The organism is Ensifer adhaerens (assembly GCF_001270265.1).
Classification (GTDB): Bacteria; Pseudomonadota; Alphaproteobacteria; order Rhizobiales; family Rhizobiaceae; genus Ensifer; species Ensifer adhaerens_B.
The window spans coordinates 1-56,042 of sequence record NZ_LGAP01000024.1; the positions used below are offsets into that span (position 1 = coordinate 1).

The following is a 56,042-nucleotide window of genomic DNA, read 5'->3' on the forward strand; positions in this document are numbered from 1 at the left end:
GGAACGGCGGGCGAGGACCCAAGCTCTCCCACGGGCTTGCTGTCCCAAAGGTGCTTCGGTCTTTCGCCCGCTACCGCATCGTCCATTACACCTGCGAATGCGGTGATAGGGAAGTTACAAAGGTGGCCGGCAGGCCGGATGAGGGGCGGGTTGCTGACAACAGCACGGAAGGCGCTCAAGAACCGGCGGCAGCCTTCTCGATGGCCGGCATCAATCCATTCTTTACGCTGTCCTCGTCGAACGGTCCGACGCGTTTATAGAGGATCGTGCCGTCGGCACCGACGAGATAGGATTCAGGGATTCCGTAGACACCCCAATCGATCGCCGCCTTGCCGCGCGGATCGACACCGACGGCGGCAAAGGGATTGCCAAGCTCGCCCAAGAACCGGAGCGCGTTTTCGTTCTGGTCCTTGTAGTTGATGCCGACGACGGTCAGCCGCTCGTCCTTCGACAGTTCGAGAATGAACGGATGCTCCTGCCGGCATGGCACGCACCAGGAGGCCCAGACGTTGACCAGCGTCAGCTTGCCCTTGATGGCAGCGTCGGTCAGCGCCGGCATCGGTTGGCCGTTTCGGGTCGCGCCCTCAAGCGGCGGCATGTCGAGCGTCGGCGCCTTGGTGCCGATCAGCGCCGAGGGGATTTCGCTGACATCCTTGCCGGAATTGAGCTGGCTCCAGAAGATGGCGGCCAGGGCCGCGAAGATCGCGAGCGGCAGAAGGGCAAGACCGACGCGCAGCGCTCCCGGCTTGCGTTCCTCGCCACCGGGTGCGGGGGTGCTGGTCATCTGGGCTCTCCGGTTGTTGCTTCCGCCGAGCGCCGGCGCACGCCCGACGCTTCGAGTTCGCGCAGCTCACGCTGGCGCGCCCGTCCGTCGGCGATCACCCAGAGACAGAGGCCGACGACAGTCAGCGTCGCGATCCCGTAACTGGCAAAAACATAGGCTGCATGGCTCATCATGGCATCAGGCCTCCCGACCGGCACTGCGGGCCGCCAGACGGCGAAGCGACGTCACGCGCCGGCGCCAGATCTCGTTGCGCATGGCGGCAATATGCAGCGTGAAGAACAGAAGCGTGAAGGCGATCGCCATGACGACGAGCGGCCGGAGGAATTCCGGGTCGATCGTCGGGCCGTCGAGCCTGAGCACACTGGCCGGCTGGTGCAGCGTGTTCCACCATTCGACCGAAAATTTTATGATCGGAATGTTGACGAAGCCGACCAGCACCAACACGGCCGAGACGCGCGACGAACGCGCCGGGTCGTCCATGGCGCGGTTGAGCGCCATCAGCCCGAGATACATCAGAAACAGCACGAAGACCGATGTCAGCCGCGCGTCCCACACCCACCAGGCGCCCCACATCGGTTTGCCCCAGAGCGAGCCGGTGACGAGCGCCAGAAAGGTGAAACAGGCGCCGATCGGGGCGGCGGCCCGCGACGACACGTCGGCAAGCGGATGCCGCCAGACGAGCGTGCCAAGGGCTGCGAGCGCCATGACCGAGTAACACATCATCGACAGCCAGGCCGCCGGCACGTGCACATACATGATGCGCACCGTCTCGCCCTGCTGGTAATCGCCTTCCGTCGTGAACGACAGCCAGAGGCCGACGACGAAGAAAAGCGCCGTCAGCGCCGCAAACCACGGCAGGACGCGATCGGCCAGCGCCAGAAACCGCGTCGGGTTGGCGAGATCGCTGAATTTGCGGATAGCCAGGCTGTTTTCGCTCATGATGGCTCTTTAACGCTTAAGGCCCTTTGCTGCAATTGATCCCCGTCAATCACACGATCACGATGATTTTTGAGCAGAGCCAACCGAACAGTCACAAACGTGATCGATTTTAATAGGTTAGAGCGGGATATGGGCGGAAAACCGCAAACACTTTATCCTTATGCTGCTTGATCCGCGTCAGTCGGACGCATGACGAAGCGCCGCGGCGGCGGCAACAGGCCCGATGACGGCGAAAAACAGGGTGATCGCCATCAGGATCATCAAGGGCGGCAGAAACGGAGCGGGATCCTCGATCGCCGCGTAAACGGCGCTGACGCCGAAGATCAGCACCGGAATGGCAAGCGGCAGCACCAGGATCGATACCAGCAGACCGCCGCGCGGCAACGACACCGCGACGGCAGCACCAACCGCACCGATCAAGGTGATTGCCGGCGTCCCGACAAGAAGCGTCAGCATGGTGGCGCCGATCGCAAGCTCGTCCATGTTCATGAACAGCCCGAGCAGAGGCGCGGCGATCACCAGCGGCAGGCCGGTGGCAGCCCAATGGGCGGCACATTTGACGAAAACGGTGACGAGCAGCGGCGTTTCCTGCATCAGCATCAGATCGAGCGATCCGTCTTCGCGCTCCGCCTGAAACAACCGGTCGAGGCCGAGCAGCGATGCGAGCAGGGCCCCGATCCAAAGGATCGCCGGGCCGATCCGCGCGAGCAGGTTGAGGTCAGGGCCGACCCCGAAGGGAATGACGGCAACGACCGTCATGAAGAACAAGACGCCGATCATCGCGCCACCGCCGGCGCGGATGGAAAGCTTCAGGTCGCGGAAGAAGAGCGCGATCACTTGCGGCGTCCCTTCATCTCTTTGCCACCGGTCGCCTTGTCACGCGTCATGCCACATGCCTCCGCCGACGCCGGCAAAACCGGTCATCCGCAATTCCCTCGTGCGCTCGAGCCCGAGCGGCTGGTGCGTCGCCGCGACGACGATGCCGCCGCGATCGAGATGCGCATTGACCAATCCGGCAAACAGCTTGTCGGCGCCGGCGTCGAGCGCGGCCGTCGGCTCGTCGAGGATCCAGATCGGACGGTAGGCGACAAGCAGCTTGGCCATCGCCATGCGGCGCTGCTGGCCGGCCGACAGATAGCCGAAAGGCAGGTGCGCGATGCCGGGAAGGCCGACGGCCTCGACGGCTTCGGCAAGGCCCTTGCCCGCGCCGCCCTGCGAATCACCCATGAAATCCTTCCAGAAGGAAAGATTTTCCGCGACGGTCAGCTCGCGCTTCATCGCGTTCCGATGGCCGAGATAATGGCTGATCTCCGATGGATGGCGCATTTCGGGAGGGCCATTCTCAAGTTTGAGACTCCCGGATTCTGCGATGAGAAGACCGGCCAGAACACGCAGCAAAGTCGACTTTCCCGAGCCGTTCGGACCCGTGACCACAAGGGCTTCTCCGGCACTAAGAGCAAAGGAAATATCGTTAAAAATCAGATCCTCGCCTCGCCTCGCACTCAGACCTTCAGCCAGCAGGCGCATGAATTTTCAGCTTCCCTTTACGCTCTTTGCCGCAGGGCAAAAAAAAGTCCCGATTGGACCTTGGTTGGTCTGGCACGATTTGGAGAAATTATCTATAAGGCGGCCAACACGCCAGCGGTCGGCGTGAATTTCATCCTAGCGCCGAACATGGAATGAATTTCCACGTACGGACAGCGGAAATGGCCGCACCCGCATCCCAATTCGCGCTTCATTGCGCTCGGGCGTTCGTACGTCAGTTTTTGGCGATCAGACGGAACGGGGTATTATCCAGTGTCCAAGTCCCTAGACAGTTTCAATTGTCGCTCCACGCTCACCGTCAACGGTGTCGACTACGTCTATTACAGCCTGCCCAAGGCTGAGGCGAACGGTCTCGCCGGCGTTTCGAAGCTTCCCTACTCGATGAAGGTGCTGCTCGAAAACCTGCTGCGTAACGAAGACGGTCGCTCCGTCACCAAGAAGGACATCGAGAACGTCGCAGCCTGGCTGAACGACAAGGGCACCGCGGAAAACGAAATCGCCTACCGCCCGGCCCGCGTCCTGATGCAGGACTTCACCGGCGTTCCTGCCGTCGTCGACCTCGCAGCCATGCGTGACGCCATGGTCTCGCTCGGCGGCGATCCGGAGAAGATCAACCCGCTCGTGCCCGTCGACCTCGTCATCGACCACTCGGTTATCGTCGACGAATTCGGCACCCCGAACGCTTTTGCCCGCAACGTCGAGCTGGAATACCAGCGCAACGGCGAGCGCTACCGCTTCCTGAAGTGGGGCCAGCAGGCGTTCAAGAACTTCCGCGTCGTGCCGCCCGGCACCGGCATCTGTCACCAGGTCAATCTGGAATATCTGGGCCAGACTGTCTGGACCCGTGAAGAAGACGGCGAAATCACCGCCTACCCGGACACCTGCGTCGGCACCGACAGCCACACCACGATGATCAACGGCCTTGGCGTTCTCGGCTGGGGCGTCGGCGGCATCGAGGCTGAAGCCGCCATGCTCGGCCAGCCGGTTTCCATGCTGCTGCCCGAGGTCATCGGCTTCAAGCTGACCGGCAAGCTCAAGGAAGGCGTCACCGCCACCGACCTCGTGCTGATGGTCGTGCAGATGCTGCGCAAGAAGGGTGTGGTTTCGAAGTTCGTCGAATTCTTCGGCCCCGGCCTCGACAACATGACGCTCGCCGACCGCGCCACCATCGGCAACATGGGTCCGGAATACGGCGCGACCTGCGGCTTCTTCCCGGTCGACAGCGAAACCATCAACTACCTCACCATGTCGGGCCGCGAAGAGCAGCGCATCGCGCTCGTCGAAGCCTACTCCAAGGCTCAAGGCATGTGGCGCGACGGTGACGGCTCCGAGCTGGTGTTCACCGACACGCTGGAACTCGACCTCGGCGACGTCGTGCCAGCCATGGCCGGCCCGAAGCGTCCGGAAGGCCGCATTCCGCTGGAAAGCATCGCGTCCGGTTTCGCCACCGCGCTCGAAGGCGACTACAAGAAGCCGGGCCAGCTTTCGAACCGTTACGCCGTCGAAGGCACCGACTTCGATCTCGGCCATGGCGACGTTGCCATCGCTGCGATCACGTCGTGCACCAACACGTCCAACCCGTCGGTTCTGATCGCCGCCGGCCTTCTCGCCCGCAACGCCGTTGCCAAGGGCCTGAAGTCCAAACCGTGGGTCAAGACCTCGCTGGCACCGGGATCTCAGGTCGTCGGCGAATACCTCGCCAAGTCGGGCCTGCAGAAGGACCTCGACGCGCTCGGCTTCAACCTCGTCGGCTTCGGCTGCACCACCTGCATCGGCAACTCCGGTCCGCTGCCGGCCCCGATCTCCAAGACGATCAACGACAAGGGCCTGATTGCCGCCGGCGTTCTCTCCGGCAACCGCAACTTCGAAGGCCGTATCTCGCCGGACGTTCAGGCGAACTACCTCGCCTCGCCGCCGCTCGTCGTCGCCTACGCGCTTGCCGGTACGGTCCAGAAGGATCTGACCAACGAGCCGCTCGGTGAGGACCAGAACGGCAACCCGGTCTTCCTCAAGGACATCTGGCCGACCTCCAAGGAGATCCAGGAGTTCATCTTCAAGTACGTCACCCGCGAACTCTACGCGACCAAGTATGCCGACGTGTTCAAGGGCGACGAAAACTGGCAGGCCGTTCAGGTTCCTCCGGGCCAGACCTACGCCTGGGACGACGGTTCGACCTACGTGCAGAACCCGCCTTACTTCGTGGGCATGGGCAAGTCCGGCTCGGGCATCTCCGACATCAACGGTGCGCGCGTCCTCGGCCTGTTCGGCGACAAGATCACCACCGACCACATCTCGCCGGCCGGTTCGATCAAGGCTGCTTCGCCGGCCGGTTCGTACCTCATCGGTCATGGCGTCGGCGTCGCCGACTTCAACCAGTACGGTACGCGTCGTGGCAACCATGAGGTGATGATGCGCGGCACCTTTGCCAACATCCGCATCCGCAACCACATGCTCGGCCCGAACGGCAAGGAAGGTGGCTACACCATCCACTATCCGTCGAAGGAAGAGATGTCGATCTACGACGCCGCCATGCAGTACAAGGAAGAGGGCGTTCCGCTCGTCATCTTCGCCGGCGTCGAATACGGCAACGGCTCGTCGCGCGACTGGGCTGCAAAAGGCACGAACCTTCTCGGCGTCAAGGCCGTGATCGCCCAGTCCTTCGAGCGCATCCACCGCTCGAACCTGGTCGGCATGGGCGTCATCCCGTTCGTCTTCGAACAGGGCACGACCTGGGAATCGCTCGGCCTCAAGGGCGATGAGATCGTCACCATCAACAACCTCGCCAATGTCCAGCCGCGCGAAAAGCGCGTCGCCAGGATCATCTATGGCGACGGCAGCGTGAAGGACGTTCCGCTCGTCTGCCGCATCGACACACTCGACGAAGTGACCTACGTCAACAACGGCGGCATCCTGCAGACGGTTCTGCGCGACCTCGCCGCCTGATCGTTCTGGTTGTCTGAACCATTGAAGGGCCGGGATACCGCAAGGTGTCCCGGCCCTTTCACGATCCGTATAGGTTGCTCGCCCGGATCCTCACTCCAACGTGACTTCCCGTTGAAGCATCGGCGTCGTATGTAATGGACTTCCCCGTGAAGGTGGCCTGTCGGCCGGCAATGAAGTGACGCCATGACATTCGCAGACAGATATTTTCTCCGCCCTGTTGCAATGGCTTTCGGGCTTTTTGCCGCAGCGTCGGTTCCGGCGATGGCTGAGGACGGGAAGGTTATCAAGGGCGTCGTCGAACTCTTCACCAGCCAGGGCTGTTCCTCCTGCCCACCGGCCGATGCCGCACTGAAGAAGCTGGTGGATGATGGCGACGTGGTGGCGCTGTCCTATCATGTCGATTATTGGAATTATCTCGGCTGGAAGGACACACTCGCCTCAAGCGAGAACACCGACCGGCAATATGCCTATGCGCGGATGCTCGGTCGCAGCGGCGTTTATACGCCGCAGGCGATCCTCAACGGCCGCGATCATGTCAACGGCGCCAATCTGCAGGCGATCAAATCCCGGCTCGACATCATGAAGGCCGCCGGCAAGGGGCTTGCCGTTCCGGTCGAGGCGAAGATCAACGGCGACGAGATCTCGATCAAGGTCGGCGCGGGTGACGGCAAGGCCAACGTCGTCGTCGTCTATTTCGACCGGGCGAAGGTGGTCGACGTCCAGAAGGGCGAAAACAGCGGTAAGAAAATTTCCTATTGGCACGCCGTGCGCGACATCCAGACCATCGGTATGTGGGATGGCAAGCCCGCGACCTTCACCCTTCCTGCGACGGTGCTGACGGAGCAGCGTGGCAAAAGCGGCTGCGCGGTGCTATTGCAGTCGATGAAGGATGCCGAAACCCCGGGCGCGATCATCGGCGCCACGGCCGTGCTCGCCGGCCCGCAGGGCAAACTGTGAGCGGCTGCAGAATTCCTTAGATCGGCATCGTTTTGAGGAGACACACGCAGCAGGTTTGAAGTGCCACAGCGTCCTCAGCACGTCACATGCGGCGCGCGAGGCGGTAAGGGGTGGTTCGGCCCGGCAGCATCGAGGGGCTGGGGCTGAGGGTTCGAAGTTACCGGACCGAACCGGCCATGACTGCGTTCGTTGAAGGTCACGCAGCATGACGATCTGATCGGACATACGGTGGCAACGACTCTGTCCGTCAGCGCTCGCGAGTTTTGCGGTGAATTGGGGCGGCGATTTGACTGAAATGGGGCAGAGGCAAGAAATGCCGTCTGCACCCAACGGCTTCCGGCTGGTTCCGGCTTGCTTTTCGGCTCGTGTCAGGCAAACTGTTATCGTTCTGTCACAACAGAAGGCCGGATTGCCGATGACCGATGAGCCGGATTTGCCGCGAGGCGAGGCGCGACATCAGCGCCCGACCACTTCCGAAGTGGTCGTCGATCTTCACGAATACAAGAACGCCCGGAATTCCCCCCCCATCACCTTTCACCGTCGCGAACTCGACCAGATCCTGTGGATCTACGGCCGCATGGTCGGCGAAGGCGAATGGCGAGACTACGCCATCGACCACCTGAAGGACCGGGCCGTCTTCTCCGTTTTCAAGCGATCGGGCGAGATGCCACTCTACCGCATCGAGAAAAACCCGAAACTGGCGGCCAAGCAGGGCGCCTACAGCGTGCTCAACATTCACGGCACGATCCTGAAACGCGGACACGAGCTCGGGCACGTGCTGAAGGTCTTCGACAAGGCGCTCAAGCTGGTCGAAACCTGAGAGCCGGTTCGAGGTCGATCGGAGGTCCTATCCCGGGCTCGCGGGCCGGGTGGCTGCGCTAGAGCAATTCCAGGAAAAGTGTGAAACGGTCTTCCGCCCGGAATTGCGTAGTTTCAAAGAGTTAGATCATTTCACTGTTTCAATGAAACAATGAAATGATCTAGCGCGTCTCTTCCTTCGAAGGTGTCACGGAAACGCTCTAGCTCCTTGTTTTTACGCATTTCCTGACGGAAAACCGCTTCGCACTTTTCCTGGAAATGCTCTAAGCCCCGTCCTCAGGCTTGATAAAGCGTATCCGGGTAAACGCCCTCGGGCGGATCGCTCTTCACTCCATCGCCCAGCGCAAGCTGCATGATCGCGGTATCGAGCCACCGTCCATGCTTGAAGCCTGTCGCCTTCATCAGCCCCTGGTGTACGAAGCCGACCGAGCGATGGACCGCGATCGATGCCGGGTGGGCACCACCGATGACCGCCACCATTTGGCGAAACCCAAGCGCGGTGCAGCGCTCGACCAGTTCGACCAGCAACATCCTTCCTGCCCCCCTCCCGCGCGCCGATGGCGCGAGGTAGATCGAATCCTCGACCAGGAAGCGGTAGGCCGTGCGCGTGCGAAAGGCGGAGGCATAGGCGTAGCCGACGATCGTGCCCGCCTCGTCGATGGCGACGATGTAGGGATAACCATGGCCAATGATGGTGGAGAAGCGTGTTGCCATCTCCGCCTCCGACGGAGGCACGATCTCGTAGGTCGCGACGCCGTTCAGAACGGATTCGCGGTAGATTTCGGCGATGGCGGGCAGATCGGAGACGGTGGTGTCGCGCAAGGTCAGGGACATGGACGGATCTTGACGGTTGGATTTTTCCATTCAGTCACATGGATCGCACCCGTGGATCAAGCTCTTTTCCGGGCAACAAAAAAGGCGGCCGAAGCCGCCTTTTCCGTCAATCTCTTCAGGCTTAGTTGTTCCGGTTGCCCAGGAACTGCAGCATGAACATGAACAGGTTGATGAAGTCGAGGTAGAGCGTCAGGGCACCCATGATCGCCTTGCGGCCGGCCACGGTGCTGTCATCGGCATCGTAGTACATTTCCTTGATCTTCTGCGTGTCGTAGGCGGTAAGGCCTGCGAAGATCAGCACGCCGATCACCGAGATCGCGAAGCCGAGCGCCGAAGAGGCGAGGAAGATGTTGACGATCGACGCGATGATGACGCCGAACAGACCCATGATCAGGAACGAGCCCATGCCGGACAGGTCCTTCTTCGTCGTGTAGCCGTAGAGCGACAGCGCGCCGAACGAGGCGGCAGTGACGAAGAACGTCTGCACGATGCTCTGGCCGGTGAAGACCAGGAAGATCGACGACAGCGAAACGCCCATCAGCGCCGCATAGACCCAGAACGTCATCTGCGCAGCAGAAACGCTCATGCTATTGATGCGGAAGCTCATGAAGAACACGAGACCCAGCGGAGCGAGCATGACGACCCATTTCAGGGGCGACCCATAGAGAAGTTGGGCGAATGCCGGATTGGAGACGGCAAGCGCGAATGTTCCGTAAGCTGCCACGCCGGTAATCGCCAGGCCGAGGGCCATCAGGTTGTAGACCTTCAGCATATACGCGCGAAGGCCTTCATCGATCACGGCACCCGCCTGAGCGCCGGCGGGCGACATTCGGGTTTGGTAGTTTCTCAGATCAGCCATTGTTTCCTCATTAAGCCCCGGTTGAACTTACGGTGTCGGGCGGATGACCTGACCAATCGGCCATCATCCCATGCCCAGGCGCCGCTGCGGGGCTCCAGCATGCCTGTGGATAAATATGATGCCGAAAGCCCTTGCGTACAAGACCTTTCGGCGCCTGTTTCGGCACAGCCTGAGCGTTTATGGCCTTGTATGACAGAGATTTACGGTTAACTCGTCCACTCAAAGCTCCCGCAGAACCGGCGCCGCCTTCTGACCCAGCACACGCCAGGTTCCCGCAAGCCCGATGCCGACCGTCATCACCAGTGCGACGACGACCGTGGCGACAGCCACATCCGGCAGGAAATTCGACGGCAGCTTCATGATGCGGCTGACGACGAACCAGGCGGAGACACCGCCGGCAAACAGCGCAAAGACCGCGGTTGCAAGGCCAAGGATGATGTATTCGTAGCTGAAGGCGCGGATCAGCGTGGCGCGCGTGGCACCCAGCGTCTTCAGCACCACCGCATCGTGGATGCGCGCCCGATTGCCCGCGGCAAGCGCGCCGGCCAGCACCAGGACGGAGGCGACAAGCGCGACGGCGGCAGCGGCACGGATCGCCGTTGCCAGTTGTCCGAGAAGCCCGTTCACAATGTCGAGAGCATCCTTTACCCGCACGCTCGTGATCGTTGGATAGGCGTTGGTGACGGCCCTCAGCACCGTCGCCTCCTCGTCGGGCGTCGCACCGGGATCGATCACCGTTGCCAGCCAGGCATGCGGCGCGCCGGCAAAGGTGTTGGGCGAGAACACCATCACGAAGTTGATCGACAGCGATTCCCATTCGACATTGCGGAAATTGGTGATCTTGGCGGTGATGTTGCGGCCAAGCACGTTGACGGTCACCATGTCGCCGATCTTCAATCCGAGTTCGCGCGCCTCTTCCGCCGAGAACGACACCAGCGGCTCGCCGCTATGGTCAGGCGCCCACCAGCTGCCCTCGGCAAGCGTCGAATTCTCAGGCTTGTTCTTGGCATAGGTGATGCCGCGGTCGCCGCGCAGCACCCATTGACCGCCTGGCGGCACGTTGCGGCTGTTCACGTCCTCGCCGTTGAAGGCGACGATGCGGCCGCGCAGCATCGGCACCTCGATGACCTTGCCATCAGGCATCGTTCCGTTGAGCAGCGTGCGGAACCCCTCGATTTCGCTTCCCTGGATATCGACGAAGAAGAAATTGGGTGCTCGCTCGGCCATATCGCCGGTGAGTTCGCGCCGCAGATTGCCGTCGATCAGCGCGAGCGTGACGAGAAGCGCAAGGCCGAGGCCGAGCGACAGCACCACCGAAGGCGTCAGCGCTCCTGGCCGATGGATGTTGCCGATCGCCAGCCGCAGCGCCGGCGAGTTGACGCGCGGACTGCGGCGCGCCAGCCACGAGATCAGCAGCGACACGAGGCGCAGAACGATGAAGGCAAAGGCGATCGCCCCAAGGAAGACCAGCGAGATGTAGCGGTCATAGGCGGTCCAGATCGCAAGCCCGGCAAGCGCGATCAAGCAGGCGAGCGCGCCGACCAGGTAGGGCCATGCCGGAAAACCGGTCGGGTCGAATCCCTGCTGGCGAAAGAGCGCCGTTGCCGGAATGCCGCGGGCCCGGCCGAGGGGAAGAATGGCAAAGGCCAGCGCCGTCAGCACGCCAAAGAGTGCCGCGATGCCGAGCGCATCCGGATAGAGCCGGAACTCGGTAGAAATGGGCAGCAGGTCGGCAAGAAACTGTGCGGCGACGAAGGGGATGAGCGCACCGAGCACAAGCCCAATGCCGATGCCGATCAGCGCAATCAGGAGGATCTGCGCGAGATAGATCATCGCCACCAGCGAGGCGGGCGCGCCGAGGCACTTGAAGGTGGCAATCACGCTGCGCTTCTGGTCGAGATAGGCGCGGACGGCGTTGGCGACGCCGACGCCGCCGACGATCAGGGCCGTGAGCCCGACGAGCGTCAGGAACTGCGAGAAGCGGGTGATGTTGGCCGTCAGCGATGGGGCAGCATTGGAACTGGTGCGGATCGACCAGCCGGCCGAAGGAAAGCGTGTCTCGGCGTCGCCGCGGACAGCCGTGACCCGGGTCGGATCGGCGATCTTCACCTTGTAGCCGTGCTCGACAAGACTTCCCGTCTGGACGAGCCCCGACGCGGCGAGCGCTTCGGCGGAAACCATCAGGCGCGGCGCGAAGCCAAAACCGTCGGAGAGCGCATCCGGTTCGCGCACGATCGTCCCGGCAATCCTGATGCGGGCATTGCCGAGCAGGATTTCGTCGCCGACGGAAATGCCGAGACGGTCGAGCAGCAGCGGTGCCGCAACCGCACCGAACACGTCGCCCTGCTGCGCCAGCAGACTGCCAAGCGGCTGATCCGGTTGGCTTTCCAGCTTGCCGTAGAGCGGATAGGCCGCATCGACGGCCTTCAACTCGACGAGCGCCTGGTTTGAGCCGTCGGGCAAACGCGCCATCGAGCGCAGGCCGGCCGAAACCGAGACGGGCCCGAGCCCGTCCAGGAACGCACGCTCCTCTGACGTCGCTACCCGATTGTTGAGCTCGAAGCGGATGTCGCCGGCAAGCAGATCGCGCCCCTGGGACGCGATCGTCGCGGTGATGGATTGCGACAGCGAGTTGACGCCGGCGATCGCCGCCGTGCCAAGCGCAATGCAGGCGAGGAAGATGTAGAACCCCTTGAGGCCGCCGCGCATTTCGCGCAGCGCCAGCCGCAGGGCGAGCAGAGGACGCAGACGGATCGAGAGGGCCTCGCTCATGCCGATGCCGCTTCCTGGCGCTGCGTTTCGACGGTCGGTTCGAGCGCGCCGCTGGAGATGATCTCGCCGGAGCGCACCCGCACCTGCCGCGAGCAGCGCGCCGCCAGCGCCGCGTCGTGGGTCACCAGCACGAGTGTCATGCCCCGGTCACGCTGTTCGGCGAAAAGCAGATCGGCAATCTGTCGTCCTGTCTCGGCGTCGAGATTGCCGGTCGGTTCGTCGGCGATCAGCAATTTTGGTGACGGCGCGAGCGCACGTGCAATCGCCACGCGCTGCTGCTCGCCGCCGGAAAGCTGGCCCGGATAGTGGCTGAGCCGCTCGCCGAGGCCGACGGCGACGAGTTCCTTGCGTGCGATCTCGAAGGCGTCGCGGACATTGGCGAGTTCGAGCGGCACAGCAACGTTTTCGAGCGCCGTCATGTTGGGGATGAGGTGGAAGGATTGGAAGACGATGCCGATGTTGCGGCCGCGAAAGTCGGCCACGCGGTCCTCGCTCAGCTGATGCAGCGGCGTTCCGTCGATGACGATTTCGCCGCGATCGAGCCGTTCGAGGCCGGCGAGCACCATCAGCAATGTCGACTTGCCCGAACCGGAGGGCCCGACGATGCCGACGGACTCGCCGGCGTCGATTGTCAGGCTCATGCCTTTCAGCACATGCACCGAGGCCGCAGCCTCGCCGAGGGTGAGGTCGGCATTTTTGAGCTCGATGATGGTACTGGCCAAGCGAAATAACCCTATATGAAACGGAAAGAGAAAAAGAAAACGGCTCCCGCGATTTAGGAACAGACCCATGGCATTAAAAGGTTTTCAACGGTTTTTCTTGGGGCTCGCAATGACAATTGCGTTATCGGCGACGGCACGAGCCGAAACGATCAGTCTCGTCGGCTTCGGCGACAGCCTGATGGCGGGTTATCAGCTGCCGCCCGAGGATGCCTTCCCGGCTCGGCTTGAAAAGGCGCTGAAGGAAAAGGGTCTCGACGTCGCGGTGGCGAACGCCGGTGTTTCCGGCGACACCAGCTCCGGCGGCCTTGCGCGCATCGACTGGTCGATACCCGACGGCACCAAGGGCGTTATCCTCGAGCTCGGCGCCAACGACGCGCTGCGCGGCATTCCGCCGGAAGAAACCCGCAAGAACATCGAAGCGATGATTGCGCGTCTCAAGGAGCGCGGCATCGCCGTGCTGCTCGCCGGCATGATGGCGCCGCCGAACATGGGCGCCGACTATGCGGCCCGGTTCAATCCGATCTATCCGGAACTCGCAGAGAAATATGGGCTGGAACTCTACCCCTTCTTCCTCGACGGCGTGGTCACCGACGCGGCGCTCAAGCTCGAGGACGGCATGCACCCGAACGGCAACGGCGTCGGCATGATGGTCGAGAAAGCGCTGCCGGTCGTCGAACGTTTCATTGCAACATTGGCAAAGACGGAGTGAACAAATCATCCACAGTTAAGAGAGTGTTAATATTCGCAAGCGTCAAATAGTAGTTGCCTGCAGACTCGATGCGTGATTCGCTGAGACATCTGCAAGAGATTCGGGGAGCTCGCCATGCCGAGACTATTCACCGCCCTCGAAATTCCGCGCAATGTTGCGATGAGTCTTTCATTGCTGCGCGGAGGTCTTCCCGGAGCTCGCTGGATCGATGTGGAGAACTACCACATCACCTTGCGCTTCATTGGTGACGTCGACTGGCGCACCGCAGACGAGATCATCGACAAGCTTGACCGGATCGAAAGACCGGAGTTCCAGCTGCAGCTGACCGGCACCGGCGCCTTCGGTTCGAAGAAACCGCATTCGGTCTGGGCCGGGGTCAGCAGCCATCCGGAAATGTACGCGCTGCAGGCCGAAATCGAACGTATCTGCCAGAGGCTGCGGCTGCCGGCGGATCCGCGCAAGTTCACGCCGCATGTCACGCTTGCAAGATTGCGCTCCAGCCGCGTCGAGGACGTCGTCGAGTATCTCTCCGGTCGCGGCAACTTCATGGCATCGCTCTTCACAGTGTCACGCTTCGTGTTGCTGTCGTCGCGCGATTCCGTCGGCGGTGGCCCTTATCTCACCGAAGAGGTATTCCCGCTTCACGAAGCCCGCTCGTCGAGCCTTTCGAGCAACGACGAACATCCGGCTTCCAACATCTGGTAGAGGCGCTCGAACGCTTCGGGACCGTCATAATAGGGATCAGGCACATCCTGGTCCCGGCCCGACGCGTAAGCCATGAAAAGATGCACTTTGGCTGACAGTTCAGCGGGTGCCATCTGACGAAGCGCCCTGACATTCTCCCCGTCCATGCCGAGGATCAAGTCGTAGGCCTCGAAATCAGGTTTGTCGACCTTGCGCCCGCGAAGGCCTGAAATGTCGATGCCGTGCCGGCGCGCCACCTCGATCGACCGGCGATCGGGTGGATCGCCGATATGCCACGCGCCCGTGCCGGCGGAATCGACGGAGATCATCGACGCCAGCCCTTTTCGGGCTGCAAGCGCGCGCAGTACGCCTTCAGCAAGCGGTGATCGGCAGATGTTGCCGAGACAAACAAAGAGAATTCGGGCCGGTTTCATGCTATCCATTTCAAGGAGATAAGAGGCAGGCCGACTTATACGCGGCGGCACGGCTTACAGCGCCGCGCGCCAACTATGACGCGCAAAGGACGCTGTAACGCTTTAAACTTGCTGAATAATTTTATCCTTAAATCGAATCCGATTTAAGGAATTATGCAGCAGATACAGACGATGCGAAAAAGGAGGATCGAATGCGGCCGGAGAAACTCGACGAAGCGGCAATTGCCGAGCATCTGCACAAGATGGAAGGGTGGGTCCGCGCCGAGGACGGCGCCTCGATCTGGAAGGCCTTTCGCTTCAAGAATTTCGTCGAGGCTTTCGGCTTCATGACCGAGATGGCGATCGTCGCCGAAAAGCTCGACCATCACCCGGAATGGTTCAACGTCTACAACCGCGTCGACGTGACCTTGACGACGCACGACGCCAGCGGCCTCACCGAACTGGACTTCAAGCTGGCCGCCAGAATGGACAAGGCTGCCGCCGGCCGCATGCCGGACCATTTGAAATAGACCAGGCGCTTCCCATATTGTGCAGCGTTGCAACATCGGAAACGAGGCGATGGACGACGTAAAGATTGGTGAAATTCTCCTGCCCGGCGAAGAATCCGAACAGGAGCGCAGGGAAAAGCGCGTCAAGCGACGCTTCTGGCCGACCTTTCGCCGCGCCGCCCGCCAGATCCCGTTCAGCCGGGAACTTGTCGCCGCCTATTACTGCGCGATAGACCCGAAGACCCCAACGCGCACGCGCGGCATCCTGCTGGCGGCGCTCGCCTATTTTGTGCTGCCGATCGACTTCCTTCCCGATGTGCTCGCCGTCGTCGGTTTTTCCGATGACGTCGCGGTTCTGACCGCCGCTTTTGCCGCCATCAGCGGGCAGATCAAGGAAGCCCACTATCTCAAGGCCGACGAGACGCTGGCCGACAATCCCGAGGAGTGACCGCGGAAAGTGCGGTCCATCCGCATGGCCGCCGTATTCCTGCCCAAAAGTCAAACTCTTGCCCGATTCTTTGTGGCATAGACATTTCGGAATGACACGCATCGAAACGGCTTTGTCAGGATGTGTGTTGTTCGCAATGGCTTGGGGCAGGAATCGATCCGGAGAGCGGTCCGACGCGCTGAATATTTGACGCCGGCAAAACGCTCGAAAATGAGCGGATCGCAGGTCGACAGGCGCGGGGGCGAAGGCCACAAATGCTTCGTTTCGGGGCTGAAACCAGCGGATATTGGCCTTCGTTGACGGTTTGGTAACCTGAATTAAGTCACAACAAATGAAATCATGACTACGCGTCGCCCGTCTGACCTGTTTCGGGTGATCGAAAAGCAAGAAAAGCGGCAGGACCTCATGTTTGTAAGAAAGATCGCAACCGCAATCGCACTCGTTCTGGCAACCGCCAGCATGGCTGCCGCCCAGTCTCCGACGCGCATCCAGCAGTTCAACGCCTGGGGCGCCTATTCCTACAATTCCGGCGGCGGCAAGGTCTGCTATGTCCTGTCGGTTCCGAAGGAAAAGAGCCCGGCCGGCGTCGACCACGGCGACATCTTCTTCCTCGTTTCCCAGCGCCCCGGCCAGAACATCAGCTATGAGCCGCAGGCGATGATGGGCTATCCGCTCCAGGAGAACTCGAAGGTCAACGTCGTCATCGACGGCCGCACCTTCGTGATGTTCACCAAGGGCAATTCCGCCTGGGTCGAGAACGCGGCTGAAGAGCCGGCGCTCGTTGCCGCGATGAAGACCGGCAAGGCGATGTCGGTCAACGCCAAATCCCGCAAGGGAACCACGACGACTTACGCCTATTCGCTGTCGGGCATTTCGGCGGCCCTCAAGCAGATCGAAGCCTGCAAGTAAGCTTTCGCCTCTGAGGCAAAGTGGAGGCCGGCGCCCGACGCCGGCCTTTTTGCATTACAGCGCCGCGCGTCAAATATGACGCGCAAAGGACGCTGTAACGCTTCAAACCTGCAGCATAATTTTCTCCTTAAATCGATTCCGATTTAAGGAATTATGCATTCAGGCTTGACGCCTGTACGTGACTCCGGGCCAAAACAATGCTACAGCCCCGGCAAATTAAGAGCCCCGCGCCCCGATGGCCGCGCTTGAAGGCTCGACCGATTTCAATTCGAGCATCAGGACAATCTCCGGACCCTTCTCCGGACGGGCGTTTTCTGTACGACAGGACACCAGAGCATGGCAGCCACTGAAATCTTGAACCGGGTGGATACCGTCAGGGCACCGCAGGCGCGCATCGCACCGCAGGCCGAGAAGCCTTCGCTGATCGGGCTGCTGCGCGAGGACATGGCCAAGGCCCTGGTCGAAAACGGCGTCCCCGAGCGTCAGGTGAAGATGCGCGTCAGCCAGCTCTGGCACTGGCTCTATGTGCGCGGCGTTTCAGACTTCGACGAGATGCTGAACGTCTCCAAGGACATGCGCGAGATGCTGAAGCAGCATTTCACCATCGCCCGGCCGGAAATCGTCGAGGAACAGACCTCGGGCGACGGCACCCGCAAGTGGCTGCTGCGCTTTCCCGCCCGCGGCGCCGGCCGCCCGGTCGAGATCGAAACGGTCTACATCCCCGAGGAAGGCCGCGGCACGCTGTGCATTTCCAGCCAGGTCGGCTGCACACTCACCTGTTCCTTCTGTCACACCGGCACGCAGAAGCTGGTGCGCAACCTGACTGCCGAGGAAATCCTGGCGCAGCTGCTGCTCGCGCGCGACCGGCTCGGCGATTTCCCGGAGCGCGATACACCCCAGGGCGCAATCGTGCCGGCGGAAGGCCGCAAGATCACCAATATCGTCATGATGGGCATGGGCGAGCCGCTCTACAATTTCGAAGAGGTCAAGACCGCCCTGTTGATCGCGTCCGACGGCGAGGGCCTGTCGCTCTCCAAGCGCCGCATCACGCTTTCGACCTCGGGCATCGTGCCTGAGATCTACCGGACCGGCGATGAGATCGGCGTCATGCTGGCGATCTCGCTGCATGCCGTGCGCGACGATCTGCGCGACATGCTGGTGCCGATCAACAAGAAGTACCCGCTGAAGGAACTGATGGACGCCTGCCGCGCCTATCCGGGCCTGTCCAATGCGCGCCGCATCACCTTCGAATACGTGATGCTGAAGGATGTCAACGACAGCCTCGATGACGCCAAGGAACTGGTGAAGCTGTTGAAGGGCGTGCCGGCGAAGATCAATCTCATCCCGTTCAACCCCTGGCCGGGCACCAACTACCAGTGTTCCGAATGGGAGCAGATCGAAAAGTTCGCCGACTTCATCAACCACGCAGGCTACGCCTCGCCGATCCGCACGCCGCGCGGCCGTGACATTCTCGCCGCCTGCGGCCAGCTGAAGTCCGAATCCGAGCGCATGCGCAAGGTCGACCGGCTCGCCTTCGAAGCGATGATGATTGCCAATCACGGCGAGGACTGAGGGATCAGGCAGGTGCGACGCGGTTTTCCGCCCGCATCTCCCGTTTCACGCATCGGACGCGATCACCACGCCCGCGGATTGTGGCGATCCGACGCCTCAACCGCAGGCATGTCTTGATCGATGAAGAACTTTGATGGGTGATGCAGTTCCTATCGATTGATTTCATCTTCCCGGTTTCCTAAGAAAGCGGGCTATCAGTCTAGGAGGATACCCATGCGCTCACTTCTCATCGCCCTTGCCGCCACGGTGGCATTTACCCTGCCCGCACGCGCCGATGAGGTGACCGTCGCCGTGACCGCGATCGTCGAGCACCCCGCTCTCGACGCCGCGCGCGACGGCGTGAAGGACGCGCTGAAAGCGGCCGGCTACAAGGAAGGCGAAAACCTCAAGTTCCTCTATGAATCGGCCCAGGGCAACCCGGCGACCGCCGCACAGATCGCCCGCCAGTTCGCCGGCGAAGCGCCTGATGTCATCGTTCCGATCTCCACCCCGTCGGCCCAGGCCGTCGTTTCCTCGACGCGCGACATTCCGGTGGTCTTCACCGCCGTATCCGATCCGGTCGGCGCACAGCTGGTCAAGGACATGGACAAGCCGGGCGGCAACGTCACCGGTCTTTCCGACATGTCGCCGGTTGCCGAGCACGTCGCGCTGATCAAGGAAATCCTGCCGAACGCCAAGTCGATCGGCTACCTCTACAACTCCGGCGAAGCCAACTCCGTATCGCTTTTGGCAGTGCTGAAGGCTGAAGGCGAAAAGGCCGGCCTGACGGTGGTCGAATCCGCTGCAACCAAGTCGGCAGAAGTCCAGGGCGCCGCCCGCGCGCTCGTCGGCCGTGCCGACGCGATCTACGTTCCGACCGACAACACGATCATTTCCGCGCTTGAAGGTGCCGTTGCCGTGGCTGAGGAAGCCAAGCTGCCGCTCTTCACCGCTGACACGGATTCGGTTTCGCGCGGCTCGCTCGCGGCTCTCGGCTTCAACTACTACGACGTCGGCAAGCAGACCGGCGAAGTCGTCGTTCGCATCCTCAAGGGCGAAAACCCGGGTGATATCGCCGTCAAGGTTGCCGCCGGTTCCGACCTGGTGATCAACAAGAAGGCCGCCGAAAAGATGGGCGTCACCCTTCCGGAAAGTGTCGTCAAGCGCGCCACACGCGTTGTCGAATAAGGCTTTGAGCCTTTTCAGGTTCAAGTTTGTTGCGTTTTGGCCGCCCTCGTTCCATACGAGGGCGATTCGTTGTTGGAGCACCGCGTTTCCTTCGGGGCGCGCAGGCACGCTCTTAAAGTTTGAAGCTGCGCCGACGCCGGGTCTCCGGGTCATGCGCCAACCAGGGATGCCGCGCTGACATAAAAAGCTACTGCATAATTCCTTAAATCGGATCCGATTTAAGGAGAAAATTATGCAGCAAGCTTAAGGTGTTACAGCGTCCTTAGCGCGTCATATTTGACGCGCGGCGCTGTAAAAACGCGCGGCAGGACAAAAAGAGGGTCGGGGGTTTGAGTCAAATCGCTTTATGGGGAGCCGTCGAGCTGGGGCTGGTCTACGCCTTTGTCGCCGTCGGCGTCTTTCTCGCATTCCGGGTTCTCGATTTTCCTGACCTGACGGTCGACGGCTCGTTCCCGCTGGGTGCCGCGGTGACCGCGGTGCTGATCATCGCCGGGGTCAACCCCTGGCTCGCTGCCTGTGTCGCCATGGTGGCGGGCGCTGCCGCCGGCATCGTCACGGCGATGCTCAACGTGCGCTTCAAGATCCTCAACCTGCTCGCATCGATCCTGACGATGATCGCGCTGTTCTCGGTCAATCTGCGCGTCATGGGCAAGCCCAACGTCGCGCTGATCAATGCCGACACCATGCTTTCGCCGTTCTTCGGCCTGGGCTTGCGCGAGTTCTACGTCCGCCCGCTGTTCATCGGCATCCTCGTGCTCGTCGCCGTCATCGTCGTCTGGCGCTTCCTCGAAAGCGATGCGGGCCTTGCGATGCGGGCAACCGGCGCCAATGCGCGCATGGCCCGCGCACAGGGCGTCGACACCAACCGGCAGATCTATCTCGGCATGGCGATCTCCAACGCGCTGGTCGCCTTCGGCGGCGCGCTCTTTGCCCAGACCAACGGTTTTGCCGACGTCACCTCGGGGGTCGGCACCATCGTCGTCGGCCTTGCCGCCGTCATTATCGGCGAAACGCTGCTCGGCGCCCGCGGCATCCTGATCGCACTGATCGGCTGCGTGCTCGGCTCGATCCTCTATCGCATCGCCATCCAGCTGGCACTGTCGACCGACATGCTCGGCCTGCAGGCCTCCGACCTCAATTTCGTGACGGCCGTGCTTGTGACCTTTGCCCTCATCCTTCCCCGTCTTCGTCGCGGAGGTGCGGCATGATCAGCGTCAAGAACATCCAGGTCGTCTTCGGCAAGGGAACGCCGCTGCAGAAGCAGGCGCTGAACGGCGTCGACCTGACGATCGAGCAGGGCTCCTTCGTCACCGTCATCGGCTCCAACGGCGCCGGCAAGTCGACGCTGCTCGGCGTTCTCGCCGGCGACGTGCTGCCGAGTGCCGGCCAGGTGACCATCGGCAAGACCGATGTGACGCGCAAGGGCACGGCCGCCCGCGCCGGCCTCGTCGCCCGCGTCTTTCAAGACCCGCTGACCGGCAGCTGCGGCGCTCTGTCGATCGAGGAAAACCTGGCGCTCGCCGCCAAGCGCGGCGAGAAGCGTGGCCTGATGGCAGCGCTTGGCCCGAAGCGCCGCGAGCATTTCCGCGAGCGCATCGCCGAACTCAATCTCGGCCTCGAAAACCGCATGGGCGACCGCATGGACCTGCTTTCGGGCGGCCAGCGCCAGGCGGTCTCGCTGGTGATGGCGACGCTGGCCGGCTCCGAGGTGCTGCTGCTCGACGAACATACCGCCGCCCTTGATCCCGGGATGGCCGAGTTCGTCATGAACCTCACACAGAAGATCGTTTCCGAGCGCAAGCTGACGACGATGATGGTCACCCACTCGATGCGCCAGGCGCTCGACTATGGCCACCGCACGGTCATGCTGCATGGCGGCGAGATCGTGCTCGACGTTGCCGGCGACAGCCGCAAGGAATTGCAGGTCGAGGACCTCATCGCCATGTTCCGCCGCATCCGCGGCCAGACGCTCGACGACGACGCCTTGCTGATCGGTTGATCCCGTCGCTTGCGGGCCTGTCCGAGCTTGCCCCTCATCTGCCTGCCGGCATCTTCTCCCCGTACACGGGGAGAAGAGACGAAACGGCAGCCGCTCGGTCTCTGACAAACCATCGTCTCGTTTGGGAGGTCGCCGTTGTCGCCGAACGGCGCGGCAAGCGTTCTTCTCCCCGCAGGCGGGGAGAAGATGCCGGCAGGCAGATGAGGGGCAAAACCCTCCGGAGACGCCTTACCGCGCCGTCGTCATGAAGATCTTCACCGCAAAGACCGAGAAGACGCCTGCAAAGCTGTAGTCGAGCGCCCGCATGAAACCCTTGTTGCGCTGCAGCCAGGCGGACAGCCAATCGGCGGTAAACACCACCAGCATGTTCACCGGCATGCCGATGACGATGAACAGCGCACCGAGGAACAGAAGCTTGCCCGTCACCGACGCATCGTTGGCGCTGACGAACTGCGGCAGAAAGGTCATGAAGAAGATAATGACCTTGGGGTTGAGCAGGTTCACCCAGAAGCCCGACGAGATGTTGGAAAGAGCGGTGCCGCCGGCGCCGTCGACCTTCTTGACCGACAGCGTCGATCCGTGCCGGATGGCCTGGACGGCAAGCCAGAGCAGATAGGCAGCCCCACCGGTCTTCAGCGCCATGAACGCCGTCGGCGAAGCCGTGATCAGCGCCGAGATGCCGAAGGCGACCAACAGGGTGTGAACGACGATGCCGAAGCTCGTCCCGAGCACTACGAAGAGGGCGGCTTTCCTGCCCTGCGACAGCGCGCGGCTGATCGAAAGCGTCATGTCAGGCCCCGGCGTTGCCGCAAGCAGAAGCGTGGCGGCGACAAAGCCGAACAGCGTTGGCAGGCTGGGGAGGAAGTCCATGTGTGCGATCCCTGGGACACTCGATCGCCCCCTGTATTCCGGTGGATCGGCTTTTGCGAGCGGATTCGGCCGTCGCAGCGTTCTTCCGCTTGTATCCAGGCGTGTTCTGGATAAAGTGCCGCAGAATTTCCAAGGCGGCACGCCGCCCCAAGACCAGACGGACGGAAACCATGGCATCGCATAAAGACGTGAAAAAGGTCGTTCTCGCCTATTCGGGCGGTCTCGACACCTCGATCATCCTGAAGTGGCTGCAGACCGAACTCGGCGCCGAAGTGGTGACGTTTACGGCCGACCTCGGCCAGGGCGAAGAGCTCGAGCCGGCGCGCAAAAAGGCCGAGATGCTCGGCATCAAGGAAATCTACGTCGAGGATGTGCGCGAAGAGTTCGTCAGGGATTTCGTCTTCCCGATGTTCCGCGCCAACGCCGTCTATGAGGGCGTCTATCTGCTCGGCACCTCCATCGCCCGCCCACTGATTTCCAAGCACCTGATCGACATCGCCAAGAAGACCGGCGCTGACGCGATCGCGCACGGTGCCACCGGCAAGGGCAACGACCAGGTTCGCTTCGAGCTGTCGGCTTACGCGCTGAACCCCGACATCAAGATCATCGCTCCGTGGCGCGACTGGTCGTTCAAGAGCCGCACCGACCTGCTCGAATTCGCCGAGAAGCACCAGATCCCGGTCGCCAAGGACAAGAAGGGCGAGGCTCCCTTCTCCGTCGACGCGAACCTTTTGCACTCCTCGTCCGAGGGCAAGGTTCTGGAAGATCCGGCGCAGGAAGCACCGGAATACGTGCACATGCGCACGATCTCGCCGGAAGCGGCTCCCGACAAGGCGACCGTCATCAAGGTCGGCTTCGAGCGCGGCGACGCCGTCTCGATCAACGGCGTTCGCCTTTCGCCGGCAAACCTGCTCGCCAAGCTCAACGACTATGGCCGTGACAACGGCATCGGCCGCCTCGACCTCGTCGAAAACCGCTTCGTCGGCATGAAATCGCGCGGCGTCTACGAGACCCCCGGCGGCACGATCCTGCTCTCCGCCCACCGCGCGATCGAATCGATCACGCTCGACCGGGGCGCCGCCCACCTCAAGGACGAGCTGATGCCGCGCTACGCCGAACTGATCTATTACGGCTTCTGGTTCTCGCCGGAGCGCGAGATGCTGCAGGCAGCAATCGACAGGAGCCAGGAGCATGTCGAAGGCGAAGTGACGCTGAAGCTCTACAAGGGCAACGTCATGGTCACCGGCCGCGAAAGCCCGAAGTCGCTCTATTCGGACAAGCTGGTGACCTTCGAGGACGACCAGGGCGCCTACGACCAGAAGGATGCCGCCGGCTTCATCAAGCTCAACGCGCTGCGCCTGCGCACGCTGGCTGCGCGCAACCGTTAAGACGGCGAGAGCCTAAAAAAACGAAGCCTCCGCGACCCGGGTCGCGGAGGCTTTTTCATACGCCTTAATAGCCAGCCTGCGCCGATATTATTCAGCCGCTTCCGGCAAGGCCTGCTTGCCATCGGCCGGCGCGGCCAATGGCGTCAGGCGAACCGTGCGGCGGTACCAGAGGTAGCTGAGCACGCAGAGAAGGCCGAAGCTCGGAATGATCGTGCCGAGCGCCAGCACCGGCACGCCGACGACGGCCGCCAACGCGCCGCCGAGAAGGCCGGCACCCATCTGGATGAAACCCATCATCGCCGACGCCGTGCCGGCGATGTGCGGGAAAGGCGCCATGGCCGCCGTCATCATGTAAGGCATGACGAAGGCGATGCCGAAGGCATAGACGCCGACCGGCGCCATCACCGACAGGAAGCTCGGCTCGAGCGCGTGCATGGTGTAGGCGAGCGCCACGCTGCCGATGGCGATGAAACAGAGACCCACCGGCACCAGCGCCTGCGGCGTGAACCGCCGCATCAGGAGCCGCACCGTCACGGTGCCCGAGAAGAAGAAGCCGGATTGCATCAGCATGCCAACGCCAAACTCAGTCGGCGTCAGCCCGACCGTACCGATCAGAACGAAGGGCAGCATCGTCGCCTGGGCGTAGAGCGCGCCGACGGCGCCGGCAATCACGATGGTCGACGAAACGAAGCGGCTGTCGGTGAGAAGCTCGCGATAGGCGGCGAGGATCGGGCGCAGGTGGCCCTTGGCCGGATCGGGCGTCGCGGTTTCGGCCATGAAGAACTGCACGCTGACACAGGCCATCAGCGCGAAGCCGACCATCAGGAAGAAGATCGATTGCCAGCCGAAGAGGCCAAGCGCCAGGCCGCCGAGCGTCGGCGACACCGCCGGCCCGATGGCCAGCATCATGCCGATCATGTTCATGATGCGCGCGGCCTGAAGACCGGTGAACTGGTCGCGCACGATGGCGCGCGCAACCGTCATGCCGACGGAGGCGCCGATGCCCTGCACCAGCCGGCCGGCCAGCAGAACCGCGACCGAAGGGGCAAAGGCGGCCATCAGGCTGCCGGCGAGATAGATGGCCATGAAGATCAGCGTCGTGCGCCGGCGGCCGATGACATCGGAGAGCGTGCCCGAAACCAGTTGCGCGAAGGCGAAACCGGCAAAGTAAAGCGACAGCGTCATCTTGATCGCCGCCTCGCTGGAGGAAAAGGCGCGCACAAGTTCCGGCATTGCCGGCGTGTAGAGCGCCATGGAGACGGGGCCGAGCGCCACCAGGAAGGCGCCGATGATGCTGGTGCGCCGTTCGCTCATGCGGCGCGTCATTGCTTTGTGCCCTTCTCCTTGCCGGTCACGCACGGGTCGAGGCGGCGCAGGTTCTCGCGCAGGATGCGCAGGTTGGCGCAGAGCATCTCGCGCGTCGCCTCGTCGAGCCCTTCCGTATAGGCATTCATCATCTCGCGCAGCCCCGCCATCAGCTCGGCCAGCAGCGGATCGGCCTTGTCGGTGATGACGACGTTTTTGGCGCGGCGATCGGCCGGGTCGGGCAAACGGGCCACCAGTCCCATCGCCTCCAGCCGGTCGAGATAGGCCGACAGCGTCATCGGCTCGATGCCCATGCGTGTGGCAATTTCCGCCTGTTTGATGCCTTCCGTCAGCGCCACCTGGATCAGCGTGCGGGCTTCGCCCGGCGTGATGCCGAGGTCCATCGCGTTGACCTTGCGGTCAAAGGCGCCGCGCAAAAGGCGGGAGACATCGGTCAGCAACATACCGATGGTTTCGGATTCGAGTTTTGTCGGCATCAGGATCATTCACAAGGGATATAATAAGCTTTCCTTATCATATCCCTTGGTGACTTTCAACGTGCGAGCCGTCGAGGCTCAGCCCTCGAGCTCCTCGCGCAACATCTCCAGCTCCAGCCATTCCTCTTCCATGCGTGCGAGATCGCCGCGAAGCTTCTCCAGCTCCTGCGCCAGTTTCGCAAACGTATTCGGATCCTTCGCAAAGAGGTTGGGATCGGCCATCCTCTCCTCGCGCTTGGCAGCTTCCGCCTCGGCCTTGGCGATCTCCTTCGGCAGGTTTTCCAGCGCGAACTTCTGCTTGTAGGAAAGCTTGCCCTTGGCCTTCGGCGTCTCGGCTATCGGCGCGGCGACGTCGGCAACCCTTGCCTTTTCCGCCTTCTCGGCCTTGCGCCGCTCCTCTATGGCGCCCTTGCGCTGCGCCATCATGTCGGTGTAGCCGCCGGCATATTCGATCCAGCGGCCGTCAGGCGCCTCCGGATTGGCAGGCGCGATGGTCGAGCTCACGGTGCGGTCGAGGAAGTCGCGGTCGTGGCTGACGAGGATGACGGTCCCGGCAAAGCCGGCGACGACTTCCTGCAGCAAGTCCAGCGTCTCGATATCGAGATCGTTGGTCGGCTCGTCGAGGATCAGGAGATTGGTGGCGCGGGCAAGAATGCGCGCCAGCATCAGCCGGGCACGCTCACCGCCCGAAAGCTCACGGATGGGGGTGCGCGCCTGCTCCGGCTGGAACAGGAAGTCCTTCATGTAGCCGGTCACATGGCGCTGCTCCCCGTTGACGATCAGGCTTTCGCCGCGTCCGTCGGTCAGATAGTGCGCCAGCGTATCGTCGAGATTGAGATCCTCGCGCTTCTGATCGAGCGTCGCCATCTCCAGATTGGTGCCGAGCTTCACCGTGCCGGTATCCGGCTCGATCTGTCCGGTCAGCATCTTCAACAGCGTGGTCTTGCCGGCACCGTTCGGGCCGACAAGGCCGATCCGGTCGCCGCGGTGCACGCGAATGGAGAACGGCGCGACGATCGTCCGCTCACCGTAGGCCTTGGTGATCTTCTCCGCCTCGATGACCAGCTTGCCTGATTCCTTGGCGTCGGAAGCCGTCGCCTGGACGGAGCCCTGCGGCCCCTTGTGGCCGCGATGGCGCGAGCGCATGTCCTGCAATTCGCCGAGACGGCGCATGTTGCGCTTGCGCCGGGCGGTGACGCCGTAGCGCAGCCAGTGTTCCTCGCGCTCGATCGCCTTTCCGAGCTTGTGCTGTTCCAGTTCCTCCGCCTCCAGCACCTCGTCGCGCCAGGCCTCGAAATGGCCGAAGCCGCGGTCGAGCCGGCGCGACTGGCCACGATCGAGCCAGACCGTCGCGGTCGATACCTTTTCGAGGAAGCGTCGGTCGTGCGAGATCAGCACCAGGGCCGAGCGGCTGCGGGTCAGCTCGTCTTCGAGCCATTCGATCGTCGGCAGGTCGAGATGGTTGGTCGGCTCGTCGAGCAGGAGGATATCCGGCTCCGGCGCCATCACCCGGGCAAGCGCGGCACGGCGCGCCTCGCCGCCGGACAGGCGCGTCGGGTCTTCTTCGCCGGTCAGGCCCAGATGCTGCAGCAGATAGGCGACGCGGTACGGGTCGTCGCTTGGGCCAAGACCCGCTTCCGCATAGGCCTGCACCGTGTCGTAGCCTTCGAAATCCGGCGCCTGGGGCAGGTAACGAACCGTCGCCGAAGGGTGGCGGAACACTTCGCCGGATTGCGCCTCGGCAAGACCGCCGGCGATCTTCATCAGCGTCGATTTGCCGGAACCGTTGCGCCCGACAAGGCAGATGCGATCCCCCGGCTCCACCTGCAGGTTGGCGCCGGCCAGAAGCGGCGTGCCACCGAAGGTCAGGAAGATATCGTCGAGTTTCAGAATGGGAGGCGCCAAGGCTCAGGCTCCGGAAAGGTCATAGGGGCGGGCGAGAACGATCGCCCGGCCGGTGTCGAGGGAAATGCGAAGGGGACCCTCCGCGACATTGGAAACGGTGCGGGAAGACCCGAACGGCACCGTGAAATCGGTAAGCGGATAACGCGCACCAACGATCGAAAGGCCGAAGAGATCGGTCAACCCGAGGATCGAGAACAGGCTGCCCTTCGGCAGATCGATTTCGATCTCGCCTGCCAGCAGCGGATAGGCCTCCTCCTCGCCCGAGGTCATGAACACCGGCAACCCACGCTCGGCCAGTGAAGTGGCCTGAAGCAGGTGCAGGAATGCATGGTCGCTGCGGGTGCCGCCGAGTGCGCCTGCAAAGATCAGGGCGTCCGCGCCACGCGAAAGCGCCGCCTCGACGGCGATTTCGCCATCGGTCGCAGCCTTAGCGGCGGGATAGGGTTCGCGCGGGACGCCGGCAAACTCCGCAAGCAGCGCCGCCTCGGTCGAATCGAAATCGCCCACCCAGACGTCGGGGATCACGGACAAGGTCCGCGCATGCCGCATGCCGCCATCGGCTGCAACAAAGCGGCTGCCTGCGAGCTGGCGCACAACGCGATCGGTGGGGGTCAGCTCACCGCCGAGCAGAATGGTGAAGGTGGATCGGGCCATGGCAAAGCCCATAGCGCAAAGGCACGGGCAAGGAAAAGCAAGAAAACCGAACGAAGGGGTGATCCGGCGATTTTGCGCCGCCATCGTCAGTGTTCGGCGGGCAAGGGATCCGGAAACAGCATCTCCGCATAGATGCCGGGCGTGGAATCAGGGATCTCTATGGCGCCCACTGCACGCCGGTAGAAATCGGCAGGGCCGACGCCGCCGATGATCGCGTAACCATAGCCCGCATTGCGCATCGCCGTCAGGCTCTCGCGCAAGAGCGCCTCGCCGATCCCTCGCCCGCGCATGGCCTCGTCGACGCCCGTCGGCCCGAAGAAACCGAGCGCGGTGACATCGTGGCAGGCAAAGCCGACGATGCGATCCTGAAACACCGCGATGTGCATCCGTGTCGGCGTCGAGGCGAAGGCGGCCTCCGCCTCGCCCGCCCAGCCGGAGCCGAACGTCTGCTCGATCCAGGGAACGACGAGCCTGCGTTCGGGCGCCATCGCACGGTGAATGCCGATGCCGTCCGCAAGCGGCGATCTCGGCTGTGCCGGCAGGGCATAAAGGCGAACGAGCATGTCTGTCATCGCAGTCTCCTTCCGCGTCCGGGTCTCATGTCTCTGCGGACGAATTTACCCCATGCGCCGCCTGCGCGAAAACGCCAAGCAGGTGCCTTGGCCGTCCGCAAACTTTGCTTGCCATCAAACCGGCTCGGCGGTAAATCTCTACCCGCTCTAACGGGGTGCCTTCCGACCGCATGGCGGCCGAAGGCTGAGAGGCGTTGAACGCCAACCCGCGGAACCTGATCCGGCTCATACCGGCGGAGGGATTAGACGCGATCGGATCGATACGCCCTTTTCCCATGCAACATCATTATTAGGGAGAGGTGCCTGCCATGTCCAATTCATCGCAACTGAAGTTCCTTAGCCGGCTAGCGCTTGCCGCGACTGCGAGCCTTGTCTTCGCGGCCAATGCAGTCGCTGCCGAGAAGACACTGACCGTCTACACCTATGAAAGCTTCATCACCGAATGGGGGCCGGGTGCCAAGGTCGCCGAAGCCTTTGAAAAGACCTGCGAATGCAAGGTCACCTATGTTGGCGTCGCCGATGGCGTCGAGCTGCTAACGCGCCTCAAGCTCGAAGGCGCGGCCTCCAAGGCCGACATCGTGCTCGGCCTCGACACCAATCTCGTCGCCGAGGCCAAGGCCACCGGCTTCTTCGCGCCGCACGGCATCGAAGCAGCCGGCATCAAGGTGCCCGGCAACTTCACCGACGACAGCTTCCTTCCCTATGACTACGGCCATTTCGCCGTCGTCTATGACACCCAGACTTTGAAGACGCCGCCGAAAAGCCTCAAGGATCTGGTCGAGGGCGACCCGGCGCAAAAGATCGTCATCGAGGATCCTCGCACCTCGACGCCGGGTCTCGGTCTGCTTCTGTGGGTCAAGGCCGTCTACGGCGACGAGGCGGGCGCCGCCTGGGCCAAGCTTAGGGATCGCGTGCTGACCGTGACGCCGGGCTGGTCGGAAGCCTATGGCCTCTTCACCAAGGGCGAGGCGCCGATGGTGCTCTCCTACACGACGTCGCCCGCTTACCACATGGTGGCGGAGAACACCGATCGCTACCAGGCGGCCGCCTTTTCGGAAGGCCACTACATCCAGATCGAAGTCGCCGGCATGACCAAGAGCGCCAAGGAGCCGGATCTTGCCAAGCAATTTCTCGCCTTCATGACCGGTCCGGAGTTCCAGTCGATCATTCCCACCACCAACTGGATGATGCCGGTCGCAGCGACCAAGGAGCCGCTGCCGGACGCTTTCGGCAAGCTGGTCAATCCGGAGAAGACCTTCCTGCTACCGTCGGAAGAGGTCGCGGCAAACCGCAAGGCCTGGATCGACGAATGGCTCGCCGCCATGAGCAAGAACTGAGGCGCGTTTGTTCGCGCCTGCCGAAAACAGGATCACGATTACCGCCGGGGCCTTGGGCCTTGGCGGCATCCTGCTTTTTGTCGGCCTCGCAATTGCAGCGCTCCTGCTCCAGAGCGGGGATTTTAGCAATGGCGTGCTGTTCGATGCCTATATCTGGCGGGTGACGCGCTTCACCTTGCTGCAGGCGAGCCTTTCGACGCTGCTTTCGGTTGTTCTGGCTATTCCGGTCGCGCGGGCACTCGCGCGCCGGACCGCCTTTCCCGGCCGCGTCTGGGTGCTACGGATCATGGCCCTGCCGCTCGGCCTGCCGGTGCTGGTCGGCGCACTTGGGTTGATCGAGATCTGGGGCCGTCAGGGCGTGCTCAACACCGCCCTTGGCGGTCTCGGGCTGCAGCAGCCCGTCAGCATCTATGGCCTCTTCGGCATCCTGCTTGCCCATGTCTTCTTCAACATGCCGCTTGTCGCGCGCCTTTTCCTCGCTGGCCTTGAGCGGATCCCCTCGGAATATTGGCGAACCGCCGCCAATCTGGGCATGCCGCCGGGCGCACTCTTCCGCTTCGTCGAATGGCCGGTCCTTCGCGGATTGCTGCCGGGGGCAGCCGGGCTCGTCTTCATGCTCTGCGCCACCAGCTTCACCCTCGTGCTGACGCTCGGAGGCGGGCCTGCCGCCAGCACCATCGAGGTCGCGATCTACCAGGCGCTGCGCTTCGATTTCGACCCGCCCCGGGCGATCGCCCTGTCCGCCTTGCAGATCGTCATGACCGGCGTCCTCCTCTTTGCCCTGGCACGGCTCGCAACCGAGCCTGCGCAAAGCGCGACCGGGGGTCGGGCCTCCAGGCGCTACGATACAGGGACCGGCCTTTCCTGCGTGGCGGATTTTGGCTGGATCCTATTCTCGCTGCTCTTCGTCGGGGCACCTCTGATGGCCGTCCTCAGTTCTGGGCTGCGAGCGGACCTGGTGAAGCTTGCGGGCGACCCCACTGTCCATCGTGCCCTCATCACCAGCATCGTCATCGCCGTCCTCTCGGCATTCGTCTGCGTCAGCATTGCCGCCGCGATGATCCGCGCCGCAGGTACTGTTGTGGCGCGTCGCCGCGCCCCGACCTTGGCGAGGGCCTTTGCCGGCACTGTCACCGCCAGCACATCGCTGGTGCTGCTGGTGCCGCCGGTCGTGCTCGGCGCCGGGTGGTTCCTGCTTCTGCGCCCCTTCGGTGACGTCGCCCGCTTTGCCCCGGCCATCGTCGTCGCCATCAATGCGTTGATGGCCCTGCCCTTCGTGCACCGGATCCTGGCCCCGGCGATGGCGACGCATGCCGCGCGCACCGACCGGCTGACCGCGAGCCTTGGCATCCGCGGTTTCGATCGCCTGCGATGGATCGACCTGCCACCGCTCAGAAAACCCTTGCTGATGGCCTTCTCCTTCGCCATGGCGCTGTCGCTCGGCGACCTTGGCGCCGTGGCGCTGTTCGGTTCGCAGGACATGGTCACGCTTCCGTGGCTGCTCTACAGCCGGATGGGTAGCTATCGCACCGCGGATGCGGCCGGTCTTGCGCTTTTCCTCGGCCTCATCTGCCTGATCTTCACCATGCTCGGCACGGCCGGCGACAGGCGCTTGCCGGAAGGACGAAACGCATGAGTTCCCAAGCGGCAGTAGAGCTCGTGGGCGTCGATATCCGTTACGACACCACGGCGCTTCACTTCGATTGCAGCATTGAGCCGGGCGGCATCGTCGCGGTTGCCGGCGCGTCCGGGTCGGGAAAGTCGACGCTGTTTCACGTCATCGCCGGCTTCGAGGAGCCGGACCGGGGAGAGATTCGCATTCTCGGCAAGACGATGGCAGGCCGGGCGCCGGCGGAACGGCCCGTTTCCGTGGTCTTCCAGGACAACAATCTGTTTGCGCATCTCGATGTCGCCACCAATGTCGGCTTCGGCGTCAGCCCCTCGCTTCGCCTGTCGGCGAAAGATCGCACACGGATAGACGACGCCCTTGGCCGTGTCGGTCTGGATGGCTTCGGCAGACGCCTGCCGCCGACACTATCCGGCGGCGAACGTCAACGTGTGGCGCTGGCGCGCGCCTTGGTGCGACGCCGTCCGCTGCTGCTGCTGGACGAGCCATTTGCCGCTCTCGATCCGGGCATGAGAGCCGGCATGCGCGCACTGCTGCAAGATCTGCATGATCAGGAGAACAACACGATCCTGATGATCACGCACCATCCCGATGACGTGAGGGCTCTGGCCGATAGCGTGCTTTTTCTGGACCAGGGGCGTATCATCGCCCATGACCCGGTCGAGCGCTTTCTTGAACGACGCGACATGGCGGCCATCAACCGCTTTCTCGGCAACGCGTGATGCGATATGGAATTTTGCCGCACGCAGCGCTTCGCCACAATTTGACCGCCGCGCCATGCGACGCGCGGACTATCCGGCCGGAGCAACGCGAATATTCGCGCATCCGTTGCTGTGATACCACGGGGCAACTATTTCTACCGGGGTAAACTAGGCAGGTGGCGCTGAAATCAGATACAGCAAGACCTGGGCTGGAATACTCGCGCCGGATCGGACGTATCCGGCTGAAAAAGTAAGACTTTCAACGCCACCGAGTTACCATGGTGGGGTGGCGTTGGACGGGAAACGGGCTGAGGCATGGAAAGTCATACAGTCAGAAACGACCGGTTCCCGCCCAAGCGCGGAGGCATCCGGACACGTGCTGTGGTTGCATTGCTTGCGACGACGCTGCTTTCCGCCTGCCAGTCGGTGATCGAGCAGACCTACGAGCCGACCGTATCACCGTCCTCCAATCCGCAGATCGTCGACGAAGTCCAGAAGAACGACCCCCGTGCCCAGCTCGGCGCGCGCGAACACCCGCGCATCGTCGCCAGCTACGGTGGGGAGTACAAGGACGCAAAGACGGAGCGGCTGGTGGCGCGCATCGCCGGTGCGCTGACGGCCGTCTCGGAGAACCCGCAGCAGTCCTACCGCATCACCATCCTCAATTCCCCGGCGATCAACGCCTTTGCGCTGCCCGGCGGCTATCTCTATGTCACCCGCGGCCTGCTGGCGCTTGCCAATGACGCGTCCGAGGTTGCGGCCGTGCTGTCGCATGAAATGGCGCACGTCACCGCCAACCATGGCATCGAGCGCCAGCAACGCGAGGAAGCGGAAGTCATCGCCAGCCGTGTCGTCTCCGAGGTGCTTTCCTCGGATCTCGCCGGCAAGCAGGCACTGGCGCGCGGCAAGCTGCGTCTGGCCGCCTTCTCCCGTAACCAGGAGCTCCAGGCCGACGTCATCGGCGTACGCATGCTTGGCGAAGCCGGCTACGACCCCTATGCGGCGGCGCGCTTCCTCGATTCCATGGCCGCCTATAGCCGCTTCTCCGCCGTTGATCCGGAAGCCGACCAGAGCCTCGACTTTCTTTCCAGCCACCCGAACGCCCCGCAACGCGTCGATCTCGCGCGCCGGCACGCGCGTGCGTTTGGCGCCGAAGGCACCAGCGGCGATCGCGGCCGCGACTATTATCTCGCCGGCATCGATGGGCTGCTCTATGGCGACAGCCCGCAGGAAGGCTATGTCCGCGGCCAGACCTTCATGCACGGCCAGCTCGGCATCCGGTTCGACGTGCCGACCGGCTTCCAGATCGACAACAAGGCGGAAGCGGTTCTGGCAACGGGGCCCGGCGACGTGGCGGTCCGCTTTGACGGCATCGCCGATACGGCCCGCAAGAGCCTGACGGATTACATCGCCAGCGGCTGGGTGACCGGCCTGCAGCCCGACACCATCCGCCCGACCAGCGTCAACGGCCTTGAGGCCGCAACCGCACGCGCCTCCGCTGATCGCTGGGATTTCGACGTCACCGTCGTGCGCATCGACAACCGCATCTACCGCTTCCTGACCGCCGTTCCAAAGGGATCGCGCGCGCTGGAACCGACGGCCAACCAGCTGCGCGCGTCGTTCCGCAAGATGACGCCAGCCGAAGCACAGTCGCTGAAGCCGCTGCGCATCCGCGTCGCCGTCGTCAAGCCCGGAGAGACGATTGCCACGCTGTCAGCCCGGATGATGGGTACCGACCGCAAGCTCGATCTGTTCCGGCTGATCAACGCCATGCAGGTCACCTCGACGATCAAGCCGGGCGACCGGGTCAAGATCATTTCCGAGTAAACGCCAACGGCGCCGCACCATCCCTGGTCCGACGCCGTCTTTTACCAACCTGTGCTGATTTTGCATCGAAGAGGCGAATGCATTTGCCGTGCATTGAGCACGTTGACGCATTCAGTCCTCGGCCCGCTTGCAGAACTGCACCGTCGCTTGCTCCCCCGTCCATTGACGGAAGATCGCTTTGCACTTCTCCTGGAGCAGGTCGCGCAAAAGTGCGCAGCGGTTTTGCGATAACGACCTGCGCAAAAGCAAGAGCTTAAAGCGCAGTAAGCGAATCTGAAGATCGCGGCGCGCTTTAGAAGCGCCCTCAGTGCGCCATGGATGTCAGCGCCGGGGCCTTGGTGGCGAGTGCCGCCCGCAGCTTTTCGAGCGCGCGCGTCTCGATCTGGCGGACCCGCTCCTTGGAGATGCCGAGGTCGAGCCCCAGTTCCTCCAGCGTTGCACCTTCCTCCGACAGACGTCGGGCGCGGATGATCCTCATCTCGCGCTCGGTCAGTGCACCCATGGCGTCACGGAGCCAGATGCGGGCGCGCTCGCCGTCGATCATGTCGCTCACCTGTTCGTCAGGCAGCGGCGCATCGCTTGCGAGAAAATCGAGCCGCTCTCCACCATCGGAATCCGCGCCGCCCACCGGTGCCTGCAGCGAGGTGTCGCTGCCCGACAGGCGGGCATCCATGGTCTGGACGTCGGCAATGCTGACCCCGAGGGCAGCCGCAATTTCCTCATGCATAGCCTGCGATGTGAGCTGGCGGTCGCCTTGCGCAAGCCGCGCGCGCAGTCGGCGAAGATTGAAGAACAGCGCCTTCTGGGCCGAGCTGGTGCCGCCGCGAACGATCGACCAATTGCGCAGCACATAGTCCTGCATCGAGGCACGGATCCACCATGTCGCGTAGGTCGAGAAGCGCACTTCACGGCTGGGCTCGAAGCGTGCGGCGGCCTCGAGCAGGCCGATATGCCCTTCCTGGACGAGATCGCCCATTGGCAGGCCGAAATTGCGGAACTTTGCCGCCATGGAAATGACCAGCCGCATATGCGACATGGCGATCTTGTTGCGGGCATCCTGATCGTGATCGTTTCGCCAGGCCTTTGCCAATGCGTGCTCTTCTTCACGCTCGAGATAAGGTGCCTCCATCGCAATCTTGATCATGCGCCTGTCTGCTGTGAGAGTCCTCATCGATCGCTCCATGGCGGGCGCCTGGACGCCGCTAACGGGTGAAGTCCAAGGGCCGGACGGAGGAACCCGACCGGCGCCGGCGGCGGCTGGTGCGATGACACCGAAGCTTGAAGAAACGGTGCAGCGCCCTACTTCCAAACTACGAAGCTGAATTCTGACAGAAGATCACAGGACCCAGATCGCCCCGGCAGGAAAGCGGCGCATCCCTGCCGGCCTTGATAAATGCGCTTCGGCGCAAAAAGTTCCCTCGCCCGGACGAAAAACCTCAAAGCGAGAGCACTCAAAACGAAAAAGCCCGGCGCGATGGCCGGGCTTTGTCTTGTCGTGATGGGGAAGGACTGGCGCTCTTTAAGCTGCCTCGTCCTGGGCGTCGTCTTCTTCGATCGCCTTGCCGCGCTTCGGACCCTTGTTAAGATTGGCTTCGACCAGGCGAACAGCCTCGGTCTCGGACATCTTGTTCACGGCCGCGATTTCGCGCGCCATACGGTCGAGGGCAGCTTCATAGAGCTGGCGTTCGGAATAGGACTGCTCCGGCTGGTTTTCGGCGCGGTAGAGGTCGCGCACGACTTCTGCGATCGAGATCAGATCGCCGGAATTGATCTTGGCATCGTATTCCTGTGCGCGGCGCGACCACATGGTCCGCTTCACGCGAGCCTTGCCCTGCACAACCTTCAACGCGCGATCGACGAAATCGGTCTCCGAGAGCTTGCGCATGCCGATGCTGACGGCCTTGGCGACCGGCACCTTCAGGCGCATCTTGTCCTTTTCGAAATCGATGACAAAAAGCTCAAGCTTCATGCCGGCAACTTCCTGCTCCTCGATAGCAACGATCTGTCCGACGCCATGGGCCGGATAGACAATCGATTCACCGGTCTTGAAGCCGTGGCGTGTCGAAGATTTTTTCTGCTGGGTCGTCATTCGTTTCAAAAACTCCCTGTTTCGCACCCGGCCATTCTTGGCCGGGGCCGGGTCAGTGAGGCCCGGGATAGACGGGGATACCGCCGGGTGGGTCCATCCTGGTCCGTCCAAAGGAACGCAAACAGTCCCATCAAACGCGGTCACAATAGAGAGACGCAACGATGCGTATCTTGAAAAGCCGCGCTGTGGAGATCGTTTGCTTTCGTGAGGTTTTCGGGCGCGCAAAAACACCCTCTGTGGATCAGTAGAAGGACCCTATCACAAAAAACTGCGGAAATCAATAATTTGCTGCATGGCAGCCATCAAGCCGCCATTCTCGCAGTTGCGAGGGCGGAGCCTGATTTTCCCCAGATTTGACGCTGGGGTCACTATCGTTTCGTCAGCCTCGGCGAACGGACCGGAACCGAACGTCTCAGTCGCCCTGACCAGGTTCGGCAGAGAAGTACTTCTCGTACTTGCCTTCGACCCCGTCCATTTCCTTGGCTTCCGGCATCGCATCGCGCTTGATGGTGACGTTTGGCCACTTGGTGGCAAAATCCGCGTTCACTTTCAACCACATATCAAGGCCCGGCTCGGTATCGGGCTTGATCGCCTCGGCAGGACATTCCGGCTCGCAGACGCCGCAATCGATGCATTCGTCGGGATGAATGACGAGAAAATTCTCGCCTTCGTAGAAGCAGTCCACCGGGCAGACTTCAACGCAATCCATGTACTTGCAGCGAATGCAATTGTCGGTCACGACATACGTCATGAGGTACTCCAGCCAAGGCTCACGTTTGATGGCGGACGGCAATCAATGGTGATGCTCATGTCCGCGCATGCTAGGAATGTCCGGCGCGCATAGCTGCCGAAGCAAGACCGATGCACCCAACGTGGGTTGTCAGGTAAAGGCTTTATGGACCCTTTGCAAGAATATTCAATGCGCGAAACGCCGCGCTGAAGGCAGAGTTTTCTAATCGTCGAGCGGATTGAAACCCGGCTTCAGCCGGTCGGTTTCGCGCCGCTCTTTCTTGGTGGGGCGCCCGGCTCCAGGCTCACGCGTCGCCAGGTCGAAAGCCGACAGTTTTTCCCGCGGCACCAACGGCGTCAGGTCCTCGTAGAGCAGCCGCGCCTCCTCGTAAGGACCGCGCCGCTCGCCGGGCAAAAGCACCCGCACGATCACGTCGCGCCGCTCGAGCGACAAGGTGAGCACATCGCCAACCTTCACCTGGAAGGAAGATTGCTTCACCCGTTCGTCGTTAACAGTGGCGTGCCCCGCCTCGATCGCCTTTTGGGCGAGCGAGCGGGACTTCAACAGGCGCGTGAAGAACAGCCATTTGTCGAGACGCTGGCGCGATGCCGGGTTGGACGTTGACTGTTTCTCCATGGCGTTCCTACTTCTTCATCTGCTCCTTGAGAGCAGCAAGCTTGGCAAAGGGCGAATCCGGATCGATCGGCTTCTCCTTGCGGGGCGGACGCGCCTCGAACTTGGCCGCGTTGGGCTTGCCGCCGCGATCGTGACGATCATGGCGGTCCTGCCGCTGGCCACCCTCTGGCTTGCCCTCTTGCCGCTTGCCACGCGCCGGTGCACCGCCCTTGCGGCCGCCTTCGCGTCCCTCGCCCTGGCCCTGGCCGTGACGCTGGCCACCGCGGCGCTGATCGCCCTGATGACGGCCACCCTGACGCTGATTGTCCTGGCGGGTGCCGGGACGCCAGAGAAGAACCGGCTTGGCTTCGGCAGCCTCGGCTCCCTCGTCCACGGTCACCTGGGGCGCGGCAGCTTCGCCTTCGGCGCTCACCGGCTCGACGGAGGCAGATGCCTCGGCTTCAGCCGTCGGTTCGCCGTCGCCGCTTGCATCCGCGTCGTCGTGATCGGCCGCAGCTTCGGTGGAGGCCTCGCTCGGTGCTTCCGGCGCCCCGCCCTGGCTTGCCAGGAACGCAGCTGCGTCTTCGGCCTTCACGCTGTCTGCGCGGTAACCGAGACCCTTGAGGATTTCTTCCATGTCATCCGGCGTCGCGCCGAGAATGGAAAGCATCGAGGTCGTTGCGGTGAAGCGACGGCCGTCATAGGCGCCTTCCGGACGCGGCTGCGCACCCGGCTTCCACTGCAGCAACGGACGGATGAGATCCGCCAGACGCTCGAGGATGTCGATGCGAACGGCACGCTTGCCGAGGAAACGGAAGCCCGCCAGCTTGTAGAAGGTCCGCTCGAACGAGGGATCGGTGACAACAGAGGTGCGGCCAGCGGCCAGCATCGGGATCAGATCGCCGTAGCCGGCCTTGTCGAGGCCGTCGTTCTTCAACGCCCAGAGCAGGGTGATGAGTTCGGCCGGAGCCGGCTTCAACAGCGCGGGCAGGAAGATGTGGTAGGCACCGAAGCGGACGCCATACTTGCGGATCGAGGCGCGACCGTCCTGGTCCAGCGACTTCACCTCTTCGGCGACGTCGCGGCGGAACAACACGCCGAGATTTTCGACGAGCTGGAACGCCAGACCCTTGGCGAGGCCTTCGAGATCCTCGGCGCGCGAGATATCGTCGAGCGGCTTCAGCACGGTGCCGATATGATGGTTCACGAAGCGCTCGATGCGGGCGACGACATGCTCGCGCGCATTGGCCTGCAACTGCTCGTCGGCAAGCAGGATGACGCGCGGACGCATGACATGGTCGCTGGCCGCGAGCCGGGCTACCGGATCGCCGAGCCAACGCACCAGGCCGTCGGACGACAGCGCAAGGTCGCCATTGCCGGAGGCGTGCAGACGCGCCGCACGCGCTTCGAACTCGAGCGCCAGCGCTTTCTGCGCAGCACCCTGCACGGCCTTGGCGTCCGGTCCGTCTCCGCCGGTCGCCAGCGTAAACCGGAAACCGGTTAGTTGTCCTACGTGATGGCCTTCAACGAAGACGTCACCATTCACACTGATTTCAGCTTCCAGCATAGCATTCTCTCTCAGGCGCTTCATGAGCACAGATGTCCTGCGATCAACAAAGCGTTTCGTCAACCGTTCATGTAGTGCGTCGGACAATCGATCTTCAATTTCCCGCGTCTTTTCTTGCCAGTGTGTCGGATCGGCAAGCCATCCGGGCCGGTTCGACACATAGGTCCAAGTTCTGATCTGCGCGATTCGCGCCGAAAGTGTGTCGATCTCGCCATCGGTAAAATCCGCCCGCCGCACCTGTTCGGCCATGAAATCTTCGTTCACGGTACCGCGACGGACGAGGTCGGCATAGATCGTGGAGATCAGATCGGCGTGTTGAGCCGGTGTAATGCGGCGATAATCCGGCAATGCACAGGCTTCCCACAATTTCTCGACCCGGTCGGGCGTGGTCGCGAGATCCGCCACTTCGGGATAACGAGACAAATGTTCGAGCGCCTGCTGATCCACCGCAGGTAGTGCGCGCGCAAGTCCCGGAATTGTCGGCGCGGCATCGAGGCTCCGCTTCAGAGCGGCCAGCGAGGCGTAATCGAACGCCTTCGTGCGCCACTGCAGCACCTTGAGCGGATCGAATTCATGCGACTCGATGCGGTGCACCAGTTCGTTGTCGAACGGATCGACCCGGCCGGTGACGCCGAACGTACCATCGCGCAGGTGCCGCCCGGCACGCCCGGCGATCTGCGCCAGCTCGGCCGGATTGAGGTTGCGGAACTGGCAGCCGTCGAACTTGCGGTCCTGCGCAAAAGCGACATGGTCGACGTCGAGGTTCAAGCCCATGCCGATCGCATCGGTCGCCACCAGAAATTCGACGTCGCCCTCCTGATAGAGCGCGACCTGGGCATTGCGCGTGCGTGGCGACAGCGCCCCGAGCACGACCGCAGCACCGCCGCGCTGGCGGCGGATCAGCTCGGCGATCGCATAGACCTCGTCGGCCGAAAAGGCGACGATGGCCGTGCGATGCGGCAGGCGGGGAATCTTCTTCGACCCGGCATAGAGCAGCTGCGACATGCGCGGGCGCTGGACGACGGTGATGCCCGGCAGCAGCTGCTCGAGGAGCGGCCGTATCGTCGCTGCCCCCAGCAGCAGCGTCTCGCCGCGGCCGCGCAGATAGAACAGCCTGTCGGTGAAGATGTGGCCGCGCTCGAGATCGCCGGCGAGCTGCACCTCGTCGATCGCCACGAAGGATGCCGTCGTCTCGCGCGGCATCGCTTCGACCGTGCAGACCGAATAGCGGGCGCGATGCGGGGTGATCTTTTCCTCGCCGGTGATCAGCGCGACATTGTGGTGGCCGACCTTTTCGACGAGACGGGTATAGACCTCGCGCGCCAAAAGGCGCAGCGGCAGCCCGATGACGCCGCTGTCGTGCGCGATCATGCGCTCGATCGCATAATGCGTCTTGCCGGTATTGGTTGGCCCGAGCACCGCGGTTACGCCGCGGCCGCTCAGGATCATGGGGTGAACGGACACGTCATCGATCCCGGGCATTCAGAAACATAAGAGGCGCCTTTACGCGCCGGCGGCAAACACATGCCCACGCACCGCAGCAAACGCAAGGGGCGCCGGCAACTAAAACCATTTCCCGGCAAACCTGAGGCAGTCCGCACCACCATATCTGGATGCGCGAAATTAAGACTCGGAACAGCCATGGAACGAATCGGCGACGAATCGCTGACTCCACTCGATTCACTGTATGTTCACGGCTACATATAGATTTCAACTGCCAATGTCGCACCACATGCTGAATCACGTCGCCGGTACCGAGTGCTGGGCGTCCCACGGGCGTTAACCCAGGTTGCCGAAGCGTTAAAAGTGATAAAGGATTCTGAATCCAAGACTCTGGGAAAGTTTAGGAAATTTTAACCGAAGATTCCGGCGGATTCAGCGGAATCAAGGAATGAGAATCGCCACGTTAACACATCGATCAAAGCCGGAACGAATCGACGACGAATCGCAGACACCATCGCGTTCCATTTTTGTTCTCCACAACATATAGTATCTTCGCGCGAGACGACCAACAGATTCGGCAATGGTTTTCTGCCGTTTGTGGGCAAGCCCGCACGGCGCCGTTAACCTTTTGCCACAGCGCCAGGCGGGCGGTGCAAACGCGAACGGCGCCCCCAAGGGAGCGCCGTCGAAATCGTCGAAAGCTGACGGATCAGACGAAAAACTGCCCGCCATTGGCAGAGATCGTCGAGCCCGTGATGAAGCCGGCATCGTCGGATGCGAGGAAAACCACGCAGCGCGCAATCTCCTCCGGCTCGCCCAGGCGGCCGACCGGGATCTGCGGAATGATCCGCTCGTTGAGAACCTTTTCCGGTATCGCCCGCACCATTTCAGTGCCGATGTAACCCGGGCAGATCGCATTGACGGTGATGCCCTTGGCAGCCCCTTCCTGCGAGAGCGCCTTGGTGAAGCCGAGGTCACCGGCCTTGGCCGCCGAGTAATTCGCCTGCCCCATCTGACCCTTCTGGCCGTTGATCGACGAAATGTTGATCACGCGCCCGAAGCTGCGGTCCCGCATGCCCGTCCAGACCGGGTGGGTCATGTTGAACAGACCGGTCAGGTTGGTGTTGACCACCTCGCCCCATTGCTCCGGCGTCATCTTGTGGAACATGGCATCGCGGGTGATGCCGGCGTTGTTGACGAGCACTTCGACCGGCCCGAGGTCGGCTTCGACCTTGGCAATGCCCTCGACGCAGGACTGATAGCTGGAGACATCCCACTTGTAGACCGGGATGCCGGTTTCCCCCTTGAAGGCCTGAGCCTTCTCGTCATTGCCGGCGTAGTTGGCAGCAACCCTATATCCGGCATTCTTCAGCGCGATGGAAATCGCAGCGCCAATGCCGCGTGATCCGCCCGTAACCAATGCTACCCTGCTCATGCTCGCCTCCCACTTGATTAATTCAGTTTATCAAAGGCCTTCTTCATCAGTTTTTCGCCCAGCTGCTGTCCGTAGATCTTGGCCGCAGCCTGAAACTGCGGATCGGCAAGCATGGACATTCCGACCTCGCACTTCGTCAGCGCGAGGTTCATCATGATGCTGCTCACCTGCACGATATGCGACTTGACGCTGTCGCTCTCGTCGTGAAGGGCAGCGATAATCAGGTTCTTGAAAACAGTTTCGTCGTCGATCGTCGTGTGGTCCAGCATGCACCGGACCACCTTTGCCTGTTCGAACGGCGGAGATGCCGCGAACGCTTGAGCCGTCGACGAAGCGACGAACAGGACTGAAAGGATCAATCCGCTGACATGACGCATGCGGCCGGGCCGGTTAGAGACGCTCGACGCACATGGCGACACCCATGCCGCCGCCGATGCACAACGTCGCAAGGCCCTTGGAAACACCGCGGCGCTTCATTTCGAACAACAGCGTGTTGAGAACACGGGCGCCCGACGCGCCGATCGGGTGACCGATCGCAATCGCACCGCCGTTGACATTGACGATCGACGGGTCCCAACCGAGGTCCTTGTTGACCGCGCAGGCCTGTGCCGCAAAGGCTTCGTTGGCTTCCACCAGTTCGACATCGCCGATCGCCCAGCCGGCCTTCTCCAGCGCCTTGCGCGATGCCGGGATCGGGCCTGTGCCCATCACCTGCGGATCGACGCCTGCCGTTGCCCAGGAGACGATACGCGCGAGCGGCTGAATGCCGCGCTTGGCGGCCTCTGCCTCGGTCATCAGCAGGGTGGCGGCGGCGCCATCGTTGAGGCCCGACGCGTTGCCGGCAGTGACTGTTCCTTCCTTGTCGAAGGCCGGACGCAGCTTGGTCATCTGGTCGAGCGTGGCGCCGTGACGGATATATTCGTCCTGATCGACAATGACGTCGCCCTTGCGGCCCTTGACGACGAACGGAACGATCTCGTCAGCGAAACGACCGGCCTTCTGCGCGGCCTCGGCCTTGTTCTGCGAGGCGAGCGCGAACTGGTCCTGCTCTTCACGGGTCAGCTGCCACTGACGGGCGACGTTTTCCGCGGTGATGCCCATGTGGTAGCCGTAGAAAGCGTCGGTGAGGCCATCCTTGATCATCGTGTCGATCATCTTGAAGTCGCCCATCTTCACGCCGCCACGCAGGTGCGAGCAATGCGGCGCCATCGACATCGACTCCATGCCGCCGGCAATGATGATGTCGGCATCGCCGGATGCGATCTGCTGCATGCCGAGCGCGACTGCGCGCAGGCCCGAGCCGCAGAGCTGGTTCATGCCCCAGGCGGTTTTTTCCGCCGGAATGCCCGCCTTCATCGCGGCCTGGCGCGCCGGGTTCTGGCCTTCGCCTGCCTGCAGCACCTGCCCGAGGATCACTTCATCGACCTCGCTCGCCTCGACGCCGGCGCGTTCGAGCACCGCCTTGATGACGGCGGCGCCAAGCTCATGGGCCGGCGTGTTGCCGAAGGCACCGTTGAAGGATCCGACGGCGGTACGGGCCGCGCTGGCGATCACGATGGAAGGATTGCTCATGGGGACGTTTCCTCAGATTTTCTTGCGGTACGGCAGCAGACTGGCAAAGCGCGGGGCGCAAGTCAAACACCTTGATGCACTGCCACAAAACCGTCATCCAGCACCGACTGCGAGATTTCGCACTTGCGTCGCCGCATCGCACAAAAACATTGTCAGCGGCGTTCGTTTGCGGATACTCTGAAAAGTAGAAAAAGACGGACCGCGGGTAATGAGGAGACCCTGATGGCGAAGAACGACGGCCAGATCGTAATCAAGAAATATGCGAACCGGCGGCTCTACAACACCGGGACCAGCACCTACGTCACGCTCGACGACCTGGCCGTGATGGTGAAGAAGGGCGAAGACTTTACCGTGCAGGATGCCAAATCCGGCGAAGACATTACCCATTCGGTTCTGACGCAGATCATCTTCGAGCAGGAATCCAAGACCGGCAACACGCTGCTGCCGATTTCGTTCCTGCGCCAGCTGATTTCATTCTACGGCGACCAGATGCAGATGGTCGTGCCGAGCTATCTCGAGCACTCGATGCAGGCCTTTACCGAGCAGCAGGTGCAGATGCGCGAGCAGATCAACAAGGCCTTCGGCGACACGCCGCTCGGCAAGAACCTGCAGGCGCCGCTGCAACTGGTCGAGGAGCAGGTTCGCCGCAACACCGAAATGTTCCATCAGGCGATGCAGATGTTTTCGCCGTTCATCGCCTCGCCTCCTGTCAAGGAAACCAAGAAGGCGGAAGCCAAGGACATCGACGAGTTGAAGGAGCAATTGCGCGCCCTTCAGACCAAGCTCGACAACCTCGGTTGAGCGGATCGCGACAACGCCGCGGTCCTGTTCGACACGCGGCGTTGTGAGATTTCTTCAGTCTTCTTCAAAGACCGATTGATACATCCCGGCCGGCCGATCGCATCGACACGGAGAAGCCGGCGATGACGTCGATGAAGCTGATCGTCATCAGGATGAAGAAAATCTGCGTCGCCGCCGGGGCGACCAGCAGGAACTCGACCAGGAACGCGATGAAGAGCACCATCGACAACAGATGGTCCATCAGCGCCCGCGTGCCGGTCCGGGTTGCCTTGAGAATTTCCACGAAAAGCAGAAGCAGGGCCACGACGATCAGGAGGTCGCCGAAGCTCATCGCCCATGTCGCGCCGGAAAGCATGGACAGCGACATCACGCCGGCACCCAGCCCGGCCGTGCCGCCGAAGAGGCCGAGCACGGCAAGGTTGTAGATGGCAAAGGGCAGGATCAGCAATGGAATGGCGGCAAGCATGAACAAATGCGCTCCCTCTTCGATGGGTGATCGCCGCATGCGCCAAGTGACGCCAGAGATCACCACGCTTACTTAACGTGTCCTCTCCGTCGAGAAGATGTCAGGCATGCAAAAGAAAAGGGCTGGCAAAGCCAGCCCTTTAACTCGGTCCGCCAATATCAGCGCTTATGCGCTTTCCTTCGGGGTCAGGACCTGGCGACCACGGTACATGCCGGTCTTCAGGTCGATGTGGTGCGGGCGACGCAGTTCACCGGAGTTCTTGTCTTCGATGTAGGTCGGCGTCTTGAGGGCGTCGGCAGAACGGCGCATGCCACGCTTGGACGGGCTCGTTTTTCTTTTAGGTACAGCCATTTCATTCTCCACTTATCGGGCAAAACACTGTTCAGCAGCCGAAATGGCCGTATCAAACAGATGTTAATTACGGAAATTTGGCGCGCTTATACATGGCGAACTGCCGCTTGACCAGTCCCCGAGCGCAATTTTTCGACTCGGCCCTCGCGAGAAGGTCAAGTCAGACTTCGTCCTCGGCAACGATCCACGGCTCCGCTCGTGCGGCCGCTTCCCATTTGCGGAATGCCGGATGCGCCTTTACCCGTTCCATATACCCCAAAGTCACCGGGTCGCTAACGAGATTGTAGACGTCGAAGCGGTTAACCACAGGCGCGTACATCGCGTCCGCCGCCGTAAACGACCCGAAGAGGAACGGACCGCCGGAACGGACAAGCGCCTCCGCCCAGATCGTCTCGATGCGGGCGACATCGGCGCGCACGTCGTCGGCAACCTCAAGCGCCTGTTTCTGCCGGCGGATGTTCATCGGGCAGGCACTGCGCAAGGCGCGAAAGCCGGACAGCATCTCGCAGGCATAGCTGCGCGCACGGGCCCGGTCCTGTTGTTCTGCCGGCCACAGGCCGGCTTCGGGAAACAGCTCGGCGACATATTCGATGATCGCCAGCGACTCCCAGATCCTGACGTCACCGTGCACAAGAAGCGGCACCCGTCCGGTTGGCGAGATTTCCCGGATCCTCGGGTTTCCGGCTGCAAAATCGAAGGGAATGACGACGTCCTCGAAGGCAATGCCCGACGCCTCAAGCGCCAGCCACGGTCGCAACGACCAGGACGAGTAGTTTTTGTTGCCGACGTAAAGGGTAAGTCCGGTCATTCAATTTCCTCGATTGCTGGTCTGTCCGAGAAAACGATAAGTTCCTCGAAACGGTTCATGTCCTCGAACGAGCAGAAGGCCGGGGGATCGAGTTCGACCTCCGGCGCCCGTTCCCTGAGATAGGCCAATTGCTCCATCAGCATCTCCTGCCAGCGCGGAAGCACCGCATCGTCCAGCCAGTCGATGATATAGGCAAAAGTGATGTGAAACGGGTAGTCGTCATGGTCCGGATGGCGATATCCGAACACCTCGGCCAGGGCATCACGCCAGGCCCTGAGCCGCGACCGATCGGCGGCGCCATCGCCCTCGAGCACGAGACCAAGCGGCGTGACGCCGGCAATGCGCGCCCGGAACGGCTCCCGTGGCAAAAAATGCTTCAGCCGCGCGCAGTAGTGTTCGGTCATGACGTCGATCGGCGTGTCGAGGGCCATATCGGCGGGCCAATAGGGCAGCCTGCGCCGATACTCGATGATGCCTTGGAAGATCGTCATGTGCAGGCTGGAAGGATGGGTGAAGGCAAATTGCCCTGCCTCGGGCATCGCCATCAAACGCTCGCGGACGGCCAGCAGGGCGGCTTGCGAAGGCGTTCCTGCCGTGACGTGGCAGACCACTGTGTTGCCCGGCTCCCGCAAAAAGCGACCATCCGCGGTGTAGCGGGTTCCGAGATGCTTTGGCGGAGTATGGTTCGCATTGCGGCCAAAGGCGAGAAGCGAGGGGGATATCGAGGTCATGAAGCGATCGGGCCTTTCGAGTGGAGAGAGGCCCAGATGGCAGAACTCTACAACGCCAGGATGACATCCTCCGGCGGCGGCTTCCAATGAAAAGGCCTGATCTCAATCATAAAGGCAGGTGATGTATCCGCCCGATCGGCTGGCCCGGCGTTCGATCAGCGATGCCAGGCGCTTCAGTCCGCGCCCCGGTTTTCCGGCGTTGCGCTCTTTCGGATTGGGCAGCGAAACCGCGAGCAAGGCCGCCTGCCGCCTGGAAAGCTTGGCGGCGGAAACGCCGAAATGGTGGCGGGCGGCAGCCTCGATGCCGTAGATGCCGTCGCCCCATTCGGCGACGTTCAGGTAGATTTCCATCATTCGCCGTTTGCTCCAGACGAAATCGGCGACGATGGCGAGCGGCAGTTCCATCGCCTTGCGCACGAAGGAGCGGCCGTTCCAGAGGAACAGGTTCTTCACTGTCTGCATCGGGATGGTGCTGGCACCGCGCGTCGATTCTCCGTCGAGCGCGTCCTCGACCACGCCGCGCATCTGCCCCCAGTCGACGCCGTCGTGGATGCAGAACTGGCCATCCTCCGACATCATCACCGATTGCACCAGCACCGGCGCTATTTTGTCGAACTCGACCCACTGCCTGTCATAGCCGCGCAGGAGGACGAGGTCGCGCAGCATCAGCGTCGAAACCGGGCGAATGAAGTCGATGAGATAGAGCGCGATCAGCGCATAGGGCAGAAGCAACAGGCCGAGAACGGCAAGAACGATGCGACGGCGATGCAAGCGCCACGTCCGACGGAGGGACGACCAGCGACTGGCAGACATATCGCCCTCCTCGCGCACTTCGGGAACGATGTCCACGACCTGACTGTCCACCTCTCTGTCCATCCGTTTCTCTTAGTGCATGGGCCGGCAAAGTTGAACGGGCTTTCTGGCAAAAGGCAAGGCACTCACAGCTCTGTCCTCGACAAAGCGCACCGCCGCGACACGAAAGCCCGTTGAAAGCGCCTTTCGCGCGTGTCAAAGAGCGCTGCATGAGACAGGAAGCACCGACCTTCGAGACCCAATTGAAACGCAACGCGCTTGCGATCGAGACACTGCTCGGACACCTTTTGGGTTTGGGCATCGAACCCGACGAGATCGCGCGGCCGGAAAACCTGCTCGGCGCAATGCGCCATGGGGTGCTCAACGGCGGCAAGCGGCTGCGGCCGTTTCTCGTCATCGAATGCGCCAGCCTGCTGGGTGGCAGCTTCGATGCAGCACTTCGTGTCGGTGCGGCGCTCGAATGTGTCCACTGCTACTCGCTGGTCCATGACGACCTGCCGGCGATGGACGACGACGACATCCGGCGCGGCCAGCCGACCGTACACAAGGCCTTCGACGAGGCCACGGCCATTCTCGCCGGCGACAGCCTGCTGACCTTCGCCTTCGACATCATCGCATCGCCGGAAACGCCGCTTGCCGACGCACAGAAGACCGCGCTCGTGCTTGCGCTGGCACGCGCTGCCGGTCATGGCGGCATGGCGGGTGGACAGGCGCTCGACCTTGCGGCGGAGAAGTCGGCTCCCGACGAAGCCGGCATCGTCACCCTGCAGGCGATGAAGACCGGCGCGCTTCTGCGTTTTGCCTGCGAGGCTGGCGCCATCGTCGCTGGCGCCAGCGCAAGCGACCGCCAGCGTCTGCGCAGCTTCGGCGAAAAGATCGGCCTCGCCTTCCAGCTCGCCGACGACCTGCTCGACCTCACGGCGGACGCCGAGACCATGGGCAAGGCAACCGGCAAGGATGCCGCGCGCGGCAAGGGTACGCTCGTTGCGCTGCACGGACAGGCCTGGGCCGAAAACCGGCTGGAACAACTGGTGGCGGAGGCAGAGGCGCTGCTCGAGCCCTACGGCGAACGCTCGTCGATCCTTGCCGAAACCGCCCGCTTCATCGCCAATCGCAGGAATTGAACCGTGAGCAAATATTGGTCGCCCATCGTTTCGACGCTCAAGCCCTATGTGCCTGGCGAACAGCCGCGCATCGCCAATCTCGTCAAGCTCAACACCAATGAGAGCCCCTATGGCCCTTCCGAAAAGGTGCTGAGCGCAATCACCGCGGCGGCCAACGGCGATCTCAGGCTCTACCCCGATCCGCTGGCGCTTCGCCTGCGTGAGGCGATCGCGGCCCGCCACGGGGTCACCGCCGGCGAGGTCTTCGTCGGCAACGGTTCGGACGAGGTTCTGGCGCACATCTTTGCCGGCCTGCTGAAGCACGACGCCCCGCTGCTTTACCCCGACATTTCCTACAGCTTCTACTCGACCTACGCCCGGCTGTTTGCGATCGACGCCGTCGAAGTGCCGCTCGACGCACAATTCCGCATCGACCTTGCCGACTACGACAGGCCTTGCGGCGCCATCATCCTGCCCAATCCGAATGCCCCGACCGGGATCGGCCTGCCGCTTGCCGAAATCGAGCGCCTCGTTGCCGCCCACCCGGATCAGCCCGTCGTCATCGACGAGGCCTATATCGACTTCGGCGGCCAGTCGGCGATCGCGTTGGTGCCGAAATACGAAAACCTGCTGGTCGTCCAGACCTTTTCGAAGTCCCGTGCGCTCGCCGGCCTGCGCGTCGGTTTCGCCATCGGCCAGCGGCCACTGATCGAGGCGCTGGAGCGGGTGAAGGACAGCTTCAACTCCTACCCGCTTGGCCGTCCGGCCCAGGCCGGCGCGGTCGCTGCCATCGAAGACGAGGCCTGGTTCGAAACGACGCGCGAGAAGATCATCGCTTCGCGTGAGCGCCTCGCCGATCAGCTCACTGAGCGCGGCTTCGAGGTCCTGCCGTCTGAGGCGAATTTCGTCTTCGCCCGTCATCCCGGCCATTCCGGCGAGACACTGATGCAGGCGCTGCGCGAACGCGCCGTGCTCGTGCGCCATTTCGCCAAGCCGCGGATCTCCGATTTCCTGCGCATCACCATCGGCACCGATGCAGAATGCGCACGGCTGATCGAGGTGCTCGACGACATTCTCTGACGCTTGGAGGCTGCCCGGCGATGCGAGGTCGCATTCCGTCGTTAGAAGCCTGATGTCAGGCTTCCGGGCTTTCACGGAGTTTCGCTGCTGACGACGCGGCTCTGACCTATTCGGCCGCCGCCTGGCCCTGGCCGTAACGTTTCTCGATGTAGTCGGAAACGAGCGTCTCGAAATCGCCGGCGATATCAGGGCCGCGCAGCGTCATCGCCTTCTGGCCGTCGATGAAGACCGGGGCTGCCGGCGTTTCGCCGGTGCCCGGCAGCGAGATGCCGATATCGGCGTGTTTGCTTTCGCCGGGGCCGTTGACGATGCAGCCCATGACCGCGACCTTGAGGCCTTCGACACCCGGATATTTCTCGCGCCAGACCGGCATGTTGCGGCGGATGTCGTCCTGGATCTTCTGGGCGAGTTCCTGAAACACCGTCGAGGTCGTGCGGCCACATCCAGGACAAGCGGCAACGACGGGAATGAACTGGCGGAAGCCCATGACCTGCAGCAGCTCCTGCGCCACCTGCACCTCGCGGGTGCGGTCGCCGCCGGGCTCCGGTGTCAGCGAGATGCGGATCGTGTCGCCGATGCCCTGCTGCATGAGAATGCCGAGCGAGGCGGAAGAGGCGACGATGCCCTTGGTGCCCATGCCGGCTTCGGTGAGACCCAGATGCAGCGCATGGTCGGAGCGTGTCGACAGCATGGCATAGACGGCGATCAGGTCCTGGACGCCCGAAACCTTGGCCGACAGAATGATGCGGTTGCGCGGCAGGCCGATGTCTTCGGCAAGTTCGGCAGAAAGCAGCGCAGACTGCACGATCGTCTCGCGCGTCACCTGCTGGGCGGTCAGCGGAAAGCCGTTCGCCTGGTTCTCGTCCATCAGCCGCGTCAACAGCTCCTGATCGAGCGAGCCCCAGTTGACGCCGATGCGCACCGGCTTGTCGTAGCGGATCGCCATCTCGACGATCTCGGCGAACTGCTTGTCCTTCTTGTCCTTGAAGCCGACATTGCCCGGATTGATGCGGTACTTCGCCAGCGCCTCCGCACAGGCCGGATGGTCGGCAAGCAGCTTGTGGCCGATGTAATGAAAGTCGCCGACGAGCGGCACGTCCAGGCCGAGGCGCTCGAGCCGATCGCGGATCTTCGGCACGGCAGCCGCACTCTCGTCGCGGTCGACGGTGATGCGCACCAGCTCCGAGCCGGCCTTGTGGAGGGCTGCCACCTGCGCCACCGTCCCGTCGATATCGGCGGTATCGGTATTGGTCATCGACTGGACGACCACCGGCGCACCGCCGCCGACTATGACGCCGCCGACATCGACGGCGACGGACGCGCGGCGGGGCTGCGGATCAAAATCGAAGGCGGCAGACATGAAGGCCTCTTGGTCCCCTGGGTCACGCCTGTGACCCAGTCTCATCGTTTCAGTGCGGGATGCGGACGGAAAATCGCATGGACTTTTGCCCGTCCCGCTCGTGCTTTTCGTCCATCAGGTGGATGAGGAAAGCACCGTTGTCAACGGCGACATCATGCCCTGACGGCGATTTGATGGCAGCCCGGCCTCAGTGCCCCTTTCCATGGTCCGCATGCACCGCATGATGCGACAGCATGAGCACCACGATGAACAGCACCGGCACCGAGGCGAAGATGATCGCAAAGCCGGTGTGCTCGGCGACGAAGCCGATCAGCGACGGTGCGAACAGCATGCCGGAATAGCCCATGAAGGTCGCGACCGAGAGGCCGATGCCCGGCTGCAGACCCGGCATGTTGCCGGCGGCCGAAAACGCGATCGGCACCATGTTGGAAATGCCGATGCCGGCGATCGCAAAACCGAGGATGGCGAGGTAGGCATTCGGCGCGAGGCCCGCAAGCACCATGCCGACAAGTGCCGTGACCGTGCAGATCCGCAGCGTCCGCTTGGCGCCGAAGCGATCACGCACGTGGTCGCCGGCAAAGCGCATCGTCGCCATGGTCGCCGAGAAGGCGGCAAAGCCGAAGCCCGACAGTTCGACGGAAGCGCCGAGTTCGTTGCGCAGGTAAAGCGCACCCCAGTCGAGCACGGTTCCCTCCGGCACCATCGAAAACAACGCCATGATGCCAATCAGCCAGGGAAGCGGCGTCATCGGCAGACGGAGCTTTTCCTTGGTGGCGGCCGGATGCGGCTTGTCGGCCAGGATCATCGGCCAGGCGATCACGAGCACTGCCAAGCTGAGTAAAGTCACGACGATGACATGCGGCAGGACGCCGAAGCGCGCCATCAGGAAGCCACCGATGCCGGCGCCGATCAGGCCGCCGAGGCTCCAATAGGCATGGCAGGAGGACATGATGGCGCGGCGCATCGATTTTTCGACCTCGACCGCATTGGCGTTCATCGCCACGTCCATGGCGCCGACAAAGCCGCCGAGCAGGAACATGCCGACGGCAGCCGCCCAGACGTTCGGCAACAGCGTCAAAAGCAAGAGCAGCGGCGACAGCAGGATGGCCGTGACCTTGACGACCTTCTGCGAGCCGACCCGGGCGATGAAACCGCCGGCGATCGGCATCAGCACCAGCGAGCCGACGCCGAACATCAGGATGAGCAGGCCGAGCACGCTTTCGCTGATGCCCAGCCGGTCCTTGAATTCGGGGATTTTTGGGGCCCAGCTTCCGGTGACGAAGCCGTTCATCAGGAACAGCAGCGATACGGCAAGCCGGTTGCGGGTCATGTAACGCTGCCGAACGGCGGTGGAAGGGGAACGTTGGTCCATGAGTTTGCCTCTATGCCGGAAGCCGCCGGCTCAAATGGTGATTTCGATCAGATTGCCGTCGGGGTCACGAAGCACCGCCTCATAGAAGCCGTCTCCCGTCCACCGCGCTGGCGATACCAGAATGCCCTCGGCCCCGGCCCGGGCCGCCATGGCGTCGACCGCCGCTTCGCTGCCGAGCGAAAGGGCGACATGCGCCAGGCCCGTGCGCTCGACGCCCTCGGGGTCGGCAGGAACCACCCAGGGCCCCTCCATGATCTCGATTGCCGGCCCGTCACCCAAGGTCAGAAAACGGGAGCGGAAGCCCGGACGGCGCCGGCTCTCATAGACGTCGCCGATGCTGGCGCCGAGAAAACTCGACCAGAAAGACGCAACAGCCTCAAGATCCCTGGTCCAAAGGGCCACATGCGCAATGCTCATCGTTCGCTTCCTCCAGCCATGACGACGGTCGTCCCCGACGCCTCGAAGGCGGCGACGTGGTGCACCGGCGCATCGGCCTCCAGCACCAGCGTCGTCACCTGGTCGATGCCGACGATCGCATGGGAGGCGGCCGTGCCGAGCTTGTCGTTGGTAACAGCGACAAGCAGGGCGCGGCTGCGCGAGGCGATCAGCCGCTTGAACTCGGCATCCTCGAAATAGATCGCCGTCAGGCCGGCATCGGCGTCGGCACCGCAGGTGCCGAGGATGCAAAGGTCGGGCCGCAGCTGCTCGATATCTCGCTGCGCCCGCGCCCCGACGGCAGCACCGACAGCGCGGTTGAGCGGGCCGCCGACGAGGATCAGGTCGATGCCCGGCTTCTCCATCAGGGCGGCTGCGATCAACGGCGTGTTGGTGACAACAGTCGCCTTGAGATCCGGCTCGATAAGCTGGGCGATCGCAAGGTTGGCCGAGCCGGCATCGAGGAACACCGTGCTGTCAGGCGCGATGAAGTCGACCGCGGCGCGCGCAAGCGCTGCCTTGCGCTCCGGCGCCATGGCCACGCGCTGGCTCAAGGACAGCGAACCCGGCGCAAGCGGCAGCGCGCCGCCATAGACCCGTTCGCATAGGCCGGCTGCCGCCATCTCGCGCAGGTCGCGCCGGATCGTATCTTCGGAGACCCGGAACTCGGCGGCAAGATCAGCGGCCAGCACCCGGCCATCGGCTTTCAGCCGTTCCTGGATGAGTGTCTTTCGTTCGCGAAGAAGGAGTTCCGTGGACATTTCGCCAATCGTGCATAAACGTGCATGAATCGATGCAAATGTGCATACCTAATTTTGAAAGCGATTTCAACCACGCCCCGGCGACAAAATCGAAAACGGCCAGATTTGCCGACAGGCGCGCTTTTTGGATGAAAATTCCACCGATCCGGGGAAAAATCTTCATCAAAACGCTCAGCAATTGGAGTTTTATGCGCTCAAGCGACGATTTTTTTGTGCGATTCTCCCCTCAATCCGGACGACGGGCCGGAACACAAAAGATGGAAAGACACGATGAAACTCCTCCCCACGCTCTTCGCCGCCGCCCTCCTGCAGGTTGCCGCCCTTGTGCCCGCTCAGGCCGGTGAGAATCTCGACCAGGTCACGTCCGCCGGCGTCCTGAAGATCGGCACCGAGGGCACCTATGCGCCCTTCACCTACCACGACAAATCAGGCGCACTCGTCGGCTTCGACGTCGAGATCGGCGAGGAAGTGGCCAAGAAGCTGGGCGTCAAGGCCGAGTTCCTGGAAGGCAAGTGGGACGGCCTGATCGCCGGCCTCGACGCCAACCGTTACGATGCGGTGATCAACCAGGTCGGCATCACCGAAGAGCGCAAGAAGAAGTACGACTTCTCCGAGCCCTATATCGCTTCCAAGGCCGTGCTGATCGTCAAGGGCGACGATGCCGAGATCAAGGGCTTTGCCGACCTCAAGGGCAAGAAGTCCGCCCAGTCGCTGACGAGCAACTTCGGCAAGCTGGCCCAGGCTTCCGGCGCCGAACTCGTCGGCACCGACGGCTTCGACCAGTCGATCCAGCTGGTTCTGACCGGCCGCGCCGATGCGACCATCAACGACAGCCTCTCCTTCCTCGACTTCAAGAAGCAGAAGCCCGACGCCAACGTGAAGATCGCCGCCGAACAGGCCGACGCCGACTATTCCGGCATCATCATCCGCAAGGGCGAGCCGGAACTGCTCGAAGCCATCAACAAGGCGCTTGCCGACATCAAGGCTGACGGCACCTACGAGAAGATCTCGCAGAAATACTTCGGCGCCGACGTCTCGAAGTAACATCGATCTGAGTTCAGGGCCGGTTTCTCCCCCGGCCGTTCTCGCTACAGCGCCGCGCGTCGGACATGACGCAGGGCGCTGTAACACTTCAAACTTGCTGCATAATCCCCGCCTTAAATCGATTTCGATTTAAGGCGTCATGCAGTATGAATCGCGATCCGTTCCGGCCTCCGGAGCGGATCGCGCTTTTTCGAAAGGCCTGTCCCTTGCCCACCTGGCTCCAACTCATGCTGGAATCGCTGCCGTCCCTGCTTTGGGCCGGGCTGACGTTCACCATCCCGCTGACGCTGCTTTCGTTCATTCTCGGCCTGGCGCTTGGCCTCGTGACTGCGATCGCCCGCCTCTTCGGGCCGCGGCCCGTTGTCGCCGTCGCGCGGTTCTATGTCTGGGTGATCCGCGGCACGCCGCTGCTCGTGCAGCTCTTCGTGATCTTCTACGGCCTGCCGAGCATGGGCATCCTGCTCGACGCTTTCCCGGCAGCACTGATCGGCTTCACGCTCAATGTCGGCGCCTACACCTCGGAGATCATCCGCGCGGTGATCTCGTCGGTGCCGCGCGGGCAATGGGAAGCCGCCCATTCCATCGGCATGAGCTGGAGCCAGGCGATGCGACGCACGATCCTGCCGCAGGCGGCGCGCGTCGCCGTGCCACCACTGTCGAACACCTTCATCTCGCTGGTGAAGGATACGTCTCTGGCAGCCGCAATCACCGTTCCGGAGCTTTTCCAGACGGCCCAGCGCATCGTCGCCACCACCTACGAGCCGCTCATCCTCTACATCGAGGCGGCACTGATCTATCTCGCCATGAGTTCGGTGCTCTCCGCCCTGCAGGTGCGGCTGGAGCGCCGGTTCGCCCGCTATGGCGGCTTCCTGGAGGCCCGGACATGATCGAGCTTTCCCACATCGAAAAACGCTTCGGCGACAATCTCGTGCTGAAGGACATCTCCGTGACACTGGCGGAGGGCACGGTCACAGCGCTCGTCGGCCCCTCCGGCGGCGGCAAGAGCACGCTTCTGCGCTGCATCAACCTCCTGGAGATCCCGACGTCAGGCTCGATCCGGCTTGGCGAAGAGACGCTGGACTTTCAGCCTGGCCGCAAGACCGGCTGGCAGGCGATCCAGCGCCTGCGCCGCCAGACCGGCATGGTGTTCCAGAATTTTCAGCTTTTCCCCCACCAGACCGCACTCGGCAATGTCATGG

At 62.6% G+C, this 56,042-nt stretch carries 56 protein-coding genes and 1 riboswitch (1 of these 57 running past the window's edge); of the genes, 23 read left to right on the forward strand and 33 right to left on the reverse strand.

What is annotated here, in order from left to right; all coding sequences use genetic code 11:
- Window positions 1–175 precede the first annotated feature (175 nt).
- From AC244_RS25550 to ccmA, 5 genes are all read right to left on the reverse strand, one after another.
- Entirely contained in the window at window positions 176–784 is a 609-nt protein-coding gene (locus tag AC244_RS25550; RefSeq protein ID WP_053251643.1) for a DsbE family thiol:disulfide interchange protein, read from the reverse strand.
- The gene (gene ccmD / locus AC244_RS34890) at window positions 781–957 is read right to left on the reverse strand and encodes a heme exporter protein CcmD (RefSeq protein ID WP_202596120.1); all 177 of its coding nucleotides are present in this window, start codon (window positions 955–957) and stop codon (window positions 781–783) included. Before ccmD ends, AC244_RS25550 begins: the two co-directional genes overlap by 4 nt.
- Window positions 958–961: 4 nt before the next feature.
- On the reverse strand, window positions 962–1,723 hold the full coding sequence (locus tag AC244_RS25555; protein ID WP_053251644.1) for a heme ABC transporter permease: 762 nt from the start codon (window positions 1,721–1,723) through the stop codon (window positions 962–964).
- A gap of 177 nt (window positions 1,724–1,900) precedes the next feature.
- Complete coding sequence (gene ccmB, locus AC244_RS25560) at window positions 1,901–2,560, reverse strand: heme exporter protein CcmB (protein ID WP_053251645.1); 660 nt, start codon at window positions 2,558–2,560, stop codon at window positions 1,901–1,903.
- Window positions 2,561–2,599: 39 nt separating this feature from the next.
- The gene (gene ccmA, locus AC244_RS25565; RefSeq protein WP_053251646.1) at window positions 2,600–3,250 is read right to left on the reverse strand and encodes a heme ABC exporter ATP-binding protein CcmA; all 651 of its coding nucleotides are present in this window, start codon (window positions 3,248–3,250) and stop codon (window positions 2,600–2,602) included.
- Window positions 3,251–3,520: 270 nt separating this feature from the next.
- Between ccmA and acnA the strand changes: the two genes are divergently transcribed.
- From acnA to AC244_RS25580, 3 genes are all read left to right on the forward strand, one after another.
- Window positions 3,521–6,211, forward strand: a complete 2,691-nt coding sequence (gene acnA, locus AC244_RS25570; protein WP_053251647.1) for an aconitate hydratase AcnA — start codon at window positions 3,521–3,523, stop codon at window positions 6,209–6,211.
- A 183-nt stretch (window positions 6,212–6,394) separates the two neighbouring features.
- On the forward strand, window positions 6,395–7,168 hold the full coding sequence (locus AC244_RS25575) for a DUF1223 domain-containing protein (RefSeq protein WP_053251648.1): 774 nt from the start codon (window positions 6,395–6,397) through the stop codon (window positions 7,166–7,168).
- 415 nt (window positions 7,169–7,583) lie between these two features.
- Complete coding sequence (locus AC244_RS25580; RefSeq protein WP_053251712.1) at window positions 7,584–7,988, forward strand: DUF2794 domain-containing protein; 405 nt, start codon at window positions 7,584–7,586, stop codon at window positions 7,986–7,988.
- Between the two features lie 275 nt (window positions 7,989–8,263).
- Here AC244_RS25580 and AC244_RS25585 read toward each other — a convergent pair whose 3' ends face one another.
- The 4 genes from AC244_RS25585 to AC244_RS25600 form a co-directional block, all read right to left on the reverse strand.
- Entirely contained in the window at window positions 8,264–8,821 is a 558-nt protein-coding gene (locus AC244_RS25585) for a GNAT family N-acetyltransferase (RefSeq protein ID WP_053251713.1), read from the reverse strand.
- A gap of 121 nt (window positions 8,822–8,942) precedes the next feature.
- Entirely contained in the window at window positions 8,943–9,680 is a 738-nt protein-coding gene (locus tag AC244_RS25590) for a Bax inhibitor-1 family protein (RefSeq protein WP_053251649.1), read from the reverse strand.
- Window positions 9,681–9,899: 219 nt separating this feature from the next.
- A complete protein-coding gene (locus tag AC244_RS25595) occupies window positions 9,900–12,452 on the reverse strand; it encodes an ABC transporter permease (protein WP_053251650.1) in 2,553 nt (850 codons plus the stop codon).
- Window positions 12,449–13,174, reverse strand: a complete 726-nt coding sequence (locus tag AC244_RS25600) for an ABC transporter ATP-binding protein (protein WP_053251714.1) — start codon at window positions 13,172–13,174, stop codon at window positions 12,449–12,451. Before AC244_RS25600 ends, AC244_RS25595 begins: the two co-directional genes overlap by 4 nt.
- A gap of 67 nt (window positions 13,175–13,241) precedes the next feature.
- Here AC244_RS25600 and AC244_RS25605 point away from each other — a divergent pair, with 67 nt between their 5' ends.
- Both AC244_RS25605 and thpR read left to right on the forward strand, forming a co-directional pair.
- The gene (locus tag AC244_RS25605; RefSeq protein WP_053251651.1) at window positions 13,242–13,883 is read left to right on the forward strand and encodes an arylesterase; all 642 of its coding nucleotides are present in this window, start codon (window positions 13,242–13,244) and stop codon (window positions 13,881–13,883) included.
- Between the two features lie 114 nt (window positions 13,884–13,997).
- Window positions 13,998–14,588, forward strand: coding sequence for an RNA 2',3'-cyclic phosphodiesterase (gene thpR, locus AC244_RS25610; RefSeq protein WP_053251652.1), 591 nt, complete (start codon window positions 13,998–14,000; stop codon window positions 14,586–14,588).
- Here thpR and AC244_RS25615 read toward each other — a convergent pair.
- Complete coding sequence (locus AC244_RS25615) at window positions 14,525–15,001, reverse strand: low molecular weight protein-tyrosine-phosphatase (protein ID WP_053251653.1); 477 nt, start codon at window positions 14,999–15,001, stop codon at window positions 14,525–14,527. The genes thpR and AC244_RS25615 overlap by 64 nt on opposite strands.
- Before the next feature lie 191 nt (window positions 15,002–15,192).
- On the opposite strand from AC244_RS25615, the gene AC244_RS25620 reads away from it, so the two are divergent.
- The 7 genes from AC244_RS25620 to AC244_RS25650 all read left to right on the forward strand — a co-directional run bounded on the left by AC244_RS25620 (window position 15,193) and on the right by AC244_RS25650 (window position 21,584).
- The gene (locus AC244_RS25620; RefSeq protein WP_025425198.1) at window positions 15,193–15,510 is read left to right on the forward strand and encodes a 4a-hydroxytetrahydrobiopterin dehydratase; all 318 of its coding nucleotides are present in this window, start codon (window positions 15,193–15,195) and stop codon (window positions 15,508–15,510) included.
- A 49-nt stretch (window positions 15,511–15,559) separates the two neighbouring features.
- Entirely contained in the window at window positions 15,560–15,937 is a 378-nt protein-coding gene (locus AC244_RS25625) for a YkvA family protein (protein WP_053251654.1), read from the forward strand.
- A gap of 405 nt (window positions 15,938–16,342) precedes the next feature.
- Window positions 16,343–16,846 (forward strand): invasion associated locus B family protein, encoded by a 504-nt coding sequence (locus tag AC244_RS25630; protein WP_025425200.1) that lies wholly within the window; start codon window positions 16,343–16,345, stop codon window positions 16,844–16,846.
- Between the two features lie 336 nt (window positions 16,847–17,182).
- The gene (gene rlmN / locus AC244_RS25635; RefSeq protein ID WP_053251655.1) at window positions 17,183–18,418 is read left to right on the forward strand and encodes a 23S rRNA (adenine(2503)-C(2))-methyltransferase RlmN; all 1,236 of its coding nucleotides are present in this window, start codon (window positions 17,183–17,185) and stop codon (window positions 18,416–18,418) included.
- Window positions 18,419–18,631: 213 nt separating this feature from the next.
- Window positions 18,632–19,585 (forward strand): ABC transporter substrate-binding protein, encoded by a 954-nt coding sequence (locus AC244_RS25640; RefSeq protein WP_053251656.1) that lies wholly within the window; start codon window positions 18,632–18,634, stop codon window positions 19,583–19,585.
- A 329-nt stretch (window positions 19,586–19,914) separates the two neighbouring features.
- Window positions 19,915–20,793 (forward strand): ABC transporter permease, encoded by an 879-nt coding sequence (locus AC244_RS25645; protein WP_053251657.1) that lies wholly within the window; start codon window positions 19,915–19,917, stop codon window positions 20,791–20,793.
- Entirely contained in the window at window positions 20,790–21,584 is a 795-nt protein-coding gene (locus AC244_RS25650) for an ABC transporter ATP-binding protein (RefSeq protein WP_053251658.1), read from the forward strand. Before AC244_RS25645 ends, AC244_RS25650 begins: the two co-directional genes overlap by 4 nt.
- A gap of 228 nt (window positions 21,585–21,812) precedes the next feature.
- Here AC244_RS25650 and AC244_RS25655 read toward each other — a convergent pair whose 3' ends face one another.
- On the reverse strand, window positions 21,813–22,454 hold the full coding sequence (locus AC244_RS25655) for a LysE family translocator (RefSeq protein WP_053251659.1): 642 nt from the start codon (window positions 22,452–22,454) through the stop codon (window positions 21,813–21,815).
- A gap of 170 nt (window positions 22,455–22,624) precedes the next feature.
- Here AC244_RS25655 and AC244_RS25660 point away from each other — a divergent pair, with 170 nt between their 5' ends.
- Complete coding sequence (locus AC244_RS25660) at window positions 22,625–23,842, forward strand: argininosuccinate synthase (RefSeq protein ID WP_053251660.1); 1,218 nt, start codon at window positions 22,625–22,627, stop codon at window positions 23,840–23,842.
- 87 nt (window positions 23,843–23,929) lie between these two features.
- Here the strand turns inward: AC244_RS25660 and AC244_RS25665 are convergent, their stop codons facing one another.
- From AC244_RS25665 to AC244_RS25685, 5 genes are all read right to left on the reverse strand, one after another.
- Window positions 23,930–25,168, reverse strand: a complete 1,239-nt coding sequence (locus AC244_RS25665) for a multidrug effflux MFS transporter (protein ID WP_053251661.1) — start codon at window positions 25,166–25,168, stop codon at window positions 23,930–23,932.
- The gene (locus AC244_RS25670; RefSeq protein ID WP_053251715.1) at window positions 25,165–25,644 is read right to left on the reverse strand and encodes a MarR family winged helix-turn-helix transcriptional regulator; all 480 of its coding nucleotides are present in this window, start codon (window positions 25,642–25,644) and stop codon (window positions 25,165–25,167) included. Before AC244_RS25670 ends, AC244_RS25665 begins: the two co-directional genes overlap by 4 nt.
- Before the next feature lie 78 nt (window positions 25,645–25,722).
- The gene (locus tag AC244_RS25675; protein WP_053251662.1) at window positions 25,723–27,549 is read right to left on the reverse strand and encodes an ABC-F family ATP-binding cassette domain-containing protein; all 1,827 of its coding nucleotides are present in this window, start codon (window positions 27,547–27,549) and stop codon (window positions 25,723–25,725) included.
- A gap of 3 nt (window positions 27,550–27,552) precedes the next feature.
- Entirely contained in the window at window positions 27,553–28,203 is a 651-nt protein-coding gene (locus AC244_RS25680; RefSeq protein WP_053251716.1) for a thiamine diphosphokinase, read from the reverse strand.
- 86 nt (window positions 28,204–28,289) lie between these two features.
- Window positions 28,290–28,775 (reverse strand): GNAT family N-acetyltransferase, encoded by a 486-nt coding sequence (locus tag AC244_RS25685; protein ID WP_053251663.1) that lies wholly within the window; start codon window positions 28,773–28,775, stop codon window positions 28,290–28,292.
- Between the two features lie 141 nt (window positions 28,776–28,916).
- A riboswitch (TPP riboswitch) is annotated at window positions 28,917–29,034 on the forward strand.
- A gap of 49 nt (window positions 29,035–29,083) precedes the next feature.
- Between AC244_RS25685 and thiB the strand changes: the two genes are divergently transcribed.
- From thiB to AC244_RS25705, 4 genes are all read left to right on the forward strand, one after another.
- A complete protein-coding gene (gene thiB, locus AC244_RS25690) occupies window positions 29,084–30,112 on the forward strand; it encodes a thiamine ABC transporter substrate binding subunit (RefSeq protein ID WP_053251664.1) in 1,029 nt (342 codons plus the stop codon).
- A 31-nt stretch (window positions 30,113–30,143) separates the two neighbouring features.
- Window positions 30,144–31,748: a thiamine/thiamine pyrophosphate ABC transporter permease ThiP gene (thiP, locus tag AC244_RS25695; protein ID WP_053251717.1), complete on the forward strand. Its 1,605-nt coding sequence runs from the start codon at window positions 30,144–30,146 to the stop codon at window positions 31,746–31,748.
- Window positions 31,745–32,461 carry an ATP-binding cassette domain-containing protein gene (locus AC244_RS25700; RefSeq protein ID WP_053251665.1) on the forward strand — a complete coding sequence of 239 codons (717 nt, stop codon included), beginning with the start codon at window positions 31,745–31,747 and terminating at the stop codon, window positions 32,459–32,461. The genes thiP and AC244_RS25700 overlap by 4 nt, the downstream gene beginning before the upstream one ends.
- Window positions 32,462–32,755: 294 nt before the next feature.
- Window positions 32,756–34,267 carry a M48 family metalloprotease gene (locus AC244_RS25705; RefSeq protein WP_053251666.1) on the forward strand — a complete coding sequence of 504 codons (1,512 nt, stop codon included), beginning with the start codon at window positions 32,756–32,758 and terminating at the stop codon, window positions 34,265–34,267.
- Window positions 34,268–34,571: 304 nt separating this feature from the next.
- On the opposite strand, the gene AC244_RS25710 is transcribed toward AC244_RS25705, so the two are convergent.
- From AC244_RS25710 to AC244_RS25745, 8 genes are all read right to left on the reverse strand, one after another.
- Complete coding sequence (locus AC244_RS25710) at window positions 34,572–35,438, reverse strand: RNA polymerase factor sigma-32 (protein WP_053251667.1); 867 nt, start codon at window positions 35,436–35,438, stop codon at window positions 34,572–34,574.
- 348 nt (window positions 35,439–35,786) lie between these two features.
- Window positions 35,787–36,356 carry a CarD family transcriptional regulator gene (locus AC244_RS25715; protein WP_025425216.1) on the reverse strand — a complete coding sequence of 190 codons (570 nt, stop codon included), beginning with the start codon at window positions 36,354–36,356 and terminating at the stop codon, window positions 35,787–35,789.
- 412 nt (window positions 36,357–36,768) lie between these two features.
- Window positions 36,769–37,107, reverse strand: a complete 339-nt coding sequence (fdxA, locus tag AC244_RS25720) for a ferredoxin FdxA (protein WP_025425217.1) — start codon at window positions 37,105–37,107, stop codon at window positions 36,769–36,771.
- A 201-nt stretch (window positions 37,108–37,308) separates the two neighbouring features.
- The gene (locus AC244_RS25725; protein WP_053251668.1) at window positions 37,309–37,722 is read right to left on the reverse strand and encodes an RNA-binding S4 domain-containing protein; all 414 of its coding nucleotides are present in this window, start codon (window positions 37,720–37,722) and stop codon (window positions 37,309–37,311) included.
- Window positions 37,723–37,729: 7 nt separating this feature from the next.
- Window positions 37,730–40,717: a helicase-related protein gene (locus AC244_RS25730; RefSeq protein WP_053251669.1), complete on the reverse strand. Its 2,988-nt coding sequence runs from the start codon at window positions 40,715–40,717 to the stop codon at window positions 37,730–37,732.
- Between the two features lie 703 nt (window positions 40,718–41,420).
- Window positions 41,421–42,146 (reverse strand): beta-ketoacyl-ACP reductase, encoded by a 726-nt coding sequence (locus AC244_RS25735; RefSeq protein ID WP_053251670.1) that lies wholly within the window; start codon window positions 42,144–42,146, stop codon window positions 41,421–41,423.
- Window positions 42,147–42,163: 17 nt separating this feature from the next.
- Window positions 42,164–42,415 (reverse strand): hypothetical protein, encoded by a 252-nt coding sequence (locus AC244_RS25740; protein WP_152976102.1) that lies wholly within the window; start codon window positions 42,413–42,415, stop codon window positions 42,164–42,166.
- A gap of 121 nt (window positions 42,416–42,536) precedes the next feature.
- A complete protein-coding gene (locus AC244_RS25745) occupies window positions 42,537–43,718 on the reverse strand; it encodes an acetyl-CoA C-acetyltransferase (RefSeq protein ID WP_053251672.1) in 1,182 nt (393 codons plus the stop codon).
- A gap of 222 nt (window positions 43,719–43,940) precedes the next feature.
- Between AC244_RS25745 and phaR the strand changes: the two genes are divergently transcribed.
- The gene (gene phaR, locus AC244_RS25750; RefSeq protein WP_053251673.1) at window positions 43,941–44,519 is read left to right on the forward strand and encodes a polyhydroxyalkanoate synthesis repressor PhaR; all 579 of its coding nucleotides are present in this window, start codon (window positions 43,941–43,943) and stop codon (window positions 44,517–44,519) included.
- Window positions 44,520–44,583: 64 nt separating this feature from the next.
- Here the strand turns inward: phaR and AC244_RS25755 are convergent, their stop codons facing one another.
- The 5 genes from AC244_RS25755 to mtgA form a co-directional block, all read right to left on the reverse strand.
- A complete protein-coding gene (locus tag AC244_RS25755) occupies window positions 44,584–44,985 on the reverse strand; it encodes a hypothetical protein (protein WP_053251674.1) in 402 nt (133 codons plus the stop codon).
- A 165-nt stretch (window positions 44,986–45,150) separates the two neighbouring features.
- Window positions 45,151–45,336: a 50S ribosomal protein L32 gene (gene rpmF / locus AC244_RS25760; protein ID WP_025425225.1), complete on the reverse strand. Its 186-nt coding sequence runs from the start codon at window positions 45,334–45,336 to the stop codon at window positions 45,151–45,153.
- A 160-nt stretch (window positions 45,337–45,496) separates the two neighbouring features.
- Window positions 45,497–46,144 (reverse strand): glutathione S-transferase family protein, encoded by a 648-nt coding sequence (locus AC244_RS25765; protein WP_053251675.1) that lies wholly within the window; start codon window positions 46,142–46,144, stop codon window positions 45,497–45,499.
- A complete protein-coding gene (locus AC244_RS25770) occupies window positions 46,141–46,875 on the reverse strand; it encodes a DUF1868 domain-containing protein (RefSeq protein ID WP_053251676.1) in 735 nt (244 codons plus the stop codon). Before AC244_RS25770 ends, AC244_RS25765 begins: the two co-directional genes overlap by 4 nt.
- A gap of 102 nt (window positions 46,876–46,977) precedes the next feature.
- Window positions 46,978–47,724, reverse strand: a complete 747-nt coding sequence (mtgA, locus tag AC244_RS25775; RefSeq protein WP_053251718.1) for a monofunctional biosynthetic peptidoglycan transglycosylase — start codon at window positions 47,722–47,724, stop codon at window positions 46,978–46,980.
- A gap of 173 nt (window positions 47,725–47,897) precedes the next feature.
- Between mtgA and AC244_RS25780 the strand changes: the two genes are divergently transcribed.
- Window positions 47,898–48,812: a polyprenyl synthetase family protein gene (locus tag AC244_RS25780; RefSeq protein ID WP_053251677.1), complete on the forward strand. Its 915-nt coding sequence runs from the start codon at window positions 47,898–47,900 to the stop codon at window positions 48,810–48,812.
- A gap of 3 nt (window positions 48,813–48,815) precedes the next feature.
- Window positions 48,816–49,871, forward strand: coding sequence for a histidinol-phosphate transaminase (gene hisC, locus AC244_RS25785; protein WP_053251678.1), 1,056 nt, complete (start codon window positions 48,816–48,818; stop codon window positions 49,869–49,871).
- Window positions 49,872–49,977: 106 nt separating this feature from the next.
- Here the strand turns inward: hisC and ispG are convergent, their stop codons facing one another.
- The 4 genes from ispG to AC244_RS25805 form a co-directional block, all read right to left on the reverse strand.
- Entirely contained in the window at window positions 49,978–51,231 is a 1,254-nt protein-coding gene (ispG, locus tag AC244_RS25790) for a flavodoxin-dependent (E)-4-hydroxy-3-methylbut-2-enyl-diphosphate synthase (protein ID WP_053251679.1), read from the reverse strand.
- A gap of 187 nt (window positions 51,232–51,418) precedes the next feature.
- Window positions 51,419–52,603, reverse strand: a complete 1,185-nt coding sequence (locus tag AC244_RS25795; RefSeq protein ID WP_053251680.1) for an MFS transporter — start codon at window positions 52,601–52,603, stop codon at window positions 51,419–51,421.
- 30 nt (window positions 52,604–52,633) lie between these two features.
- On the reverse strand, window positions 52,634–53,020 hold the full coding sequence (locus AC244_RS25800; protein WP_053251681.1) for a VOC family protein: 387 nt from the start codon (window positions 53,018–53,020) through the stop codon (window positions 52,634–52,636).
- Window positions 53,017–53,799, reverse strand: coding sequence for a DeoR/GlpR family DNA-binding transcription regulator (locus AC244_RS25805; RefSeq protein ID WP_053251682.1), 783 nt, complete (start codon window positions 53,797–53,799; stop codon window positions 53,017–53,019). The genes AC244_RS25800 and AC244_RS25805 overlap by 4 nt, the downstream gene beginning before the upstream one ends.
- A 270-nt stretch (window positions 53,800–54,069) precedes the next feature.
- Between AC244_RS25805 and AC244_RS25810 the strand changes: the two genes are divergently transcribed.
- From AC244_RS25810 to AC244_RS25820, 3 genes are all read left to right on the forward strand, one after another.
- Window positions 54,070–54,843, forward strand: coding sequence for an amino acid ABC transporter substrate-binding protein (locus AC244_RS25810; protein WP_053251683.1), 774 nt, complete (start codon window positions 54,070–54,072; stop codon window positions 54,841–54,843).
- Window positions 54,844–55,049: 206 nt separating this feature from the next.
- Window positions 55,050–55,730 (forward strand): amino acid ABC transporter permease, encoded by a 681-nt coding sequence (locus tag AC244_RS25815; protein ID WP_082367136.1) that lies wholly within the window; start codon window positions 55,050–55,052, stop codon window positions 55,728–55,730.
- Window positions 55,727–56,042, forward strand: the 5' portion of a protein-coding gene (locus AC244_RS25820; RefSeq protein WP_053251685.1) for an amino acid ABC transporter ATP-binding protein. 446 nt of this gene lie beyond the right edge of the window; the window shows 316 of its 762 coding nt (coding positions 1–316); the start codon lies at window positions 55,727–55,729; its stop codon lies beyond the right edge, outside the window. Before AC244_RS25815 ends, AC244_RS25820 begins: the two co-directional genes overlap by 4 nt.

What these genes read in the sequence shown, in the direction of transcription:
- AC244_RS25550 (WP_053251643.1), bottom strand. Translation starts at nt 784, where the DNA reads ATGACCAGCACCCCCGCACCCGGTGGCGAGGAACGCAAGCCGGGAGCG.
- ccmD (WP_202596120.1), bottom strand. Translation starts at nt 957, where the DNA reads ATGATGAGCCATGCAGCCTATGTTTTTGCCAGTTACGGGATCGCGACG.
- AC244_RS25555 (WP_053251644.1), bottom strand. Translation starts at nt 1,723, where the DNA reads ATGAGCGAAAACAGCCTGGCTATCCGCAAATTCAGCGATCTCGCCAAC.
- ccmA (WP_053251646.1), bottom strand. Translation starts at nt 3,250, where the DNA reads ATGCGCCTGCTGGCTGAAGGTCTGAGTGCGAGGCGAGGCGAGGATCTG.
- AC244_RS25575 (WP_053251648.1), top strand. Translation starts at nt 6,395, where the DNA reads ATGACATTCGCAGACAGATATTTTCTCCGCCCTGTTGCAATGGCTTTC.
- AC244_RS25580 (WP_053251712.1), top strand. Translation starts at nt 7,584, where the DNA reads ATGACCGATGAGCCGGATTTGCCGCGAGGCGAGGCGCGACATCAGCGC.
- AC244_RS25585 (WP_053251713.1), bottom strand. Translation starts at nt 8,821, where the DNA reads ATGTCCCTGACCTTGCGCGACACCACCGTCTCCGATCTGCCCGCCATC.
- AC244_RS25590 (WP_053251649.1), bottom strand. Translation starts at nt 9,680, where the DNA reads ATGGCTGATCTGAGAAACTACCAAACCCGAATGTCGCCCGCCGGCGCT.
- AC244_RS25595 (WP_053251650.1), bottom strand. Translation starts at nt 12,452, where the DNA reads ATGAGCGAGGCCCTCTCGATCCGTCTGCGTCCTCTGCTCGCCCTGCGG.
- AC244_RS25605 (WP_053251651.1), top strand. Translation starts at nt 13,242, where the DNA reads ATGGCATTAAAAGGTTTTCAACGGTTTTTCTTGGGGCTCGCAATGACA.
- thpR (WP_053251652.1), top strand. Translation starts at nt 13,998, where the DNA reads ATGCCGAGACTATTCACCGCCCTCGAAATTCCGCGCAATGTTGCGATG.
- AC244_RS25615 (WP_053251653.1), bottom strand. Translation starts at nt 15,001, where the DNA reads ATGAAACCGGCCCGAATTCTCTTTGTTTGTCTCGGCAACATCTGCCGA.
- AC244_RS25620 (WP_025425198.1), top strand. Translation starts at nt 15,193, where the DNA reads ATGCGGCCGGAGAAACTCGACGAAGCGGCAATTGCCGAGCATCTGCAC.
- AC244_RS25625 (WP_053251654.1), top strand. Translation starts at nt 15,560, where the DNA reads ATGGACGACGTAAAGATTGGTGAAATTCTCCTGCCCGGCGAAGAATCC.
- AC244_RS25630 (WP_025425200.1), top strand. Translation starts at nt 16,343, where the DNA reads ATGTTTGTAAGAAAGATCGCAACCGCAATCGCACTCGTTCTGGCAACC.
- rlmN (WP_053251655.1), top strand. Translation starts at nt 17,183, where the DNA reads ATGGCAGCCACTGAAATCTTGAACCGGGTGGATACCGTCAGGGCACCG.
- AC244_RS25640 (WP_053251656.1), top strand. Translation starts at nt 18,632, where the DNA reads ATGCGCTCACTTCTCATCGCCCTTGCCGCCACGGTGGCATTTACCCTG.
- AC244_RS25650 (WP_053251658.1), top strand. Translation starts at nt 20,790, where the DNA reads ATGATCAGCGTCAAGAACATCCAGGTCGTCTTCGGCAAGGGAACGCCG.
- AC244_RS25655 (WP_053251659.1), bottom strand. Translation starts at nt 22,454, where the DNA reads ATGGACTTCCTCCCCAGCCTGCCAACGCTGTTCGGCTTTGTCGCCGCC.
- AC244_RS25660 (WP_053251660.1), top strand. Translation starts at nt 22,625, where the DNA reads ATGGCATCGCATAAAGACGTGAAAAAGGTCGTTCTCGCCTATTCGGGC.
- AC244_RS25665 (WP_053251661.1), bottom strand. Translation starts at nt 25,168, where the DNA reads ATGACGCGCCGCATGAGCGAACGGCGCACCAGCATCATCGGCGCCTTC.
- AC244_RS25670 (WP_053251715.1), bottom strand. Translation starts at nt 25,644, where the DNA reads ATGCCGACAAAACTCGAATCCGAAACCATCGGTATGTTGCTGACCGAT.
- AC244_RS25680 (WP_053251716.1), bottom strand. Translation starts at nt 28,203, where the DNA reads ATGGCCCGATCCACCTTCACCATTCTGCTCGGCGGTGAGCTGACCCCC.
- AC244_RS25685 (WP_053251663.1), bottom strand. Translation starts at nt 28,775, where the DNA reads ATGACAGACATGCTCGTTCGCCTTTATGCCCTGCCGGCACAGCCGAGA.
- thiB (WP_053251664.1), top strand. Translation starts at nt 29,084, where the DNA reads ATGTCCAATTCATCGCAACTGAAGTTCCTTAGCCGGCTAGCGCTTGCC.
- AC244_RS25700 (WP_053251665.1), top strand. Translation starts at nt 31,745, where the DNA reads ATGAGTTCCCAAGCGGCAGTAGAGCTCGTGGGCGTCGATATCCGTTAC.
- AC244_RS25705 (WP_053251666.1), top strand. Translation starts at nt 32,756, where the DNA reads ATGGAAAGTCATACAGTCAGAAACGACCGGTTCCCGCCCAAGCGCGGA.
- AC244_RS25710 (WP_053251667.1), bottom strand. Translation starts at nt 35,438, where the DNA reads ATGAGGACTCTCACAGCAGACAGGCGCATGATCAAGATTGCGATGGAG.
- AC244_RS25715 (WP_025425216.1), bottom strand. Translation starts at nt 36,356, where the DNA reads ATGACGACCCAGCAGAAAAAATCTTCGACACGCCACGGCTTCAAGACC.
- fdxA (WP_025425217.1), bottom strand. Translation starts at nt 37,107, where the DNA reads ATGACGTATGTCGTGACCGACAATTGCATTCGCTGCAAGTACATGGAT.
- AC244_RS25725 (WP_053251668.1), bottom strand. Translation starts at nt 37,722, where the DNA reads ATGGAGAAACAGTCAACGTCCAACCCGGCATCGCGCCAGCGTCTCGAC.
- AC244_RS25730 (WP_053251669.1), bottom strand. Translation starts at nt 40,717, where the DNA reads ATGATCCTGAGCGGCCGCGGCGTAACCGCGGTGCTCGGGCCAACCAAT.
- AC244_RS25735 (WP_053251670.1), bottom strand. Translation starts at nt 42,146, where the DNA reads ATGAGCAGGGTAGCATTGGTTACGGGCGGATCACGCGGCATTGGCGCT.
- AC244_RS25740 (WP_152976102.1), bottom strand. Translation starts at nt 42,415, where the DNA reads ATGCTGGACCACACGACGATCGACGACGAAACTGTTTTCAAGAACCTG.
- AC244_RS25745 (WP_053251672.1), bottom strand. Translation starts at nt 43,718, where the DNA reads ATGAGCAATCCTTCCATCGTGATCGCCAGCGCGGCCCGTACCGCCGTC.
- phaR (WP_053251673.1), top strand. Translation starts at nt 43,941, where the DNA reads ATGGCGAAGAACGACGGCCAGATCGTAATCAAGAAATATGCGAACCGG.
- AC244_RS25755 (WP_053251674.1), bottom strand. Translation starts at nt 44,985, where the DNA reads ATGCTTGCCGCCATTCCATTGCTGATCCTGCCCTTTGCCATCTACAAC.
- rpmF (WP_025425225.1), bottom strand. Translation starts at nt 45,336, where the DNA reads ATGGCTGTACCTAAAAGAAAAACGAGCCCGTCCAAGCGTGGCATGCGC.
- AC244_RS25765 (WP_053251675.1), bottom strand. Translation starts at nt 46,144, where the DNA reads ATGACCGGACTTACCCTTTACGTCGGCAACAAAAACTACTCGTCCTGG.
- AC244_RS25770 (WP_053251676.1), bottom strand. Translation starts at nt 46,875, where the DNA reads ATGACCTCGATATCCCCCTCGCTTCTCGCCTTTGGCCGCAATGCGAAC.
- AC244_RS25780 (WP_053251677.1), top strand. Translation starts at nt 47,898, where the DNA reads ATGAGACAGGAAGCACCGACCTTCGAGACCCAATTGAAACGCAACGCG.
- ispG (WP_053251679.1), bottom strand. Translation starts at nt 51,231, where the DNA reads ATGTCTGCCGCCTTCGATTTTGATCCGCAGCCCCGCCGCGCGTCCGTC.
- AC244_RS25795 (WP_053251680.1), bottom strand. Translation starts at nt 52,603, where the DNA reads ATGGACCAACGTTCCCCTTCCACCGCCGTTCGGCAGCGTTACATGACC.
- AC244_RS25800 (WP_053251681.1), bottom strand. Translation starts at nt 53,020, where the DNA reads ATGAGCATTGCGCATGTGGCCCTTTGGACCAGGGATCTTGAGGCTGTT.
- AC244_RS25805 (WP_053251682.1), bottom strand. Translation starts at nt 53,799, where the DNA reads ATGTCCACGGAACTCCTTCTTCGCGAACGAAAGACACTCATCCAGGAA.
- AC244_RS25810 (WP_053251683.1), top strand. Translation starts at nt 54,070, where the DNA reads ATGAAACTCCTCCCCACGCTCTTCGCCGCCGCCCTCCTGCAGGTTGCC.